37 protein-coding genes and 1 pseudogene (1 of these 38 running past the window's edge) are annotated in these 57,671 nt (G+C 58.4%); 24 read left to right on the forward strand and 14 right to left on the reverse strand.

Annotated elements, in window-relative coordinates; genetic code table 11:
- Window positions 1-464: 464 nt before the first annotated feature.
- From M2332_RS16220 to M2332_RS16230, 3 genes are all read right to left on the reverse strand, one after another.
- Window positions 465-7,418, reverse strand: coding sequence for a beta strand repeat-containing protein (locus M2332_RS16220; RefSeq protein WP_264574994.1), 6,954 nt, complete (start codon window positions 7,416-7,418; stop codon window positions 465-467).
- Window positions 7,419-7,867: 449 nt separating this feature from the next.
- The gene (locus M2332_RS16225; protein ID WP_264574995.1) at window positions 7,868-9,262 is read right to left on the reverse strand and encodes an HlyD family type I secretion periplasmic adaptor subunit; all 1,395 of its coding nucleotides are present in this window, start codon (window positions 9,260-9,262) and stop codon (window positions 7,868-7,870) included.
- Entirely contained in the window at window positions 9,259-11,433 is a 2,175-nt protein-coding gene (locus M2332_RS16230) for a type I secretion system permease/ATPase (RefSeq protein ID WP_319801499.1), read from the reverse strand. The genes M2332_RS16225 and M2332_RS16230 overlap by 4 nt, the downstream gene beginning before the upstream one ends.
- Before the next feature lie 587 nt (window positions 11,434-12,020).
- Here M2332_RS16230 and M2332_RS16235 point away from each other — a divergent pair.
- From M2332_RS16235 to M2332_RS16245, 3 genes are all read left to right on the forward strand, one after another.
- Window positions 12,021-14,168 carry a ParB/RepB/Spo0J family partition protein gene (locus M2332_RS16235; RefSeq protein WP_264574996.1) on the forward strand — a complete coding sequence of 716 codons (2,148 nt, stop codon included), beginning with the start codon at window positions 12,021-12,023 and terminating at the stop codon, window positions 14,166-14,168.
- 111 nt (window positions 14,169-14,279) lie between these two features.
- Window positions 14,280-14,564 (forward strand): type II toxin-antitoxin system RelE/ParE family toxin, encoded by a 285-nt coding sequence (locus tag M2332_RS16240; protein WP_264572455.1) that lies wholly within the window; start codon window positions 14,280-14,282, stop codon window positions 14,562-14,564.
- Between the two features lie 2 nt (window positions 14,565-14,566).
- Window positions 14,567-14,845, forward strand: a complete 279-nt coding sequence (locus M2332_RS16245; RefSeq protein WP_264572446.1) for an addiction module antidote protein — start codon at window positions 14,567-14,569, stop codon at window positions 14,843-14,845.
- Window positions 14,846-14,848: 3 nt separating this feature from the next.
- Here M2332_RS16245 and M2332_RS16250 read toward each other — a convergent pair whose 3' ends face one another.
- Together M2332_RS16250 and M2332_RS16255 are read right to left on the reverse strand one after the other, a co-directional pair.
- Window positions 14,849-16,108, reverse strand: a complete 1,260-nt coding sequence (locus M2332_RS16250; protein WP_264575065.1) for a Y-family DNA polymerase — start codon at window positions 16,106-16,108, stop codon at window positions 14,849-14,851.
- Window positions 16,109-16,113: 5 nt separating this feature from the next.
- Window positions 16,114-16,560, reverse strand: a complete 447-nt coding sequence (locus tag M2332_RS16255) for a LexA family protein (protein ID WP_264574997.1) — start codon at window positions 16,558-16,560, stop codon at window positions 16,114-16,116.
- Window positions 16,561-16,704: 144 nt separating this feature from the next.
- Between M2332_RS16255 and M2332_RS16260 the strand changes: the two genes are divergently transcribed.
- The 3 genes from M2332_RS16260 to M2332_RS16270 all read left to right on the forward strand — a co-directional run bounded on the left by M2332_RS16260 (window position 16,705) and on the right by M2332_RS16270 (window position 19,153).
- A complete protein-coding gene (locus M2332_RS16260; protein ID WP_264574998.1) occupies window positions 16,705-17,346 on the forward strand; it encodes an SOS response-associated peptidase family protein in 642 nt (213 codons plus the stop codon).
- Between the two features lie 385 nt (window positions 17,347-17,731).
- On the forward strand, window positions 17,732-18,577 hold the full coding sequence (locus tag M2332_RS16265; RefSeq protein WP_264574999.1) for a DUF932 domain-containing protein: 846 nt from the start codon (window positions 17,732-17,734) through the stop codon (window positions 18,575-18,577).
- Window positions 18,578-18,886: 309 nt separating this feature from the next.
- On the forward strand, window positions 18,887-19,153 hold the full coding sequence (locus M2332_RS16270) for a WGR domain-containing protein (RefSeq protein ID WP_264575000.1): 267 nt from the start codon (window positions 18,887-18,889) through the stop codon (window positions 19,151-19,153).
- Here the strand turns inward: M2332_RS16270 and M2332_RS16275 are convergent.
- Complete coding sequence (locus M2332_RS16275; protein WP_264575001.1) at window positions 19,150-19,512, reverse strand: hypothetical protein; 363 nt, start codon at window positions 19,510-19,512, stop codon at window positions 19,150-19,152. The genes M2332_RS16270 and M2332_RS16275 overlap by 4 nt on opposite strands.
- 458 nt (window positions 19,513-19,970) lie before the next feature.
- On the opposite strand from M2332_RS16275, the gene M2332_RS16280 reads away from it, so the two are divergent.
- The 3 genes from M2332_RS16280 to M2332_RS16290 all read left to right on the forward strand — a co-directional run bounded on the left by M2332_RS16280 (window position 19,971) and on the right by M2332_RS16290 (window position 22,258).
- Window positions 19,971-20,360: a DUF3768 domain-containing protein gene (locus M2332_RS16280; RefSeq protein ID WP_264575002.1), complete on the forward strand. Its 390-nt coding sequence runs from the start codon at window positions 19,971-19,973 to the stop codon at window positions 20,358-20,360.
- Window positions 20,361-20,434: 74 nt separating this feature from the next.
- Window positions 20,435-21,946: a DUF4942 domain-containing protein gene (locus M2332_RS16285; RefSeq protein WP_264575003.1), complete on the forward strand. Its 1,512-nt coding sequence runs from the start codon at window positions 20,435-20,437 to the stop codon at window positions 21,944-21,946.
- Between the two features lie 114 nt (window positions 21,947-22,060).
- Complete coding sequence (locus M2332_RS16290) at window positions 22,061-22,258, forward strand: hypothetical protein (protein ID WP_264575004.1); 198 nt, start codon at window positions 22,061-22,063, stop codon at window positions 22,256-22,258.
- Between the two features lie 122 nt (window positions 22,259-22,380).
- Here the strand turns inward: M2332_RS16290 and M2332_RS16295 are convergent, their stop codons facing one another.
- Window positions 22,381-22,677: an HU family DNA-binding protein gene (locus tag M2332_RS16295; RefSeq protein ID WP_413715991.1), complete on the reverse strand. Its 297-nt coding sequence runs from the start codon at window positions 22,675-22,677 to the stop codon at window positions 22,381-22,383.
- Between the two features lie 48 nt (window positions 22,678-22,725).
- The gene (locus M2332_RS16300; protein WP_264575006.1) at window positions 22,726-23,859 is read right to left on the reverse strand and encodes a helix-turn-helix domain-containing protein; all 1,134 of its coding nucleotides are present in this window, start codon (window positions 23,857-23,859) and stop codon (window positions 22,726-22,728) included.
- 335 nt (window positions 23,860-24,194) lie between these two features.
- Here M2332_RS16300 and M2332_RS16305 point away from each other — a divergent pair, with 335 nt between their 5' ends.
- Both M2332_RS16305 and M2332_RS16310 read left to right on the forward strand, forming a co-directional pair.
- Window positions 24,195-24,884 carry a ParA family protein gene (locus M2332_RS16305; RefSeq protein ID WP_264575007.1) on the forward strand — a complete coding sequence of 230 codons (690 nt, stop codon included), beginning with the start codon at window positions 24,195-24,197 and terminating at the stop codon, window positions 24,882-24,884.
- Complete coding sequence (locus M2332_RS16310) at window positions 24,884-25,225, forward strand: hypothetical protein (protein WP_264575008.1); 342 nt, start codon at window positions 24,884-24,886, stop codon at window positions 25,223-25,225. Before M2332_RS16305 ends, M2332_RS16310 begins: the two co-directional genes overlap by 1 nt.
- A 69-nt stretch (window positions 25,226-25,294) precedes the next feature.
- On the opposite strand, the gene M2332_RS16315 is transcribed toward M2332_RS16310, so the two are convergent.
- On the reverse strand, window positions 25,295-26,518 hold the full coding sequence (locus M2332_RS16315; protein WP_264575009.1) for a DUF1173 domain-containing protein: 1,224 nt from the start codon (window positions 26,516-26,518) through the stop codon (window positions 25,295-25,297).
- A 381-nt stretch (window positions 26,519-26,899) separates the two neighbouring features.
- Between M2332_RS16315 and M2332_RS16320 the strand changes: the two genes are divergently transcribed.
- Window positions 26,900-27,028, forward strand: a complete 129-nt coding sequence (locus M2332_RS16320) for a hypothetical protein (protein ID WP_264575010.1) — start codon at window positions 26,900-26,902, stop codon at window positions 27,026-27,028.
- Between the two features lie 128 nt (window positions 27,029-27,156).
- Here the strand turns inward: M2332_RS16320 and M2332_RS16325 are convergent, their stop codons facing one another.
- Complete coding sequence (locus tag M2332_RS16325) at window positions 27,157-27,342, reverse strand: hypothetical protein (protein WP_264575011.1); 186 nt, start codon at window positions 27,340-27,342, stop codon at window positions 27,157-27,159.
- Between the two features lie 853 nt (window positions 27,343-28,195).
- On the opposite strand from M2332_RS16325, the gene M2332_RS16330 reads away from it, so the two are divergent.
- From M2332_RS16330 to M2332_RS16675, 6 genes are all read left to right on the forward strand, one after another.
- Window positions 28,196-28,477 carry a ribbon-helix-helix protein, CopG family gene (locus M2332_RS16330; protein ID WP_264575012.1) on the forward strand — a complete coding sequence of 94 codons (282 nt, stop codon included), beginning with the start codon at window positions 28,196-28,198 and terminating at the stop codon, window positions 28,475-28,477.
- Window positions 28,467-30,728 (forward strand): type IV secretion system DNA-binding domain-containing protein, encoded by a 2,262-nt coding sequence (locus M2332_RS16335; protein WP_264575013.1) that lies wholly within the window; start codon window positions 28,467-28,469, stop codon window positions 30,726-30,728. The genes M2332_RS16330 and M2332_RS16335 overlap by 11 nt, the downstream gene beginning before the upstream one ends.
- Before the next feature lie 41 nt (window positions 30,729-30,769).
- A complete protein-coding gene (gene mobF, locus M2332_RS16340) occupies window positions 30,770-33,898 on the forward strand; it encodes a MobF family relaxase (RefSeq protein ID WP_264575014.1) in 3,129 nt (1,042 codons plus the stop codon).
- Between the two features lie 24 nt (window positions 33,899-33,922).
- Window positions 33,923-34,396: a thermonuclease family protein gene (locus M2332_RS16345; protein WP_264575015.1), complete on the forward strand. Its 474-nt coding sequence runs from the start codon at window positions 33,923-33,925 to the stop codon at window positions 34,394-34,396.
- A complete protein-coding gene (locus M2332_RS16350; protein WP_264575016.1) occupies window positions 34,393-35,079 on the forward strand; it encodes a hypothetical protein in 687 nt (228 codons plus the stop codon). The genes M2332_RS16345 and M2332_RS16350 overlap by 4 nt, the downstream gene beginning before the upstream one ends.
- A gap of 157 nt (window positions 35,080-35,236) precedes the next feature.
- Window positions 35,237-35,566 carry an excalibur calcium-binding domain-containing protein gene (locus M2332_RS16675; RefSeq protein WP_413715992.1) on the forward strand — a complete coding sequence of 110 codons (330 nt, stop codon included), beginning with the start codon at window positions 35,237-35,239 and terminating at the stop codon, window positions 35,564-35,566.
- Between the two features lie 115 nt (window positions 35,567-35,681).
- Here M2332_RS16675 and M2332_RS16355 read toward each other — a convergent pair.
- A pseudogene (locus tag M2332_RS16355) lies at window positions 35,682-35,966 on the reverse strand (transposase); the annotation flags it as partial.
- Between the two features lie 375 nt (window positions 35,967-36,341).
- Between M2332_RS16355 and M2332_RS16360 the strand changes: the two are divergent.
- Complete coding sequence (locus M2332_RS16360) at window positions 36,342-38,543, forward strand: TonB-dependent receptor (RefSeq protein ID WP_264575017.1); 2,202 nt, start codon at window positions 36,342-36,344, stop codon at window positions 38,541-38,543.
- A 27-nt stretch (window positions 38,544-38,570) separates the two neighbouring features.
- Here the strand turns inward: M2332_RS16360 and M2332_RS16680 are convergent, their stop codons facing one another.
- Both M2332_RS16680 and M2332_RS16365 read right to left on the reverse strand, forming a co-directional pair.
- Window positions 38,571-39,266: a tyrosine-type recombinase/integrase gene (locus tag M2332_RS16680; RefSeq protein WP_413715990.1), complete on the reverse strand. Its 696-nt coding sequence runs from the start codon at window positions 39,264-39,266 to the stop codon at window positions 38,571-38,573.
- Between the two features lie 287 nt (window positions 39,267-39,553).
- Window positions 39,554-41,470 carry a sensor histidine kinase gene (locus tag M2332_RS16365; protein ID WP_264575018.1) on the reverse strand — a complete coding sequence of 639 codons (1,917 nt, stop codon included), beginning with the start codon at window positions 41,468-41,470 and terminating at the stop codon, window positions 39,554-39,556.
- Between the two features lie 298 nt (window positions 41,471-41,768).
- On the opposite strand from M2332_RS16365, the gene M2332_RS16370 reads away from it, so the two are divergent.
- Window positions 41,769-42,455 carry a response regulator transcription factor gene (locus M2332_RS16370; RefSeq protein ID WP_264575019.1) on the forward strand — a complete coding sequence of 229 codons (687 nt, stop codon included), beginning with the start codon at window positions 41,769-41,771 and terminating at the stop codon, window positions 42,453-42,455.
- A gap of 558 nt (window positions 42,456-43,013) precedes the next feature.
- On the opposite strand, the gene M2332_RS16375 is transcribed toward M2332_RS16370, so the two are convergent.
- Entirely contained in the window at window positions 43,014-43,601 is a 588-nt protein-coding gene (locus tag M2332_RS16375; RefSeq protein WP_319801500.1) for a site-specific integrase, read from the reverse strand.
- Window positions 43,602-43,740: 139 nt separating this feature from the next.
- Between M2332_RS16375 and M2332_RS16380 the strand changes: the two genes are divergently transcribed.
- The 4 genes from M2332_RS16380 to M2332_RS16395 all read left to right on the forward strand — a co-directional run.
- Window positions 43,741-45,075 carry an EAL domain-containing protein gene (locus M2332_RS16380; RefSeq protein WP_264575020.1) on the forward strand — a complete coding sequence of 445 codons (1,335 nt, stop codon included), beginning with the start codon at window positions 43,741-43,743 and terminating at the stop codon, window positions 45,073-45,075.
- A gap of 56 nt (window positions 45,076-45,131) precedes the next feature.
- The gene (locus M2332_RS16385) at window positions 45,132-46,883 is read left to right on the forward strand and encodes a ShlB/FhaC/HecB family hemolysin secretion/activation protein (RefSeq protein WP_264575021.1); all 1,752 of its coding nucleotides are present in this window, start codon (window positions 45,132-45,134) and stop codon (window positions 46,881-46,883) included.
- A 30-nt stretch (window positions 46,884-46,913) separates the two neighbouring features.
- Window positions 46,914-47,705 carry a SapC family protein gene (locus M2332_RS16390; protein WP_264575022.1) on the forward strand — a complete coding sequence of 264 codons (792 nt, stop codon included), beginning with the start codon at window positions 46,914-46,916 and terminating at the stop codon, window positions 47,703-47,705.
- Between the two features lie 270 nt (window positions 47,706-47,975).
- On the forward strand, window positions 47,976-57,671 hold the 5' portion of the coding sequence (locus M2332_RS16395) for a YDG domain-containing protein (RefSeq protein ID WP_264575067.1). The gene runs 4,164 nt beyond the window's last position; only the first 9,696 of its 13,860 coding nucleotides appear in the window; it begins with the start codon at window positions 47,976-47,978; its stop codon lies beyond the right edge, outside the window.

Consider the following 57,671-nt stretch of genomic DNA (forward strand, 5'->3'; position numbering starts at 1 on the left):
ATTCTGCGAGCGATCCAAAGCCATTTCGATGGCGCGGCCCAGCTCATCATGCGTAGGCTGGTTGAGGCAGGCAACGTGCTCATCGTCGATCCAAAACCCAGCTTTCGTCTGGTGAGACGCTGTCACAAACAGCCTCCCCTTCCGTTCATAGATTGCAGCCAGCTTTTTCATGTCTTCACTTTGCGCACGAAGCGCAAGCCTGTCCACTCGATGACGGCGACCAACCCAGTCTTTTCAATTTATGAGCACACGGCCTAGTTTCTACGCCTAAATGCGGGGAACTGTTCTGTATATATCGGCCTGGGGGCTGCATTCCACGGGCCCTAGGCGCAGCGGAAGTCCAACTTAGCCAATACCCTCGATTGTCTAGTGATAAGAGTCGAAATAAACCGTTCGACATACTTTATCACTTACGTTGGCTGCGGACGCTGTCTTAGGACAGCGTCCGCAATTCATGATGCAACTTAGAATACACTCCGGCTCACAACCGCAAAGATTGCATCTTTTCTATCCATCAAGTCGTGGACCATAAGTGTGTCTCCACCTTCATTACCGGCGAATGCCGCGATGGCTTCCGCCAGTTGATTAGCTGCGCGAGCGGTTTCCGTTACACTTTGCTCTCGTCGACCACCCCCAGCGGACCGAGAACTAGGCTTTTGAGTAGAATAGTTGAGCGCGACGTCGCTCAATGCCGCAGTGCTGCCATCTGTTTTGGTGAACATACCCGTGTTGATCGTGATATTATCTGACCAATCCCAAGTCTTGTTCACCGCTTCGCCAGCTAGAGTGATCGACGCGACGCCCGCGTCAGCTAGACTCAGGAGCTCGCCGCTATCGCTACGACCATTACTGTTCTTATCTCGCCAGATCCGAAAGTCTCCAAATGCCTCGTCCGCATTGGAAAACATTCCGTCATTGTTGGTGTCGAATGAAGACAAACCATCAAGGTCCGACTTGGCGCCCGGTTTGTCATTGACAAAGCTCAGTTCTTCCGCGTCGGTGACCTTGCCATCATGATTGCGGTCATAGACGAGCAGGCCATCGTCCTTGCCAACCCAACCGGTCCTGTTGGATTTGCCGTCACCTTCCCAATCGAACTTGGTCTTTGATGCATTCAATGAGACTAGTTCAACGCCATCACCATCCAAGTCGAGGACAATCGGTGACGATATGCCAATCCGTATGCCACCCTTGAACTCAATGTTCTCAATACCGCTAACGGTGTCCACGCCATCATTTCCATCGACCGAGGGTTGATTGTCAGTAATCGTGATAGCACCATTAACAGTAGAAATGGTGTAGCTCGCCTGAGTCCCCGCAAATATAGCAACGTCATTGGTCCCGGTTCCGCCAATGATAGTATCATTGCCCGTCCCCCCTTTAAGGCGGTCGTCACCATCTCCGCCATCGAGAATATTGTCTCCAGAACTCCCGGTGATCGTGTCGCTGCCGGAGCCACCGATAACGTTCTCGACGTTGCTGATAGTGTCAACATCACCGCTCGATATCGTTTGTGCGGTAGTTGTGCTTAGGTTGATCGATTGTGCGCTGGTTGCATAGGAATAATCGACGGTGTCGACTCCGCTACCGCCATTGATGACATCGTTTCCAGCGCCGCCAACCAATAGATCGTCGCCATCATTACCGAGAAGGGTATCATTCCCCCCAGCACCAGAGATGGTGTCATTGCCAGCACCGCCATCAAGGCTATTGGCCATCCCATCACCGATAATCACGTCTGCGCCGGTACCGCCAACGACGTTTTCGATATTGAGGATAGTATCGATGTCCCCAACTGATATCGTTTGTGCCGTCGTAATCGACAAATTGATGCTCTGCGCCACTGAGTTTGATGCATAGCTTATGGTGTCAATCCCGTTGCCACCGTCAATGATGTCATTATCTGCTCCACCGATAAGCGTATCATTGCCGTCACCCCCAAATAGACTGTCGTCACCGGCGCCACCGTTGATCGTGTCATTACCTGCACGACCTTCAAGTACGTTGGCTGCAGCATTGCCAGCAATTGTATCAGCGCCGGACCCACCGATAACATTTTCCACGTTAAGGATGGTGTCGATATCACCCGACGATATAGTCTGCGCGCCGGTAAGTGCCAGATTGATGGTCTGGGTAGCCGTGTTTGTGGAATAGTTGGCGGTGTCTGTGCCGTTACCTCCATCGATGACGTCGTTACCCGCGCCTCCGCTTATTAAATCATCGCCATCACCTCCAGACAGAATATCATTTCCGGCCGAACCTAAAATGACATCATTCCCAGACGAGCCTGTAATAGCGTCATTGCCAGCTCCGCCATCGATGCTCACAATTCCGTTCAAGGCTACGGCAGTAAAATCAAGTGTGTCGGCAACGGAGGAGCCCATGATGGTAACTCCGGTAAAGCCGTTCGCATTAATCGACTCTATTCCGGTGAGCGATTTCAGGCCGATTGTCGTGCCGCTGGCCAACGCCTGAAGGCTATCGTTACCTATGCCCCCGTCGACCATATCGAAACCGCCGGTCGCTCCCGTATATTGAAAAATGTCGTCGCCGTCGCCGCCGGATAGAACATCATCCCCTTCCGAACCCCGTAATGTATCGCTCCCTGCAGAGCCGGTTATCGAGTCGTTGCCCAAACCACCGTCGATCTTTGCGATTCCTGAGAGTGTTAGAGCTCCGAAGTTCCAAATGTCGGCAATTGATGAACCCGCAATAGTGACATTTTGGAATGCACCTCCGGTTATCATCTCGAGGTTCGCGAATGTTTTCAAGCCGATGACGGTATCATCAGCCAATGCCGAAACTATGTCGAGGCCGTTGCCGCCATCGACGGTGTCGAAGCCATTGAGATTACCGGCATACTGAAAAAAATCGTTCCCATCATTCCCGGATAAGACATCGTCGCCACCGGATCCGATCATTATATCTTCGCTGGCTGAGCCTGTGATCACGTCATTCCCATTGCCGCCGTCAATGCTGGTAATGCCTGACAAAATGACACTGGAGAAGTTCAGCGTGTCGGCATTGCCTGACCCCGCAATGACTACATTGGCAAAACCGTTGGCGCTGATCGTTTCAACAGCAGTTATCGACGATAGTCCAATCACCGTGTTGTGCGCTTGAGCCGCAATTATGTCATTGCCGGTCCCTCCATCAACGGAATCGAATCCATCGCCGGAACCAGTCACGCAAAACAGATCATCCCCCGCGTTGCCTTTGAGGATATCATTTCCGGCCCCCCCCCAAATGATGTCACTACCAGCAGAACCGGATACGGTATCGTTGCCAGCCCCGCCGTCGATCTTTTCTATGGCGATCAGGTTGATTCCGCCGAAATTGAGAACATCGGCGTTTGTGGATCCTTGAATGTAAACGCCGGAATGGCCGTCTGCCGTAATTGTCTCCACCCCGGCTATATAACTCAGCCCTATGATCGTGCCGTCATAAAGCGCTTGGATTGTGTCCGTCCCTGCTCCACCGTCAACGGAATCATGGCCTGCATTATAACCGACTTTAATGATGTCATTCCCGCCACGGGCATAAATGGTGTCATCGCCCTCACCGCCGTCGATGGTTTGGCTCAGCGCGCTGCCCCAAAGCACGTCATTGCCAGATGTAGCGAGTTGCGAGACTGCGGCTTGTTCGAACATCGCGCGCGAGAGCGCCGTACCGTCTGCAAATTGGATTCGATCTATGAGTTCGTCCGGGTCTCTGGAAAGCTGGTTCAATATTGTGATCGACCCAGGTTGGTCGGCAACGCTGATCGTCAGGCTCGCGCCGCCGTTGGCATAGGCGTAGCGCAAATCCCCTGCGGTGATCCCAGCACCAAACTGGATGGTATTGTAGCCATCGTTCCAATCACCGCCGCTGATAACATCGTCGCCATCTCCGAGATTCCAGACATAGGTGTCGTCGCCGTTGCTGCCACCTTCGCTGAAAGTGTCGTTGCCACGGCCGCCAATAATGATGTCATTCCCGCCACGGGCATTGATGGTGTCGTCGCCATCGCCGCCGTCGATAGTTTGTCCCAGCTCACTTCCCCAAAGCGTGTCATTGCCTGGCGTGGCGAGTTGGGAGGTCGCGGCATGCTCGAACATCGCGCGCGAGAGCACTGTGCCGTCGGCCAACTGGATCCGATCGATGAGTTCGTCAGCGCCTCTGGAAAGCTGGTTCCATATGGTGATTGACCCGGGTTGGTTGGCAACGCTGATCGTTAGACCCGCGCCGCCGTTGGCATAGGCGTAGCGCAAATCCCCTGCGGTGATCCCAGCACCAAACTGGATGGTATTGTAGCCATCGTTCCAATCACCGCCGCTGATAACATCGTCGCCATCTCCGAGATTCCAGACATAGGTGTCGTCGCCGTTGCTGCCACCTTCGCTGAAAGTGTCGTTGCCACGGCCGCCAATAATGATGTCATTCCCGCCACGGGCATTGATGGTGTCGTCGCCATCGCCGCCGTCGATAGTTTGTCCCAGCTCACTTCCCCAAAGCGTGTCATTGCCTGGCGTGGCGAGTTGGGAGGTCGCGGCATGCTCGAACATCGCGCGCGAGAGCACTGTGCCGTCGGCCAACTGGATCCGATCGATGAGTTCGTCAGCGCCTCTGGAAAGCTGGTTCCATATGGTGATTGACCCGGGTTGGTTGGCAACGCTGATCGTTAGACCCGCGCCGCCGTTGGCATAGGCGTAGCGCAAATCCCCTGCGGTGATCCCAGCACCAAACCGGATGGTATTGTAGCCATCGTTCCAATTCCCGCCGGTGATAACGTCGTCGCCGTCTCCAAGATTCCAGACATAGGTGTCGTCGCCGTTGAGGCCAACTTCGCTGAAAGTGTCGTTGCCGTGGCCACCAATGAGAACATCGGAGCCCTCGCCGCCGTTGAGATCGTCATTACCTTCACCGCCGTTTAACTCGTCATTGCCGTTGTCACCTCTAAGAATGTCATTTCCATCGCCGCCGAAAATTTGGTCGTTACCATCCCAACCGGACAGGGTATCGTTCCCACCAAGGCCATACATTCTCTCTCCGGCCTTAGTGCCTGTGAATGTGTCAGCATTCTCGGTGCTCAAGGTTCTTAAGTAGATAGTGGCGATGTCTCCAGCGTCGAGCGGAGTTTCACCGGAGAAATTAAAGTGTTCTACAGCAGAGTTTCCCATGTTTATCTGATTGGTGAGAATGATGCCTTCCGACGTATTTCCAAAATGTATAAGAAGATCATATGTTGTGCCGAATCTTTCAACTTTTAAAGCGGAAGAATGTAGCTCACTTGAAAAATATATAGTATCATCCGAGCCGCTTTCTTCAGTTATACGGTCAAGGCCGTCGCCGGCAGCATAAAGATACATATCGCTTCCGCTACCACCCAGAAGCAAATCGTTGCCTGTACCACCCACGAGCCTGTCGGCACCATCGTTGCCCCGCAATTCGTCGGCGCCCGCAAATCCATAGAGGCGCTGATCACGAGTTGTTTTTGTCTGGTTCTGACGCGAACTACCGCCATCCGAAGTGGCAGTGACAAGGGAAATCGCATAGGTCGACACGACCTCGCTCAAAACGTCGTTGCCCTCCGTCCCCTTGACATCGGCGGCACTACTCGTCAGCCAACGCCAACCGGTAACGTTTAAAACATAATCCGAACCTAGGCCCATCGCTTGGGCAATGTAAAACAGTTCCTTGCCCTGATCGTTGTACCACTTGGTCCATGGGTGCAAATTTTCTTCAGGCTCGTCCTCCAGCCCGTCATTATTACCATCTATGACGATCGAAAGGGGCACCATCCCGCTCGTATCGAGAGGACGGGGAGCGGACCCCGACGAAAAAAGTGTCATGATCGACGGTTGATTTTTGATAAATTCAGCCGCGAAAGCGTCAAAGTCTCCAGTTATTTCGCCTGTTGTCGTGTCGAACTGAAGGCCAGAATATTTTTTGAGATAGGCGTAGGCTGGAACGGCGTTGGAATTTTGTGTAATCGCATTATCCACTAAACCTTCGACATTTGATGCGAAAGCTGGGTCATCAACGTCAAGTGCACCCACGGCTTCCGAAAATGCCAGCCAGGGTTGGGTGGAGGCGTATGCCGAAGCCTGAACTAGGAATGCGGCACCCAGTTGGCCTACTAAGCTGTCCCATACCTCATTGACTCGCTCTTTCTGGTGGCCATTGAGGTCCTGGAGCGGTCTCCCGGTGAAGGCCTTTATAACGGCTTCGTGCAGCGATTGGGTTGTTGCTCCTGGAGTATCTGGGTCGACACCTGCCCAACGATATATAACATCAAGAAAGCCGCCTTCACAAAAATCCTTAAATGTCTCAAATTCATGAGCATCGGTAACTAGATTGTCGACCATTTCCTTAAGTAAAGGATCAATATACATTGCGCTTCTTAACGAAGGAACAGCCCCAGATGCTCCGAGGTTTGGCAATGCATTCAAGTCAGTCAAATCGGCATTTGCTGGGACGGTGGGTCGCTGTGTGGTCTCATCGATACCAAACCAGATGCTTCCCATCTGCCGCTGACCACCTACAGTCCGGGTATAGGAGCCCAAACGCGCGATCTTGTTTCCGCCGACAGTCGTTCCGGAAGTCGAATAGGATAGGTTGAGGCTAGCGATGCCCGCCTGCGCCATGGTTAGCATTTCACCCGCGGTGGAAACACCGTCAGCGTTGATATCTTTCCACACTAATAGATTTGCGAAAGCTGGATCGAGAGCATCGATCTTGTTGTCGCCATTAGCGTTGATAGTCTTGAGTTCATCGAAACCATCGACATGAGCGCTACCAAAAAGTTCACCGACGCCATCAGCGATTCCATTCTGATTAGCGTCATAAACCAAGAGCCCGTCATGGGCGTTCACCCATCCAACGTGCTCCAACGATCCGTCGTCGTCGATGTCAAACATCGTAGTGCTGGAACCGAGAGATGTCAGTTCAAGGCCGTCGCCATCCAAGTCCAGAACCAGTGGATCGGACATTAAATTGTTCAGCAGATCGTTCAGGCTGTCATTAAGCCATTTTCCAACCGCTTCCCCCATTTCGGAAAAAGCCCAGCTGAGACCCCATGAGACAGCCACTACAACGCCAATACCCACTATAAGAGGAGCCTCACCAATCAGAAGAGTGAATGCTCCAGCCCCTAATAAAGTATTCAGCGCAGCAGCAGGGATTGCAGCTCCCAATAAGCCACCCGCTATACCTCCCGCTATCTCAAGTGCTGATTTTGAACCGGTACCGTAAGCGATAGCAGCGTCGGCTGCCTGGTCACTTGATGAAATCGAATCGCCTACCGCCTCACAATATCGGCCCCAATTCCGTATTTCTGGGTGGGGGCTAAGAGAAAGGTACTCGCCAATCCCTTTCAAGGCATCTCCAACTTCTCCCCATATCGGCAGTTCGTAATCAGCATTAGGATCCTGAGGCATTTCTAGTCTCCATATCTTTTTTGGTGCCGAGTATTAGAGGGATAACAAATTGGATAGTGGAAAAAGTTACAGCAATAGCTAATTTAGCTATAATATTCTTAATTGATAAATAATCACCTAAGAACAATAAATTTGGGTCCATTCTAACCCATAAGTAAAGAAATAATACTTGAAACGTAAATGCGAACCAAGTGATCACTGTGCTTCTGAACTTATAAGATCTAAATATTTTGAATTGGAAAAATATAACTGCTATTGTGATTATCGAGAATCTATGAAGAAAATCATAGGCATAGTTCAGGTCAATATACAACAACATCACGGTTATGCATATATAAACTAGAATTGATGATTTGTATGTTTTGCTAATATTTCTCATAAAACATTCTCGCAAGATTTGCAGAGGAAATATTAATATTGGGACGGTCCGCGCAGCTTTATCGAGATCCTTATCTTTCTCGCCCTGCCTCCTGCGCAGTCTCGTCAATTGGACTGACGAGATAACTGATGATGGAGCGGCGGCCGGTCCGGATGTCGGCAGTCGCGGCGAGGCCTGGAGTGAGCGGGGCGGAAATGCCGTTACCCGCGATCGTCGCGCGGTCGAGCGTAATGCGTGCGGTGTAGACAAGACCGAGCCTATCGTCCGGCACGGCGTCAGATCCCACGCTTTCAACACGGCCGGACACGGTGCCATAGCGGGTGAACGGGAAGGCTTCGAGCTTTACCTCGACGGGCTGACCGGCGCGCACGAATCCAGCGTCCTTGTTTAGTAGCTTGACCTCGGCCACCAACGATCCGCCATTTGGCACAATCACCATGATTGGCTTGGTCGCTTCGACCACCCCGCCGATGGTGTGAACGGTGAGCTGCGCAACCGTTCCATTGACGGGAGCCGCGAGGCGCTGAAGACTGTCGCGCTGGTGGCTCTTGATCAGTTCCTCCTCGCGCAAGCTGATCTCCGCTTGTGCCTTAGCGAGATCGCCGAGCACCTTGACGCGCGCTTCTGCCTTGGCCTGAGCGCTGGTGTTACCAGCTCCGGAAAGCATAGCGCCCATGCGGGTAGCGGTCTGTAGTGCAGCATCGCGGTCTCGTGCTGTCGCCAAGCGCTGGCGGCGCAGTTCGATTACTTTGAGTTTCGACGCGTAGCCATTAGCGAGCAGCGCTTCCTGCGCTTCCAACTGCTGGTCGATAAGGGGAAGTGTTTCGGTGAGTTTAGCGGCTTGCGTTAAGGCTTCGTCGCGAGCCGCTCTAGCGGCTTGCACGTCGGCGAGCTTGCCCGAGGTTCCGGCAAGTAGCGCTTCGAGTTCGCTCCTGGCGAGCTGGCGTTGCGTTTGAGTAACGTCAGCTGGAGTGCCTTGAGGGGGATGAAATGCTAGTCCCTTTCCGTTAAGGGCAGAGAGGATTGCTTGCGCCCGCGCAGCATCGAGCTTTGCCGTCTGCAACGCGCTAGCTGCCTGTGCATTCTCCGCGCCCGATACGGTGGGATCAAACTCGATCAGCACTTGGCCCTTTTTGACTTGCTGCCCGTCCCTGACCAATATGGCCCGCACGATGCCTGCCTCGGCGGGCTGAACCAGCTTGACATTGTCGGCGGGGATTAGCTTGCCAGAAGCAGAGGCCACCACATCTACTTTGCCGAAAAAGGCCCAGAGTAAGCTGAGCGACAAGCCGCCCAGCATCAACCATGCGGTCATTCGCGCCGTGGGCGATATCGGCGTCTCGATGATCTCGAGGGCCGCCGGAAGAAAACTAGGCTGCGTTGCTTCGACCTTAGCCTTCACTCGCTCCCTGTCATCCGCCAGCGCCGCTTTGGCAATCGCCCAATGGCGTGCGAACGCGTTCATGTCGCCTTTCCTTCGGCGATGCCCATTTGCTGAGCGTACAGATCGGCATATCGTCCGCCCTTTCGTAGCAATTCTTCGTGGCTACCGCGCTCGACGATATGGCCCTTTTCAAGAGCAATGACCTGCTCGCACTGGCGAATGGCTGACAGGCGATGAGCTATGATTAGCACGGTGCGCCCTTGCGCCATGGCTTTGAGGTTGCGCTGGATGATTGTTTCACTCTCCGCGTCGAGCGCACTGGTGGCTTCGTCGAGGATCAAAATTCGCGGTTGGGTAACGAGCGCACGCGCGATGGCAAGCCGTTGACGTTGTCCGCCCGATAGGTTGACGCCGCGCTCCTCGACGATCGTATCATAGCCTTGGGCAAGCTGGACGATAAATTCATGCGCACCGGCAAGCTGGGCTGCGGCCATCACCTGCTCTAGTGGCATCGCCGGATTTGCGAGGGCGATATTGTCGCGGATCGAGCGATTGAACAGGAGGTTTTCCTGCAACACCACGCCGATCTGCCGTCGCAGCCACGCCGGGTCAATTTGGCCAATATCGACGCCATCAATCAATATTCGCCCAGAGGCGGGCGTGTAGAGTCGCTGGAGCAATTTAGTCATCGTTGACTTCCCGGACCCCGAAGAGCCGACGATACCGAGCGTCGCACCCGGCTGCAGTTCAATGCTGATGTCTTCCAATGTCCATGGTCCCTCATGACCATAGCGGAACTTCACCTCCTCGAAGAGGATATGGCCGTGCAAAGCGGGTAGAGCCGAGCGGCTGCCCGTGCCGGGCTCGGTGGGCTGATTGAGGACATCACCCAAGCGGTCGACCGCAATACGCACCTGCTGGAACTCTTGCCATAGCTGCGCCATGCGGATCACAGGCCCCGAGACGCGCTGGGCAAACATGTTAAAAGCGACCAGACCACCCACGGTCATATCGCCGGCAATCACTGCCATCGCGCCAAAATAAAGGATTGCCGCCAAATTAATCTTGGAGATGAGCTGGATCGCTTGCGAACCGGTATTGCCGAGATTGATGACTTGCTGATTGGCCGCGCTGTATCCGGCAAGCTGTCGCTCCCAGCGGTCCTGCCATTGCGGTTCGACGGCGGAAGCCTTGACCGTCTGTATGCCCCCAATACTCTCGATCAGCAGCGCATTGTTTGCGGCTCCCCTTTCGAATTTTTCGTCGATGCGTGAACGGATTGGTTTGGTGAGTAGAGCCGCCACTATAATATAAGCAGGTAGCGTCACCATCGTGATCCAAAACAGGGTGGAAGAGTAAATCCACATGGCGACGAGGAACACGATCACGAACAGCGGATCAATCAGCACCGACATTGACGCATTGGTGAGGAACTCGCGGATTGTTTCGAGTTGCCGCACGCGCGTCGCCGTGTCGCCCACGCGCCTGTTCTCGAAATAGGAGAGCGGCAGGCTGAGCATATGCCGGAAGAGCTTCGCGCCCAGCTCGACGTCGATCCTTTGGCAGGTCTGTGAATAGAGCCGTGTACGGATCCAGCCCAAGGCTACCTCCCAGATGCTGACGGCGACAAAACCAAAAGCGAGTACTTGCAATGTTGCCAATGTGTTGTGGACAAGCACCTTATCAATGATGTTTTGAAAGAAGAGCGGCGAGGCTAACCCAAGAAGATTGAGTGCTAGCGAGACCAGCAGCACTTCACCAATGAGTCTGCGATATTTGACAATCTGTGGAATGAACCAAGACACGTCGAACTTGCCTGCATGACCCGTAACGCTTTCGCGGGTGGTGAGCAGCAGCAGTTCGCCCGACCAGATCGCGTCCATTCTGTCCCGCGATACGGCTTCAGGCGCTTGTCCCGGCCACTGGATCAGCGCCCGATCTGCACCGACGCGGCCGAGCACGAACCAGCCATCCAGGCCGTTAGCGAGCGCAGGCAATGGCAGCGATACAAGGGCGTCCCATCTCGCCTCAACTCGCCGTGCGCGGACATCACCCATGCGTTTCGTGAGGCGCAGCAAATCGTTCGCGCTTATGGCATCTTGATGCCCGAGGTCATGCCGCAGTTGACCAGGCTCCACGGCAATCCGGTGAAAGGCGAGAAGAGTTGCAAAGGCAGAAAGATCATTTTCGCCACGAGAATTGTTTTTGCTTTCCCCCACTATCGAACCGCCCCACGATGTGTATTCCTTCAAAGATCGAGAGGAAGGCGAGTCATTATTACGACATCTGCTTTATCCTAACGATCCGGAATTGTATAAAAAGCGTCTAATAAGCCAATTGCAAGTGCAGTTTTTAGATCAAAGGTAAATTGTCCGCTTGCATTTAGGAAACTCCTCAAGACAAGTCGCCTCACCGTGACGCGGGCGCAATGTAAATTTGATTCATTGTGGAGGAGTACGCTTCAACTCGTTCCCTGTGCCAGCTCATGGTGTCAGCACTGCGGTCCGTGGTCCTGTTGCCCGAAAATCCGCTGTGCGCGCGCCGGACAATGCCGGCGACACGCTAGGGCCGCTCCTGCGGCCGTCCTGAAGGCGCTGCGCGCGTTGCGGGGCCTGTTCCTGCCCCCTTTGCTACGGCCTGGCCGTCTGCGGCGCTACCGCGCCTCCGCTTGGTCGTGCGGGCGGTATCCCCATCCTTCCTCCGCTACGCTCCGTGCAGGCCGGGTGATCCCCCTCCCCCCGCACGAGCCGATGCAAATTCCCCGTCCCAGTTCGCCACTCGGCAGAAGCCGATGGCCCACGAGCCATCGCCTTCGGCTCAATTGGAAAGGGAAAAAGACATGACCAAGACCAGCAAGACCGCCAAACAAACGATCCTGCACCTCACCGTTGACCAGCTTCACCCGAGCGAACGCAATGTGCGCAAGACGCCTTCGAGCGCGGCGAGCGATGCCGAAATTTCCGCTTCCCTTCTCTCCGTTGGCCTCATTCAGCCAATGGTCGTTATCGACCGCGAGGGTGGCGGCTATGAAGTGATTGCCGGAAACCGCCGCCGCCGCTTGTTGACCGCACTCGCAGAGGCCGACCCGAGCCGCAAAGGGCTGACTTTCCCCTGCATGAAGGTCGATGACCTCTCGAAAGTCACAGAAATCAGCATGGCCGAGAACCGCGCGCGCGAAGCCATGTCTCTCCCCGACGTATATCGAGGCTTTGCCGCGATCCGGGCCGAGCGCCCCGAGGCGACCCTTGAAGAGCTTGGCGCGATGTTTGGCTATGACGTGGCCCGAACTGCCCGCATCATGCGCATTGCAAACCTGCATCCGGAAATCATGGACCTCTACAGCGCTGGCGAACTCAGCGACGCGCAGGCCATGGCCTATGCCGCGACCGAGGACCAATCCTTGCAGATCGCCGTCTATCGCCAGTTGGAAGAGCAGGCGACCTATGACCACCAGAAGAACGCCAGCGCCATTCGCAAGGCGATGAACTCGGGCGACCATGAACTAGCCAAGTTGCTGCGCTATGTAAGCATCGAAGCCTATCGCGAAGCGGGCGGGATTTTCGAGGCCGACCTGTTCGCCAAGGAGGGCGAGGGCATCGTGCAGAACCCCGATTTGCTCCGCGATCTGGCCGCGCAGCGCATGGCGGACGACAAGGACCGGTTCGAGCATAAGATCGTGCGCAATGGCCGTGTGCTTGGCGAGAAGTGGGGCCTTGCCGACCTGCAATTCTCGTGGGCCGCATCGCCGCCGCAGATCAAGCAGCATGGCTATGTGTCCACGGATTATGAATTGCGCATTTGTTCCTACCAGTGTGGCGACCTCCCTAAAGACCTTGCGGAGATTTATGCCAGCATGGAGTACCGCCGTGCCGCGATGATTGACGAGGACGAAGAAGTGCTTCCCGATCAGGAAGAGGCTTATGAGAAGCTGACCGCCGACATGCACGACCTCGACCGGCAGCGGCCCATCATCCTGCCCAAGAAGGGCGCCGTGGTGGGCGTGGCATCCATCGAAAATGATGGCTCGTTCGACGTTGAACTGTGGTTCGCGGATCGTGCCGCCAAAGGCGCAGAGCTTCCCAAGGGCGCCACCGAGCAACGCGGCTCCAAGGCACCGCTCAGCCCGGCAGAAGCCGAGCGCGCGCGCTTCGGCCTGTCGAAAGACAATATGCAAGCCATGATGCTTATCCGCCGCGACATGATCCGCGACGAGTTGATGCACTCGGCTGCCGTAGGTTCGCCGCTTGCCTATGATTTTCTTCTGTTCTCGCAGGCTCGCACGATCCTGACTGCCAAGAAGGGCTATGGCATCGCAGAGCATTTCAACGGCGAGAAGCAGGGTATCAACGACCTTCCCCACGACGAGAATGGCAGCAGCAAGCTCCACGATCTTGTGAAGGACCGCCCCGAGCGGGCCGCATGGCTCACCACAAAGGAGGGGATGGCGGCATCGCCATGGGTGACGGCGCATGATCCAATCGAAGGCTTCGCGCTGTTCCGCACGTTGCCCGGCCTTGAAAAGAACAAGGTCGCCGCGATGGTCGCAGGCCATATGCTTCTGGCTACAACGTCAGTCTATTCCGATGGCCGCACGCCCCGCATGGTCTGCGAACTGGCGAACGCTATCGAGGACGAACCCGGCTTTGGACGCTGGCGCGATGCCGTTGATCTGGACGAGGCGTTCTTTGCCAAATTCTCCCACAAAGCCCGCCTTGCCCTTCTCGACAGTTGGGGGCTGGCAGATCGTGCAAAGGGCATGAAGGCCAGCGAAACCGCCGCCTTCTGTGCCCGGATCGCCAATTGTGACGAGGCGGACGCCAAATTGCTCGGCTTGCATCCCGACGATATTGCCGAGGCGGTGAACTGGCTCCCTGACTTCATGGAAACCGGGACCATCCCTCCCCTCCCCGTCCAGATCGAGGAACCCGAGGCGTTCGATGACGCCGAGGATGAGGACGAACTACCCGAGCTGGACGAAGCGGCCTGAAGGCGGCGGGGGATGCAAAGTCCCCCGCCCGTTCGGACAGGCAAGAGCCCTTTTTCCACTAAAGTGCACATTTCACTTGCAGCCATCCGAACCGTCCGCTATGGTAGACACATGATCGAAGTTCGTCAGACCGCGCAATTCCGAAAGTGGCTAGGTGGCCTCGATCATCATGCCCGCGCCCGTGTGGAAATTCGCATTCGCCGTGTTTCCATGGGCAATTTGGGAGACGCCAAGTTCTTTGAGGGCATTGGTGAATTACGGATCGATTTCGGGCCAGGCTATCGCGTCTATTTCATCAAGAAGGGCGATGTGTTGGTGATCCTGTTGGCGGGCGGAGACAAGAAATCGCAGAAACGCGATATTCGTGACGCACTTGAGTTGGCGAAGGAGTTTTAGACATGGCTGAAACGACAATTTGGGATCCGACCGAGTTCCTTGCAAACGAGGACGCGATTGCCGCTTATCTGGACGCGGCTTTTGAAGAGGGCGACCCGGCCCTTATCGTCGCAGCAATCAGCGACGTCGCAAAGGCGCGCGGCATGAGCGACATTGCAGCGAAAGCAGGCATGTCTCGCTCAGGTCTTTACAAGGCTCTTGGCGAAGGCGGAAATCCTTCACTGGCGGGCCTTCTCGATATCATGAAGGCAATTGGCGTCCGTCTCGCTGTGGCCGCTTGAAGGTCAACGAGCTATCGGAACCTCGCCGATCCTCGTCGTCCACGCCTGACTTTTCATCGAGCGCTTGGTGTCATAGCTGCGCGCACCCTGCCCCTCGGCCGCGAGGCGGACCGTGCTTCGTCCGAAGCGTCGGTTCAGCCCATCCAGCGCGGCCAGCAGCTCGCCCGCTTTCGGATCGGCAGCAGCGAAGAGATCGCCTTGCATGGCGTCAGCAGCGTGAAGCCCTTCGAGCATCACGCCGCACTTGGTATAAATCGAGCCACTGGCGAACATGGCGTCGGACAATGCCCCCGCAACCCGCGCGACCACGCGAGGATCGTTCGTTGCTGGCGACAGGCGCGCGGAGCGCGATGCCGATGGTGCGTTGGGCTTGAACCGGCTCCCGTGCATGAACGCGATCAGCCGCATCGCAACCAGGCCCTGCGCCCTGATTTTTTCGGCGGCGCGCACTGCGCGCCGCGCCATCGCCTCGCGAATTGTCGTGGCATCGCTCACCGGCTCGCCAAAGCAGCGCGTTACGGCGGTCCCCTTCAACGGCTCCGGCTCGGGCTGAAAGCCCTCGCATTCGATCCCATTGAGTTCGAGGACAAGGCGCTCGAGAACGACCGTGCCCACGCTTCGCGCAATGTCAGGATGCAGCGCGGCAAGGTCCGCAGCGGTCGCTACCCCCAGCGGACGCAGCCGCGCGGCCAGCGCTGGCCCGATCCCCCAAACCTCCTCGACCGGCCACGCCGCAAACAGGCGCTTGCGCAGCTCTGCATCGTGCAGATCGACCACGCCGCCCCATACCTTCTCCGATGCCTTGGCCAGCGCATTGGCGACCTTGCTCAGCGCGCGTGTCGGGCCAAGCCCGATCCGCGTCGGCAAGCCGACCGATCGCATGACCGCTTCGCGCACGCGATGCGCTGTAGCAACGTCGCCAAGACCGTTTGGTAGCACCGGCAACCTGAAGAAGGATTCGTCGATGGAGTAGATTTCCACCGTGTCGGAAAACTCCCCGATCACCATGTTGAAGCGCCGGTTCAAGTCGCTGTAGAGTTCGTAATTGGAGGAGCGCAGCTCGATGCCATGCCGCTTGATCCTGTCGCGGATCAGGAAGACCGGCGCGCCCATTTTGATATGGAGAGCTTTGGCTTCAGCGCTCCGCGCGACCGCGCAGCCGTCATTGTTCGACAGCACCAGGACGGGCACGTTGCGCAGTTTGGGATCGAACAATCGCTCAGCGCTGACATAGAAGTTCTCGATATCGAGGATCGCCCACATCGCGATCAGCCCGCAAGGTTGCGCACGCTGGCGCGCACCACGCCCCAAATCTCGACGCCTTCGGCGCTCGTCTCGGGATAGTTCATGCGGCTGTTGCGCGCCTGAAGGTAGGCGCTCCCGCCGCGCGTGGTGAGCTGGCGCACCACAAACCCGCCATCGACAACCGCGATGACGATCCGCCCGTTGCACGGGCGCCCGTCGCGGTCGACCACGACGATATCGCGGTCATAGATGCCGGCATCGACCATCGAATTGCCGCGCACCTCGAACACGAAGCTCGCGGCCCGGTCGAGCCGCAGCAGATCGACCAGATTGATCGCTGATTCTTCCCAATCCTGCGCGGGTGACGGAAAGCCAGCCCCTGCGCTGCCGATGATTTGCAGGCGCAAATCTACCGGCACATCGATCAAAGGAATCGGGCGATCCGACAGCGAGGCGAAAGCGAGCGGCATCCCACAATTGTAATGCGCGTCAGAACAGAAAGGGAACAGAGATTTTGCACCGTTCGTCGCAAGGGTGCAAAAACCCGCCTGTCGCTTGGCATTCCGCCTCCCTCCCCGCATTGACATTGCTGCGCACGCCCCGAAATATCAGCCATGTGCAATCGCGCTCAAAGGGGTGAACCCGAAACCATCCGCACGACCTTCGGCGCACGGATGTTCCGCGCGGTCAACGAGGGGCCACTGATCGTCCATCCCAAAGACCCCGGCCTTGTCGTCCTCCAGCAGGAAGGCGAGCTGGTGATCGATCAGATGACATGGGGCTTTCCCGTCACGCTCAAGAGCGCGAAGACCGGCCAGCCCCTCAAGCCAAAGCCCGTCAACAACGCCCGGTTCGATAAACTTGGCGGCTTCTGGCGCCGGTGGACCGGCGTTGCGAACCGCTGTCTCATCCCCACCGCGCGTTTTGCCGAAGCCATCGGCCCAAAGGGCAGCATGACCGAGGCATGGCTTTCCCTCCCCGATCAGCCGGTTTTTGCATGGGCCGGGCTTTGGACGGACAGCGCGGAATGGGGCCGCTGCTATACGGGCGTGATGACGGACAACGCCCCCGAGCTGGCTGACATTCATGATCGCTCGCCCGTGATCGTCGATCCCGCCGATTGGGAGACGTGGCTCACCGCGCCGCTCGATGTGCTTTATCAGTTCGACCGCCCCTATCCCGCTGACAGGATCAAGGTCGAGCGCACCGCCATTCCCTGGGTGAAGCGCCCACCGAGCGCGCCAGCGCTGCTATAAGGCCGGGCAGGCCACTCCCCTTCGCCAGCTCCTGGGTCAGCGCGGCGCTCCGTGGCCTTGATGCCCGAAGATCCTCTGTGCGCGCGCCGGACAATGCCGGCGACACGCTTAGGCCGCTGCTGCGGCCGTCTCAGTAGCGCTGCGCGGGTTGCGGGGCCTGTTCCTGCCCCCTTTGCTACGGCCTGGCCGTCTGCGGCGCTTACCGCGCCTCCGCTTGGTCGTGCGGGCGGTGTCCCCAACGCTCAGTCGCTCCGCTCCCTGCGCGCCGGGTGATCCCCCTCCCCCCGCACGAGCCGATGCAAATTCCCCGTCCCAGCTCGCCACTCGGCAGAAGCCGATGGCCCACGAGCCATCGCCTTCGGCTCCGATTAAGAAAGGGAAGTCCATGTATCACACGCTCGCAACCCGCTTCAGCCACCGCAACGCCCGCCAGATCGCCGCGCGCGAAGCGCTCAGCGATGACCAGCTCCGCCAAGTCGTGCCCTCGATCTTTGCCGAGGAAGCCCACGGCAGCCGTTCGGCCAAATATGTCTATGTGCCCACCATCGAGATCGTGCAGGGTCTTCGCAAGGAAGGGTTTGCGCCGTTCTTTGCCGTGCAGGCGCAGCCCCGCGACGGTTCGCGGTTCGGCCACGCCAAGCACATGCTGCGGATGCGCCGCCCCGACCAGATCGGCGCGACGCAGGCCCCGGAGGTGGTGATCGTCAACAGCCATGATGGCACGACCAGCTATCAGATGTTCGCTGGCCTCATTCGCTTCGTCTGCACCAACTCCATGATCGCAGGCGAGCAGTTCAAGGAGGTGCGCGTTCCCCACAAGGGTAACATTGCAGATCAGATCATCGAAGGCGCCTACACGGTCGCGCAGGACTTCCCCCGCCTGATCGATGCATCGCGCGAAATGGCAGGCATCGCTCTGCGCCCCGAGGAACAGCGCGTGTTTGCACAGGCCGCGCTTGTCGCTCGCTATGACGAAGTGGACAGCCCCGTCACCCCCGAGCAGATATTGCAGCCACGTCGTCAGGCCGACTTCGGCGCCGATTTGTGGACCGTGTTCAATCGCGTGCAGGAGAACATCATTCGTGGCGGTCTCAATGGCACCCGTGAGAATGCAGATGGGCGCATGGTCCGGCGCAAGACCCGCGCCATCAACGGCATCGATCAGAACGTAGGCGTCAACCGCGCGCTCTGGACCCTCGCCGAAGGCATGGCCCGCCTCAAGGCCGCATGATCGCGTTGGGGAGGCTTCACGGCCTCCCCCATCAACGACGAGGTGGCGATGACCTATGACGATTTCCGCGCGGCTCTCGCCACGCTCTGCCTTGTCCCTCCGGCAGACATGCCCCCGCCGACCCGGCCACCCGCGCCGGCACCGCGCATAGGTCAGCAGTTCAATTTGCCCTGGTGATGACGGCCGAGCTGGCGCCGAGGCCCCAGCTCGGCCGACCTAGCCTTGTTGACCGGAAATCTGAATCAGTCCCGGCGCACTGATTCAGATTTCCGGTTGGACCTCGCGCGCACGCGCGAGGACAGTGCGGCCATGCTCACCGACGACAATCAGCATATCCGCTTGCAGGCCGTGGACCAGGCTCGCAACATCGCGCGGCGCTACGAGATTCACGCGCAGCGCGATCTCTTCGGCGCGCTCGTCGTCGACTATAGCTGGGGCCGCATCGGCGGCGGAGCCGGGCAAACCCGGCGCGTGTCGTTCGAGGATGCCGATCGCGGCGCACGTTTCGTCCGCCAGCTCCTCAAAAGACGAGCCAGCGCGAAAGCCCGCCTTGGCGTCGAATATCGCCGGGTCTAGCCTGCGCGCGTTGATGCTGTGCGCGTGCGGGGCAGATCGAGCGACTGTGCATTGCAGGCCGGTGCTGCCCTCTCAAGATCGCGTAGCAGATCCTCGCGGCTGACCAGTCTCAGCCATTGCCGCCCGTAGCTGCGTGAGGCGAGGTAAAACACGCTGCCATGACAGGCTACCATGCTGCAGCGATCCGAGCGATCGATCAGGCTCGCCATCGGCCCGTGCTTGAGCGCCAGCGCCTCCAGATCGACGCGCAATTGCACACCGCATCGCCGGCACTGCGAGCGCGCAAGGCCATTTGAGTGATGGAGTGCGCCGAGGGTTTGCGCCCAGCGCGGAAAAATCCGGTCGATCTTGTCTGCCATGCACGGATTCTACGCTCCGGCGGAATCGCGGTCCAGCCATGGGGGAGTATTTTTCAGCGCCAAATGCCGGGCAGGCCACTTCCCTTCGCCAGCTCCTGGGTCAGCGCGGCGCTCCGTGGCCTTTATGCCCGAAGATCCTCTGTGCGCGCACCGGACAATGCCGGCGACACGCTAGGGCCGCTCCTGCTGCCGTCCTGAAGGCGCTGCGCGCGTTGCGGGGCCTGTTCCTGCCCCCTTTGCTACGGCCTGGCCGTCTCCGCTGCTACGCAGCTCCGCTTGGTCGTGCGGGCGGTATCCCCAGCCTTCCTCCCCCCGGCTCAAGGCCGGGGTCCGTGCAGGCCGGGTGATCCCCCTCCCCCCGCACGAGCCGATGCAAATTCCCCGTCCCAGTTCGCCACTCGGCAGAAGCCGATGGCACGGAGCCATCGCCTTCGGCTCCAAGATTAAGGGAAAACGATATGACCATTCAGACCGCCGAACAGCCGCAAAGCAAAGTCGCGAAGATCGCAGCGCTCAACGACGCCATGCGCAGAGCATTGCCGCAGGCCGCCGGCCACAATCAGGTTATCGTAACCGCCGGTATCGATGCCATGATTGGAGATGCCGCCAAATGGTCAGGCTATCGCCGACAGGCCGCAATTATGCGGGAGGTCCGTCAGTTCGATGCCTTCGACAGCGATAATGATCCAGAAGGATACCGCGATCTTGGCTTGTTCACATGGGAAGGCGTTAGCTGCATGTGGAAGATCGATTATTACGACGCAGCGCTCAAGGACGGCTCGCCCGACCCCGCCGATCCAGACAGGACCGCGCGCGTTCTCACGATCCTGCGCACCGACGAATTTTAAGCGGCGCATCGAGCGGGGGCGACATTTGCCCCCGTTCCCCTCCCCATTCACGATATTTCGATAGCGAGTGAGCAATGCACCATCTCAAGATCGAGCGGCCCGACGCATCCGCGCAGCCTAACGGGGGCAATCTCCCTGCCCTTCTTGCCAATATTGAAGACCTGACCAAAGGCCGCGACCGCGCGATAGCGCTTTGGCTCGATGCCTATGACACCCTCCACGCAAATATTGACGCAGCGGCGGCAGCGTCAATCGGGGGAAAGATTGCTCTGCACGCACCATCGCGCGACCGCTACGACAGTTCAGAGCGCGACGTGACGATTGCCTTTCTTGCCACAGGAGGCGCCAGCTATCGCGATCGCGACACCAGCAAGCGCATCGAGTTCACCGCCCGTCAGCAGTTCGAGCGCACCGTAACCCATGAGGTTGACCGGCGTTGCTGGTCAAATCTCCTCGAAAAGCTCGGATTTGACGCGCTGCTCGATCGACAGGCCCGTGAGGAATTTCGTGACAGCCTTAAGGACGAGCCGCCCGCCTTCACGCCGGAAAATTGCAGCGCCACATTTACCAGCATCTGGGGAAACCGCCGCGATATGTATCTTCGCGGGATCGCGAACGTGTTCATGAAAATGGATCGTCGGTTTCGCAGCCATGATGCCTTTGAGATTGGCAGTCGACTCATCCTGGAACGGGCCATGCGAACGGAAAGCTGGGGCGGATGGGAGAGCTATCAGCGCCGCGATACGCTTCATGATGTCGAGCGCATCTTTAGGGAGCTGGACGGCCTTCCCCCCATCGGCCCCAATCAGGCAATCGGCATTGTCCATCAGGTCGAAACCGCAAAGCGCACCGGCGGCCTGCCCCGGCTCGTTGAGGGCGACTATTTTCGGGTGCGGGTTTTTCAGAACGGCAATCTGCACTTGTGGTTTGAGCGCAAAGACCTGCTCAAGCAAATCAACGCGCTTCTGCTCGAATATTACAAGCCTATTGAGGGCGATGTCGGGACCGGCCCGAGTTACGAAGCCGGGCCGCTCTATCATGCGACGCCCGCCAAGAAGTTCGGTGCGTTCAATTCATCGCAGGAAGTCGCAGATCGGGTCATCGGCCTTGCTGCGATCCGCGAAGGCGACAGAGTGCTTGAGCCGAGCGCCGGAACGGGCGTGCTGGCCTGTGCGGCCCGCACCAAAGGCGCCGATGTTAGCTGCATCGAAATTCAGCCGGGATTGGCGCATGAGTTGAGGGTCGTGCATGGCTTCGATGATGTGACGACCATCGATTTCCTCTCCGTCATGCCGACAGAGACATTCGACAGGATCGTCATGAACCCGCCCTTCGACCGTGGGCGCGACTGCGATCATGTCCGACATGCCTATCAATTCCTCAAGCCGGGCGGTGTGCTGGTGGCGGTGATGTCGGCGCGGGCTGAATTTGCGAGCGACGCACGCCATAAGGCCCTGCATGACCTACTGCCTCGCGACCCGTGGCGGCGCGCCCAATGCTGGCACGAGCTGCCCGAGCGGTCATTTGCCCATGCGGGGACCAATGTTAACACGGTTATGCTGGTTATTCGCAAGCCGTCGGGCTAATTTGATCTTCCCCCCTTGTATCGGTTGAATGCGAAATCGCCGATACAGGATCTGGCCGGTGGAGCGTTCGTTTCACCGGCCATTTCACCCCTGATGACCGATGGAGAGCGACCAATGCCTGACCCGATCATCGCCGAATTTACCTTGGACGATGGCAATCCCGTCAGCGTCAATCTTGCCCTCGTGACCCATTGGGCTCCGTCAGATGACAACACCATCATATTCTTTGGCGAGGGTGCGGATCTCGTCGTTCGTGAAAGCTATGATGAGGTCAGCGAAATACTGAACCCCGAGCGACAGGCCGGCGAGTAGACTCGTTGAAGCCTAGCAGCTAGATATCGGACTTTCCTGCCCAACGTGGCTGAAGGCGAAAATCGTCACGTTGGGAAACCGGGCCGGTGGAGCGATCCACCGGCCCATTTTCTTGTCGCTCGTCAGCCGTTGAGCAAATCCTTGAGGCCCTTTGCGGCCGCGAAGGTCAGCTTGCGCGAGGCAGCAATTGTCATGGCGGCGCCAGTGGCCGGATTGCGCCCTTCCCGCGCCGGACTGTCCTTGACCTTGAACTTGCCAAAGCCGTTGATGCTGACTTCATCACCCTGCTTGGCAGCGGCGGCCAGCTCGACGAACACCGCATCGACATATTTGCGCGCATCTGCCTTGGTGATGCCGGTTGCATCGGCGACCTTCTGCGCGAGTTCTGCATTATTCATATCTGTCGTCTCCCTTTGAATGGCGAAGCGCCGATAGTGCGTTAAAAGTTCTGCGTCACCGGTTAAGAGCTATCGACCTGCAGGGGGCACGTCATTCTCTCCGAAAACCCGCCAGCTCGCTTCCAGAAGTGGCCGCACGCTGTCCGGATCAAGGCGGTCAGCGATCACCTCGCCTAGATATGCAGGATCTTGCCACGCCTCGTCGGTCGGCCAATCGGCCCTGATCCATATTTTGTAATCCCTAATGCCGGTCATGGTAGCCAAGGCCACGAATGGGCCGTCAAGACCGAGTTCGCGCAGGTGGGTCATCGAATGAGCTGCCATATTGGCAACAGCTTCCTCGATCCGCGAGCGAAAGATTACGGCGCCGGCTGTCTCGTGTATCCTCCCGAGAGACCAAACATGTTCCAGGTATCCGGCTCTATGGCTGATGGACCAGGCAGAGGCCGACTGGGGATTTTCATCGGCGGGTATGTAGATGATAACCCCTTCCAGACCTGTCCTTACAACTGGTGGTCTTCGGTCGGGATCGTAGGGCAGCATTGCATTGTGCTGCGTGATGGGAAAGTCGCCTCGCTCGCGACCTAGTGACAATGGTGCGATTGTAAGGACGAACTTGGGGCCTGGGTGCATGGCGCATGGCATGTTCTCGCCATCCAAGCGCTGCACCGCCCTCTTGTGTAGATCGCGGAGCCTTATCGAAATACTCTCGTTCGCCGCAAAGGCGAAACGAAGGTCCGCAGCGTCCATCTCGAAATTGCCTCCGCTATGACGACCATAGAAGTAGCTATGCCCCTCGTATCTCACACGGTGGGGAGCCAGCATACTCGGCGGCACCCGAACGACGATCGCAACCTGGCCGCTGGCTAAGGGGACACGGTGGATGTCGAACGTTGGCAAGCGTGGGTCTAAGCAATCGCGGACGCGTTGCTCAAAGGCCAGCAGGCTTTCGTCCAAGCCCTCTGGCCCAACACCGGGCAAAGCATAAGCCGCGCCATTACCATCCTCGACGAGGCCATAGATGAGATCCCCCCCTTCCCCGTTTGCGAAAGACGCCACGTCGATAAGAAAGTTTTTCACTTCCCGTGAGCTTCGGCCCGGGAGTTGAGCCTTAAAGTCGAGCCGGCGATTTTCAGGGGTAGCTCGTTCGACAAGGCCTTGAAGGTCAGCCTCTGTAATGTCTGCGAGCGCTCTTTCGATCATCAACGCCCTCCCCTCTTCCATTGTCAATAAACCGGTCGTTTAGTTGACCGTCAACCGGAGTTGCGTCGACCTTTTTCGGGCGCCGGGCACTGTAGCTTTTTTGAATAACTGCGTGATGGTAATAGGTAGCTATCAGCTATCGTAAGGATATCCCGTTGGGCAGCAGAAAGCTATCGGATAGCGGGAAGCTACCAGATAACGAGTAGCTACCCCGTAGCTGGAAGCTAGACGTTAGCAGAAAGCTATGGGCAACCACCTGGCTTTATGATAGCTATCGGATACGCCACGTTATCCAGTAGCTACTGGATACCTTTCAAGGGGAGCTAGGGGTCGCAATGCCCACGATCGTATTTCTCAGTCCAAAGGGCGGGGTCGGAAAAACCACTTCCGCAATGATCCTCGCAAACCAACTGAGCCAAGGTGCCCCAGTCACGGTCATCGATGCCGATCCGAACCGGCCTTTCCAATCATGGGAGAGGGGAGGGAACGCCCCCGACAATCTGAAAATCATCGCCGATGCTGATGAAGAAAACATCATAGATAAGATCGAGGAAGCTGCGGCTGCCACGCCATTCGTAATCGTCGACCTTGAGGGAACTGCCGCCAAAATTGTGGTCTTAGCCGTTAGCCAGGCAGACCTTGTGATCATCCCGACGCAGGGCTCGCAGCTTGATGCCGAGCAGGCGGGCAGGGCGCTCAAGGTGATCCATCAGCAGGAAAAGATGTCGCGAAGCAAGGTGGATTATGGCGTGCTGTTAACGCGCACGAATCCGGCGATCCGTACGCGTACCACGAGCCACATCATGGAGGGGCTAGGGAACAACGCGATTTCTGTATTCGACACCCAACTCCATGAGCGCGAAGCCTATCGCGCAATGTTTTCCTTCCGGCAGACGTTGGACGGACTAAGGGGCGAAGATGTCGCCAACCTCGATAAGGCAATCGCAAACGCGAACGCGTTCACGATGGAGGTCGTAGATCGCCTGAGGGCGTCGAAGCAGGCTAGGGCAGGGGAGGCAGCATAATGTCCGAGCGAGCACCCGTATTCGGTGATCTAGGTGATTTTACGCCACGTAAATCATCAGCTCGAATGGACCCGAAGACCTTGGATCAGATCGCCAAGGAAAATGGGTTTCCGAGCAGGTCCGCTCGCGAAGAGCCGGGGGATAAAGAACGCATTCAAGCACAACCTCGACAGGGCCGCCGTTACACAACGGGCAGAAATCGCCAGATCAATGTCAAGGCAACCGAAGAGACGATCAATCTTCTTTATTCTGTGGCTGACGAACTCAATCAACCACTAGGTGCAGTCCTGGAGCTGGCGCTGAAAGCGTTAGTGGCTCAGCGCTCGGAGGAACCAAAATAGAGCTATCGCGCTCATCAAAGCATTTGGCGGGCCACCATTAGATTCGCGCTAATGCAGCTTCGCTCAGTGTCAGTGCAGGGACCCTGCGCCATCAGGCCTGTCGTGTCGGTGGCTAGACGGCGGCAACGCCATGCCCGACTGCCAGGTGACATGTGCCACACCTTGCGCATTCATCAAGAGAGCGAGATCCTCATCGCTACGCGGGCCGGCGAGATTGTGGACGAGATGCACCGCCGTTGCCTGTGCGCCGGTATCAGTGAACATCAAACTTGCTATGGGCTTGTCCTCTGCCAGGTTGACCCGCATCCCCTTGACGAAGCGCCTACGCGCCTTGACCGCCAAGGAAATCAGTTCCTGCTCCATCATGGTCTCATAAGGTAGCCATTCCCTCGTAACGGGCATCAGGCTGATTTCGTGGAGGTGAGGGGCCCCCGCAGAGCTGATCGAGAAGGTGGCGGCAACGACCAGATGTCCATCCTCCCCGTGCAACCGCCATAGTTCCTCTTCAGCGGCGAAGCGGCGGTGCACGCGACGGGCCATGTCATCGTCGAGCAGAAACGGCCAATCGGGAAGGTGCTTAACGATCAGACGTTCGCCGAAGCGGTCCCGATCGAACGCCTTTACCTCACCGATCATGATCATGAGGTTGTCGCGCGAGGCGTAGGCGTGTCCGAGTTCCGAACGCCGCCGCTTGGCAATCTCATCCTTCGCATCGAGCCGGAAAGGCTCCGGGATGAACAGCACTTCCGACAGGTTCGCGCCTCGTGCCTTGCAACCATGCGCTGCCTGCAGCAGCTCGCGCCGGATGAGACCCCAATAGCGCTTGTCAGCCATCTTCGGATGCCAGTGTGTGAGCTGCGCTCGGTCCCACAGGTAATGAAGTGTGCCCCGGATACTGAGGCGCTGACCATTGGACTTGATGGTAGGCTTGTCGTTGGTGAACGAGCTTGGCGCCGAGCGCGCTGCCCCGCGAGAGAGAGGGAAGGCGAGGCGCAGAGATGTTTCCCCGGTTTCCTCATTCTCCACGACGGCCGATCCTTTCACTTGGCCCATGCCGGTGAGAGAATCTGGCGCTTCATAATGGTCGCACCAGGGCGCGTGTCGCGGCCCCGAATGAGGCCAACGCGCGAGTAGATAGGTGCCGTTGCGAACGGCGATGTAGAGCGGCAGGCTCTCGTCTGACCGACAAAGGCATAGCGGGCGATCTTTCAGAGAGTAGGCGCGGGCTAATAAGGGGTCAAAACCCGGATCATCGGAGCTGATTTCTTGTCCCAAGATCCGATAGCTTTGCATGAAAACTCTTCCCGCTAAGGGCGACTAGATCGCCCGAATAATTGTCTCGATATGAAACATGGTGTGCGCTTGTTTCAACCGAAATGATCACGGGGCAGGGGGATAGCCCTCGTCTCGCTCGCGTGACGCACGTATCATTCGGCCTGCGCGCCGCTACGCATTGCGGGCTCTGAGGGGAAGAAAACTTCTTCCGTTGTCTGCCAATTCTGGAGGCGCTTTGCAGCCTCCGATGACTGTCCATCAAGTCACATTTGATGGAGGTTATCATGCACGCATGAATATCACATCAGCACCATTGTAAAGCTCGGCAATCAGGCCGCGCTCATCGAGCGCCAGCTGCGTCGCCACGAGCATTATTCCGCAACTATCGACTGGGCTGCTTTGTCGAATGAGCAGGCCGCGAGGGCTGCGCTCGCCGAAGAAAGGCTGCTCGATGAATCGGCTGAGATCGCGCTGGAGATCGACTTCTATGCCGATCAGATGTCACTGAGCTATGAGTGGTCCGATTGATCGGATCGCCGCGAAGGCCGCATCCGCAAGGGCGGCCTTCGTCTCATTATTCAGCGCCTATTGGCAAACCGCCTAGAGGGACAAGTCCCTCATGCGCTTCGCCAGCTACGCGACCGTTACATGAACGATCAGACGCTCAGCTTACGAACGATTTCAGATGCGTCGAGAGTCGAAATCGCTTTGGCGATCGCTTTGGCGTTCGAGCGATCCATGGCGGGAATCTTGACGCGCTCCAGCGCCTTCATCAGCACGTCCCGGCCTTCGTCCTGAGCGGCCTCCCGCGCGGCGCGTTCCGCTGCGTCGAGCGCTGCCATACGCTCCTGAAGTTCGGCACGTTGAGCCGCAATGGCCTCAAGGCTGTTCGCGATCTTTTTGGGCCTTGCCATGATGTGATAGGACCTCCCTTGCCTCTCGCCCTTGCTGGGGCATCTACGGCAGCCCTATGAGCACGCTTGGCCCCTGTCAAAGGACACAGGTTACCCACAGGCCTCCGCCAGCTCTTGGGTCAGCGCTCTAGCCTATGGATAACCTGCGGCGTTGCTGGTCCATCCCCGCCGACTTCGCGTCGGTGACAGGGCTGGTGGCGACAAGCGCCACGTCTGATGGCCTCCTTTCAGCGGCATGATGATTGTCCAGTTGGACAATCACTGGAGGCCCTTGCCGCTGCGCTCTCGGCTGCATGAATGCCCCCTCACGGGGTGACCGCATCCGCAGAAGTTCTTTGCTCTGGCCCGGCGGGGCAGGGGGTGCCTGCCGGAGTTCAATAGCCGGCCAAAGGCCGAAGATCCATGTTGCCGGGGATGGGTCATGCCCACCCCTCAGAATGACCTTTCAGGTCTGCACACCGTATGCGCGGTGCGAGAATAATACGCAGCAAAATGGCCGATAAAACAGAGCCTTATGCAGGTATTACGCATTTAATATTGGTATTCGATTGTAATAAGCCTGTGGTTGTCCGACCGGCGGAAGGTATTACCTTTGGCATACGACATATATGTTACTGATATAGAGGGACTTTGGCTGCGGAACCTCCCAGCCAGGCGCCGCACTGCCGGTATGACTTTGTAATACCTCGAACGGAAGAATTGACCAAACTGGGCTTGTTTGGTAGCGCGGTATTACGCCTTTGCCAGCGCAAGGTTGCCAGCTCGACCATGGGGTCGACTAGTGACCAAGATACTTACGTTCAAAGCTTCGCCGGATCTGGCGACACGGCTATCCGCGCGGTCAGCGGAGACTGGTCTGTCGCGGTCCGAGGTGATCCGCAGCGCGCTTGAGTTTTATTTCCAGCATCAAGAAGGCAGGGCGGCCAATCCCGGACGTCTGGCGCTTGTCTGCGAATATAGTCAGCTCATTCTGGAAGTTTGGCTTGCACAAAACGCGCCGGAGCGTCGGGAAGAACTCGTCTCCGCAGCCCGCGGACGGATAGAGAAGTTTCATGGCGGGTAAGCGTTCGGGTTCGCCGCGAATTTCGCCGCGCTCTTCCCAGGGCGAGCCGCGCCATAACTCCACCCATTTCACGCGTGGTTCGCAGCTGATCGGCCACCAATGGTCGATGATGTGGCGGGCAGGGCGGATGCCCTTTCTGGCATGGGCCGGCACCTTCCTCGGGCTCCTGTGGCTGCGCCTGTTTCTGATCCTCGACGATCACGAGTTTCGCATGATTTCGATGCGATCATTGTCCTGGTTATGGGATCATATCGGCTTCGATCCGATGAAGCGCGTGAACGTCACTTTGGCAGACGGGAGCGTGCAGCAGACCTACATGGGTTACGTGCCCTTCATGCCTCCGGTGCAGGAGGCGTGGAGCAAGTTTGTATGGGCCTTTGTCGGCAGCGCGATCATCGCGACAATTATCGCCGCGATCTTCACATTGTGGTTCGTGATGCACGCCAGAAGTCGCTCAAAGGCGATGATGGAAGTGCATCATGAACGCGGTAGCGAGCTGACATCGCGCGCGCATCAGGTGAGCGTTATCGAACGCCATAACGAGCAGGAAGTGCGCAAGATTGCCGCGCGGGAATATCCCGGCATGGCCTTTTCAAAGGTTCTCGATTTACCGCGTGAGGAGCGCGCGCGCCGCAACCTCCTGCGTCCCTATTCGATCGCGACGGTTCCATTTCCGCATGGTCGCGAACAGAATCATGTCATGGTGTTCGGTACCACCGGTGCGGGCAAGACAACGGTCCTGCGTGACTTAATCTCGCAGGCCGTAGAGCGAGGGCAAAACTGCGTCATTTTTGATTTGACGGGGCACTATGTCGAGGCCTTCTATGACGAGAAACGCGACCATATTCTGAACCTGACAGACAAGCGTTGTCGCAACTGGTCGGTGTTCCACGATTGCGACACACAGGCGGAATTTGTCGCCGCGGCAAGCGCGCTCATCCCCGATGAGGACGGCGCCGATGGCGGCTTCTGGGAACGCGCAGCGCGAATGCTGTTCGTTGAGATGTGCGTGAAGCTGAAGGCCGAAGGGCAGGGGACTAACAAAGCCCTTTCCGACAAGCTGCTGACCGCGAAGCTGTCTGACATTTATGCCAAGCTCAAGGGCACGGTCGCAGATCCTCTGACCTCCCCCGATGCGGCCCGCATGGCGAACTCGATCCGGGGCGTTCTCAACTCCCACGGCGATGCCTTGCGGTTCCTGCCAACGGAGGGACCAGCCTTTTCGATCCGCGATTGGGTGCGCGACGAAAGCCGGGGTGGCTCCAATCTGTTCATCACCTCGCGGCATGTCGATATGCCGCTCAATCGCGCGCTCGTCAGTGCATGGATGAACATCGCGATCCATACGCTGATGACCATGCCGCATACGGCGCGGTTGCGGACCTGGTATGTGTTCGACGAGCTGGGCGCGCTTCACCAGTTGCCGGCGCTGGAAGACGGTCTGCAGACGGCCCGTTCGTTCGGCGGCGCGTTCGTGCTTGGCGTTCACAGCCTTGCCCGCTTGCGCATGACCTATGGCGAGGAGGGCGCGCGGAACATCACCAGCCTCGCCTTCACCAAGGTCATCCTGGCCACCGGTGATGCTGAGACGGCCGACGAATGCTCCAAGCTGATCGGCACCCGTCAGGTGCGAACCATGGACGAGGCCTATTCCTATGGCGCGCATGAAGCGCGCGATGCGTCGACGATCAGTCCGAGCCGTCGCGAAGAGCCGCTGGTGTTCCCCGACGACATCATGTCGCTGCCGAACCTCCATGCCTATTTGCGGTTTCGTGAGGGCTTCCCGGCAGCCTATGTCCAGGTCCCTTATGTCGCCTATCCGTCGCAGGCGCAGGGTTATCTCCCGGCCCCGCCGCCGCCAATGGTGGCGCCGCACGACGAGGCCGACGAAGAGAGCGAAGGCGGGGAGGGCGGCCGCGGCGCACAGCCGGCTACGTCACCAGATATTGCGCAGCGCGATGCTGATAGTTTGTCGGCCGATCTTGGCGATCAGGGGAAGACGCCAGAGCCATCAGTGAGCCCGCAGGCCGGCCCACCTTCCGAGGCGCAGTTTGCTTCGCAAGGCGCCGGTCAGAACCAACCCGAGCCGCACCAGAACGATGTTACGGCGGACCAAGGAAATGCGACGGAGAGCGTATCCCGCAAGGATGAGGAGCTGGACGCCGGCAAACTGGCGAAGCGTGAAATGGCCATGTCGTTCCGCAAGGAGGAGCGAGACCGCGATGATGATGGCTTGGGGTTCGAACTGTGAGGGCCGGGTCGTCGATCATTCATGGTGGCAGGAGGTAAGCGATGCTGTCCATGGGAACGGTCCGCTCCGCCGGCGGCGCTGCCACATATTTCGCCAGCGACAATTACTATACCGCCGAACAGTCGGCGGAATCCTCGCAATGGGCGGGGCAGGGGTCCGCCTCGCTCGGTCTGGATGGCCAGGTCGAGCATAAGACCTTCGAGAAGCTGCTGAACGGCGAGCTGCCGGACGGCCGTCAAGTCGGAACCCCCGGCAAGCACGCCCATGGCTCGGATTTCACATTCTCGATGCCCAAGAGCGCGAGCCTGCTGGCCTATCTCTCGGGCGACAAGCGTCTGCTCGATGCCAATCGCAAGGCGGTCCTCGCCACCATGAAATGGGCCGAGAAGAACCTTGCCGAAGCGCGGGTGAAGATCGACGGCAAGGACGTCGCGGTGCGGACCGGCAATCTCGTCTATGCGCTGTTCCCGCACGACACGAGCCGAAGCCTCGACCCGCAGGCGCATATCCATGCGGTCATCGCCAATATGACGCAGATCCCCGAGAAGTACCGCGCGCCGGATAAGGTCGATCCGGCCACCGGAGAAGTGGTCCGCGATGACGGGTGGCGGGCCTGGCACAATGGGGCGATGTGGAACGCCAACACCACGCTCGGCTCCATCTATCATGCGACGCTCCGCAAGGAGATCGAAGGGCTAGGCTACAAGACCCGCCTCGAGGGCAAGCATGGCGCGTTCGAGATCGAGGGCCTGAACAAGGAATCGCTGGAGGGCTTTTCCAAGCGCCGGGCTGACATCAAGGAGCGCGCGCAGGAGCTGGGCATCCAGTCGCGCGAGGGGATGTTGGCCGTGGCCTTGCGGACCCGCGACCCCAAGCTCGACGCCGGCGACCGTGCCGAGCTGCTGGACAAGTGGCGTACCGAAGGTGCGGAATATGCATACAATGGCGATGCGGTTTACGCGCAGTCGCTGCGCCAGGCAGAGCCGGGGCGCATTGTTCGCGGCTATCAGGCCGTCACGGACGCCATTCGTAGCGCGATCGCGATGCTTGGGGAGAAAGCCGCGCGGGCCGGCGATCCTCTCATCGACCGCGACCTGGCCCGAGCCACGCGCGATCCTGCGGTGGCCAGCGCGCAACATGCCGTGGCGAGTGCCATTCGCGTGCTGACCGAGCGGGAAGCCGCCTTCAAGCCGCAGGACGTTTTGAAGACGGCGCTGGACCTTGGCTTTGCCAATGTGACCCACGAAGAGGTCGAGGCGCGTGTTGCCGCGCTGACAACGAAGGGCGAGCTGATTGCTGGCTCGTCGGGGCGCCTCGATGAGGGCGGCGATCTCCTCACGACAAGGACGGCACTGGCACAGGAGCAGGCCATCCTTTCCGGCATGGACGAAGGGCAGGGCAGGGGACGGCCACTCATGGATGCGGCCGTTGCTGCCGACACCTTGCAGCAGTTCGCCGGCGAACGATCTCTCAATCATCAGCAGCTCGCCGCCGCGATCGATCTGGTCTCCAGTCCGGACCGGTTCGTGCTGGTGCAGGGCAGGGCGGGCGCCGGCAAGTCCACGATGTTGCAGCCCGTGGCGCTGGCCGAAGCCATGGATACTGCGATCCGTGCCGCGAGCGCGCAGGGCACGCAGACCCTGCTTCTTCAGAGCGATCCCAAGGGCGAGGCGCAGGCCCTGGCGTTTCAGAACAAGATGGTTGCGGATCTTCGCGCCGATACCGGCATGGAAGCCTCGACCGTCCACGGCTTCCTCGCAAAAACCGAGCGGTTCCTGAAATCCGATCCCGATCCCGTGAAACTGGAGCAGGCCAGGGCTGAGCTGGCCGGCAAATATCTGGTCCTCGACGAAGCCTCGATGATCTCCACCGAACAGATGAGCAAGCTCGTCGCCGTCGCCAATCTCATGGAGGCCGGGCGTCTCGCGATCATCGGAGACCGCAAGCAGCTCAGCGCGATCGAGGCCGGCAAGCCGTTTGCGATCATGCAGGCCCGCCGCATCAAAGACGAGCAAGGCATCAACGAGGTCAACATCAACATGCGCCAGAAGACGCAGGCGATGCAGCTCGTCGCCGATCTTGCCGATCGCGGCAATTTGCTGGGCGCTGTGTCAGTGCTGGGCGACCGCGTCGTAGAGACCAAGGACCGTGTAACCGAGTCCGCCAACGCCTGGCTTGCCTTGTCGCGGCAGGACCGAGCGCACACCACACTGCTTCCCTCAAGCAAGGATGCCCGCGCGCAGATCAACGAGATCATCCAGTCCGGCTTGAAGGACGAGGGCACGCTGACCGGCGAGGGAAGGGCGTTTGTGGTGCGCGAGCGCATCGGCCTGACCCATGAGGAGCTGCGCTATGCCCATTTCTGGAAACAGGAACAGGCAAGCGTGCTGGAGGTGCGCGCCGCCCGCAATCCGCTGGGCCTGGCCAAGGGTGAGTATCGCATCGCGCGGATCTACGAGAACGGCCGCGTGGGCCTTATCGACGAGAAGGGGCGCAAGCACCGCATCGATCCGCGCGCAATCAGCTCGACCGACCGCCATGACGGTCTGCAGCTGGCGAAGGAGAAACAGATCCGCCTGCACGATGGCGAGACGATCCGCTGGACCGACAGCGACAAGCGGGACGGGCGGGGGATGCTCAACGCCACGATCGCGCAGGTCACGAAAGTGGATGCCGATTCCGTCACTGTGCGCCTTGCCAGTGGGGAGGATCGGGTGCTGATGAATGGCGACCCGATGCTCAAGCGCATCGATCTGGCCTACGCGATCAACACCCATATGGCGCAGGGCATCACCAACCACACGGTCTTTGCGGTTATGGGCGCGGCCGAGCGCAATCTGTCGAATGCGCGCGCCTTTCTCGTGAACATGACCCGCCAGCAATATGATGTGCGGCTCTTCACCGACAACAAAAGCAAGCTGATCGCCCAGCTCTCCCGCAACGCCGGCGACAAATATTCAGCGCTCGAGGTGACGGGCAAGCTGGAGGTTGAGAGCATCCTGAAAGGGCAGGGCGGGCTCGAGACAAAGGCGATTGCCGATCTGGCCAAGCTCGACCTTGGAGGCCTGTCCGACCGTGCTGCGCCTATCGGCTCCAATGGCCCGAAGCAGGAGGCTTCTGCCCCGGCACCTGCGCTCCAGCGCGATCGATCCAGATCGCTCGAACTCTGATCCAACGCCACGGGACCAACAAACATGCGCATCATCATCATCCTGCTCGTGCTGATCGGCCTTGTGCTGTCCCTTGATCGCAATTTCGGGATCAAGTCTCCGCAGGCCTTTCTCGACCCGACGCCGACGATGCGCGTAAGCGGTTGCCGGGCCATCGACGGCGACACCCTGCGATGCGGGGATCGGCGCATCCGCCTGCTCGGGATCGATGCCGCCGAGCTGCCCGGGCACTGCCGGCGCGGGCGCGACTGTGCCCCCGGTAATCCGCACGCCCAGCATCGTGCGCTTAAGCGAGCGGCAGTCGGCGATCTGCTCGTGCGTCCGGTCAAGAAGGATCGCTACGGCCGTCTCGTCGCCGTGGTCGAGACGCCCGAGGGACGCAACCTCAGCTGCGCCATGCTGGAGGCTGGCGCGACCTACAAATCCCAATGGGATGACGGCAACCGCATCATGACGGTGTGCCCGATGACTGTCGTAAGAAAGGGGACAATCGAATGAAGTTGAAAGCACTGAGGCTGGCTGCGATCGGCGCGGTCGCGATCGTGGCGATGCCAGCGGCCAATGCGCAGGACTCCCAGCGTGTTACAGAACTCTACCACATTTTCGATTTCAAGACCGACGCCAAGCGCGCGCCGATGATCAAGGCCCTGCAGGACGGCCTCAATCCGAACATCTCGAATTCGGATACGACGACGCCGCTCGTCATAGGGCCGCCGCACGAGAAGCCAGGGCGGTTCCGGTTGGTCAATCCGTTCGAAAACAGCCCGTTCGCGGGCATGATCTCCAGCGCCCAGATGGCGAGCGTGAAACAGGCGCGCTGCGATGGCGCGGTGTGGATCAGCTCGGCCGTGCGCAAGGTGCGCGGATCTCAGCAGCTCATGATGACCATGTGCCTGTTCCCCTATGTTGAGGGCTATCAGCTCGATGTCTATGCCGTGGACATCAAAGAGCAGGGTGGGGGGCTATCGGCCCGCCTCGGCCGCGCGCTCGGCCAGGCCGTGGTCGGCAAGCCCGACGACTGGACCAACAAGACGATCCTCGACGTCGTGCGCCGCGTCCGGACCGACACGGGAGCGACCGTCACCTATGTCGAAGGTCAGCCCGAGTTCGTCGGCACGCCTTGGGAAGATGGTCCGCGCATCACGCCGGGGGAGGGCGACAAGACAGTCGATCCGAATTGATAGGTAGAGGGGGGCCGGAGAACGCCGGCTCCTCGCCGCTGCTGCGGACATTCCAGTGAGCGTGGTGGCAGCACTAAACCGGCCGAATGTTCAACATCTCAATGCGACTGCCTCGAAACTTAACCTGCTTTTGACACTTGCGTGACAGAATCGCATGATGTCTCGGCAGTATCCCCGTCGGAACGTCAACAAACGGCACGGAAAGCGGCGCCCTTCACGGCCGGAAACGACGCTTGAGACGGCCCTCCGTTATAGCATCATCGCCGCTGCTTCCGGTGTCGGCATCGCTTTCGCTACTCACACTTGGGAAGCGGCTCAGGAGCGTCAGGCGATCCTTGACGCTTTACCGGTTGGATATACCTATCCGGGCTGTGACCAAGTTCGCGAGGCAGGCGTCGCACCAATCCAAAGCTACGAGCGAGGGTTTTCGGAGCGCTTGGACGGCGATGGAGACGGTATCGGTTGCGAGCCTTACCGGGGTCAATAATCGCTGCCACAGCTGGATCTGAGCCGCCCCTTAAAGCCTGAAGTAAGTTCATCACGGCGATCGCGGCATAGCAATTGACCATTATTGAGACGACCCCGTTCGTTTCCACAATAATCGCTAATCGGCGATTCCGTATCTCGTTGGCCTGCCGTAGCTCGCGATTCCCGCGCTCCAGCGCCTTCAGCCGTTCTGCCAGTTCGGTCGGAACGCCGGCCCGCTTCCCACTGTTAACCTCGGCCTTCTTCACCCAATCCAGCAATGTGTTTCCTGAGCAGCCGATCATGGCTACTATCGATGTTATCGCTGCCCAGCGGCATGGCTATTCGCTCTCGTGATCCAGCACCGTGCGAACTGCCCGCTCACGAACCTCCGGTGCAAACTTGTTCGTCATCTTCCTCATCGTAGACCCTTCCTCTCAGGAGTTAGGGCATCCGGCTATCCCCGGGGCGGTTCGTTTGAGTCCCAGCTTCCAAGAGCGGAGTCACAGGCAAATCCAAAGCCGCACGTTTCTCGGACGGGATTGATTCGGCAGAAGGACGAGAATAGGGGCGCAATTCGCAATCATAATACTGCAGCGAGCTAATTCTGGTACGAAAAATCATGCTCGGGAGATGCACAGATGGATTACCCATTGCCTCTCAAACTGAGACATTGTTGCAGTTCCTCAGAGAGCCAAAGCGTTCTCCAGCGGGGCACCGCCGAACGACGCTCCCGTTGCTTGGTAGGCCGCAAACCGTCGGGACGGCGGCATTTTCAGCCGCTCGTTTTACGGACGTTGGCTGGAAGCTTTATCGTACTTTGGGGCTTAGGGTTATCTACAGAAGCACTCGCAGATTCTCCACCGAGCAACACAGAATCAAATCAGATCGTAGTTACCGGGTCTCTATCGGATGCGCCTAATGAGGACAAAACGGCCTCCCTCCGGATTTTGACAGGTCAGCAGCTCGAAGCAAATAATATCAGCTCGATGTTCGATTTACCGAGCGTATTGCCGTCATTGCGAACTCCGTCATCGGGTGCGCCTGCAGAAGGAGCGTCCTTCAGACTTCGAGGCTTTGGTTCCCCTGTGTTTCAACTGGGCATCGAACCTGCGGTCACGACCTTCGTTGATGAAGTGTACCGAAGTCGATCCGGCATGGTCGCGGGCAATCTCTTCGACATAGAACAGGTGGAAATTCACTCGGGGCCTGTGGGCACTAAATCAGGGACTAGTGCGACCGCCGGCGCTGTTCAGATCCTGACAAAAAAGCCGAAACTCGGGACTTGGGAAGGCCGCGCCGACGCAGAACTAGGTAGCTACAGGCGCGCAACCATCCAAATGGCGCTGAACGCGCCGCTTAGTTCCACAGTGGCCGCTCGATTTACGGGCTATCGTAGCAAGGGTGACGGCTTGGTAGGGGATTTCTGGCAACCCTCTCGACGCCACAATGATTTAAATCGTTACGGACTGCGAGTGCAGGTCCGTATCGTCCCCAGTCCGAATTTTACGCTGGACTTGGCGGCCGACATGGGTCGAACTGCGGAGCATTGCTGTGCAACCGTGCGGTTAAACAGGTACGTTACGCCGTTTGAGACAGTCATAGCCAAAACGAATGTAGCGCCCGAGCCCGCGCGATTACAAACACTGATGAGTGACCTTCAGCGTTCTTCTGTGCGCGACCGAGGAGCTGCCAGCACAGCTAATCTGAACGTACTCCCTAACGTCGTCCTCACCAGTATCTCCAGCTACCGCCGATTTGGCAGCCATACTTTGGCAGAAGGCGATTTCACCGGCGCTATGTTGGCGAGTATCGATACCACCATTACGAGCGAAATCTTCACACAGGAGCTGCGTCTATCGCGGATGGCGGATTTAGAGGACGGTCCAAGAGGATCGTCTTGGCGCTTAGGCGCCTTTTTTCGGAGCGAACGAATTTCTCGGCTTCGACAGTATGATTGGGGCGCAGACACTCGACGCTTCTTTCCGCCGGTACTCAGCCCCGCCGTTGGACGCGGAGCGTCCGACGACCTTGTGCAGAAGGCGAAAAGCTTCGCGATCTTCGGCAACATAGACGTGCCGCTCGCGCGTAGCATACAACTGAATGCTGGCGGCCGAATTGATGTCGATCGCAAGTTTGCCAGAGGTGTTTTTGATCAATCTGTTCTGATTGTCCTGCCACGCGTAAACCCTCGATTTGAGGCGCGTACTCACACAGTTGTGCCAAGCTGGACAGTTGGCATCTCTCATCATCATTCAGACACGCTATCGACGTACTTTTCTTACGCACGTGGTTACAAGGCAGGGGGAATTAACCTGGCTCGTGAAGCTTCTGGCTTGATTGGTGCGGCTGCCAACCCGGGCTTTGATCCTGAAACGGTTGATCACGTCGAGTTGGGCGCAAAAGGGCAGATTCTACGGAACAAGCTGAGCTTCTCCGCCGCGTTCTTCCTCGACCAATATCATCGTGTACAAAACCAAATATTTGCGCCTCCGGTTTTTTTCGTAACAAACGGAGCAGGGGCTCTTATTAAAGGCTTCGAGTTAACAGGCGAGTTCAGCTTGGTCACTGGCCTGGCTATTTCTGGCGATATTACGCATCTCCATACCCGCTTCGACCGGGGAACTGATCTTGGCAACGGCGACGTCGGCGGCGCGGCCTTGGGCTGGGCGCCCAGATGGAGCGGATCAGTCGGAGCCGATCTGAACTTCCCGATAGATAAAAAATGGCGTGGTTTCGGGTCTATGCGCCTGATGCTGAGCAGTTCGTATCGGGCGTCCGTGAACGTTAACCCCTTCAGTGGCGTAAACGCTACGCAATTGCTCACGGCTCGTTTTGGTCTTGCCCGTAAAGGGGCGCGCCTGTCCATCTGGTGCAAAAACTGTCTGGACGAGCGATATGCCGAAGTTATCCTGCCTAATCCCATCGATAGTCGGGCGTTCGAAAGCTATCAGGGCCAACAACGCCAAATGGGAGCCGCCATTGCTCTCACTTTTTAGAATACCGTCATGAGGCCGTACACAAACCTAAATAAAGAATACGGGTTCAGGGGGGGTAGCCGCGTTCGGAAAAGTTGAGACATTGCTTCTGAGGCTGGAGGCTGGCCATAGATCTGGGCGACGGGCGTAATTATCCCCAAGAAGGTCATTATGCTCTTGTTGATACCGGCCCCAGACCCTGGCCACAATCTCTCGTTCCTCGGGCCCCACCGCCGCGGCGTAAATTGATGTGGTCTGGATATCGGAATGTCCCAGCCATCGTTGCACCAGATTTAATGGTGCTCCAGCACCGAGGGCTGCAACGGCAAAACCATGACGGAACCCTTTAGGTGACGCCTGCGGCCCCCGAATATTTGCTGCCCCCAGGACAGCATTTACGTGACGCCACGCAGTCGTCCTCGACCAAGCCCATAGGCGTCCCCCACTCCTGATCGCTTTGATATCCAAGAGAAGAGCGACTAACCCACACGAAACTGGAACACGCCGAAATACACCGCGCTGCCGCCTTTTAAGCGTCTCAAAAACAATATAGAATTCTCGGCTATCAATTCTATCTTGGTCTATAGCGAGCGCTTCGGAGATTCGGCACCCTGTTTCCGCAAGCAATCTGCAGAAGGCGTAGATTTCATCCGAAAATTGTCGTGATACGTCCAAGAATTCCTTTATCTCGCCACGATTTAGATACTTACGGCGTCCATATTCGTTGAAAACTGACCAATGCATATTCCAACTCTCTAATGCCAAAGATTTAAAAAAAATCTGTTCTAGTAATAATGTTTTGGATAGTTAAGATAACTATAGGAGTTAGACATTTTTATCGCTATTCAACTCCGCAACATGATAGGTTAAAATGATGTATTTATTGCGCGAATTTGAGATGTCTTCACGATAGTTAATCAAATCAGCTTATAAAAGGCGCGACTTGATAAAAATCGGAACGAATGCGACAAAATGGAACAGAGTGGAACGCTTTACGAAGCGGGATGATCGTCGCGCAGAAACTCTGCCGCTCAGATCTGCTCGTCCACGGTGGGCAAACTAATGGTAACGGTGGTACCGATGCCTTCCACGCTGTCGATCTTCAGGGTGCCGTTAAATTTATCGACGATACGGGAGACTAGAGAGAGGCCAATGCCGCTCCCCTCGATATGGGCAGCATTAGCAGCGCGCGTCGACCGGGCCAGAATGTCAGGGAGAGCAGGGGCCGGAATGCCAATGCCGCAATCCGTAACGCTAATGATGATGTGAGACGCTTCCTCCTGACAACGTAAAGTAATGGGGCCTCTTTGTGGTTGGCAGGAATATTTAACCGCATTTTCCAAAAGGTTCAGGATTGCAATTGAAATCATATCGGCGTCAATAAGGGCCTTAACCGCCCATGCTTGTGGGGCGATGTCGATCTCGATGCGCGCGCCTTGCGCAAGGTCCCTTGCGTGATTGCCTGCCCTCGCTACCAAACCGCCCAACATTGCCGGATGAAGTCTCGGCTGAAACGCGTTTCCTTGCAGTCGGCTTCGGGCAAGGTTGATTTCAAGAGTTTCAACCAAACGAGAAATACCTCTGCGAATTCTGATTATTCTTTGCCGATCGAGACTGTCGCCGGGAGGCAGCCCGAGTTCAAGCCCATCCACATTAGACCGAATGGTCGCCAGGGGCGTTCGATACTGGTGGGATATCACTTCCATGAATTTGACTTGCTGCTCCTGAGAATGCAGTTCAGCACGCAGGGCGTCTTCGGCAATTGCTTTTGCTTCGGCGAGCTGGCGCGTGCGGTCTTCTACCAATGCCATCGCGCGCTGTTCCGATGCTTTGGCATCCGCCAAAGCTTGCCGCTCCATCTCCCGGTTCGCAACTTCTGCCGCCCGGAGTTGAACCACGAGACCGGTCGTAAGTAACAAGGTGAAGACCAGGCTGGAGATCGCGTAGCCATGTGCAGCCCAATTGGGCAGAGAAAGAATGGCGACACGTTGGGCGATTGTTGCAAGCAGGCCGAGATGAAGAATGATGTAGGCGGCAGCATTCAGCCGCTCTTGGCTGCCGCCACGATATGCGGAATGCACGCTAATAGCTGTAGCTAACCATGCGAATGCCAATATTACGAGTTGGCCGGGGCCAGAGAAGTCAATTGTCCTATGAGACAGTGCGAAAAGCATTCCAATTACAGCGAATAAGACGCCTGCCTCAAAAAACTTAGAACAGACCGGGTAACTTTCTGGCATACGGAGTATTCTTCGTGCTGATAGAGAAGACACCATCATTCCAAACCATAGCGACATTCCCATGAAAACATCATTTCCTGTTCCTCCTCTAGGAAAAATTATTAAATGAGAAACGCCCATGTTTCCTGTGTATACTAATATTAGGCCGAGCGTTGATAGAGATATAAGGATATATGATGTCTGTCTCCTAAAGAAGAAAAATACAAGTTGAATAGCGAGCAATATAAACATACCGCCGAACCAGGCTCCCACAAGTATGGCGGATTTAGCAGTATTATATACGTGATCCCTCTTAGGGTATAGGGTCACTGACAGGTTTAACGAAGAATCTATGCTTTCTGCTCGGATAAATACAACAATTGACTGACCTTTATTGATCGAAATTGGAATTCCGTATGATAAATTCGATAAACGGTCTTTAGGAATAGGTCTGTGGTCGCCAACTCTAAATGACAAAAACGAGTTATAGTTAAGTGATGTCTTTTTATCAGCATAATAAATGTCGACGACATCAGTGAAAGATGGATTAATCGATAAGATAAGATCTTGTCTGTCATGAGGGTTTTCTATGGACAGTTTCGTCCAGACAGCCATACGGCGGTAACCCAAATTGATGCCATCTCCATCACTGGCGGAGAATCTCCCCGCCTGTCCGGAGAGGATTTGGGGGAGGGTAACTTTTCGACTTGGATCGAGAAGCTGGTCCATGTGATGATTTAGATCTATGACCCCGTTCAGTACCCTGGGTAGTATCAAATCTACCCTTTCAGCCCTGCCAGACGCACGAGATACGGCCGCCGACGACGCCAGCGCCCAGAAGATGAGGAGCACGCAAGCCATTGCGACGCATGCGGGGCGCCCGTCGCGGCCCCCTTTCTTTGGCTGGGCGGAGAACCTACTGGAATACGTTCTCCACCTATGCGTTCGCGCTGTTACGTAGACAGGTTCTTTTATGCCGCCCATCAAACCTACTCCCCCCATATCGGCGCCTCTCCGCGTCCTGCTTGTGGAGGACGATCAGGATCTTCGCGTCACCTTAGCGGACTATCTGAATGCGCGAGGGCTGGACATAACCGAAGCGATGTCCGGCATAGGCTTCTATCGAGCGCTGCGGTCCTCGGCCTTCGATGTTGCCATTCTCGACGTCAACCTGCCCGATGCAAGTGGATTTGAGTTAGCGCGAGAAATTGCGACCAAGGAGGGGTGTGGGATCATCTTCCTCACAGCTCGGGCGGAAGGAAATGATCGCATAGAGGGCTATGCGGCCGGCGCCGATCTCTACCTAACTAAACCGGTGGAAGGCGAGGAATTGTTTCTCGCTATCCAGAACTTAGCTCGGCGGGTTTCTGGTGGAGCGCGCTCTACGGTTTCTACGCAACCCGGGCATTTAGCTTGCTGGTGGCTCGATATGACTCGTGGCCTGTTGATCGCACCTTCAGGCAGGTCGTTTTCGCTAACAGGACGAGAAATTATGCTTCTTCAATACTTTGCTGAGGCAGGCCAAGGAGCCATTATTACTCGTGTGGCACTTACAGAACTGATGGGTTATGATCGTCTTAATCCTGAAAGCCGCAGTCTTGACGCGGTCCTTCGGCGTTTACGCCAAAAGGTGCACGCGGCAGAAGTGGTGCTACCTCTCCACGCGATCCACTCAGTAGGATTCCGATTTGCGGCTCCGCTTCAGATCACATAAAAAACCTCACGAATGACTGCAACAACTGTTAGATAATCAAGGGTAGAGAAGACGACGGCTCCCATCCATTCGATTAACTTATGAGAACTGTGGCTTTATCCGAACCTACAGAGATAGCTAATCGTGAGAGCGTCAATTCCGTAGCGTCGAACGTATTACCTCGACCATCGAAGCCTCGGCAAAACGCGTTGGTTGCGCTTTTCCCTGTTTAGCGCATAAAAGGCCTTTGCTGCGTTGCAAAATGGATTGTCGGGGGGCGAACGACTTGAACGCCGCAAATCGGCTAAAAGCGCCCCGTCGTCGCGTGTTAATCTTGCGTTCTACAATCCAGCGCTAGCGACATTCGATTGACGCATCGCAAAAAAAGCTAACAATAAGGTCGCAGGGTTAAGTATATGATTTATAATGATATTTATTGTTACATTATACAGCAAAGTGTAACAGTTGGCAATAGCTTCGTTAACAGTTCGTCGCACCTGCGCTCCATCTCGGTAACCTAACCGAGAACGGAGGCGCGGTTGTGCGTGTGCTAAATCTTTGACGTATAGAAATATTGGTTCAAATTTTATTGAATAATTGGTTCTTCCGCCACATTCTTTCTGCGATGCTTAGCTCTTCTCGACCTATGGCAGAGGTGTATATGGCAGTCGTTCTAAGATCTGAATGACCGAGCCACTTCTGCACCATATTCAGTGGTACGCCGGATTCTATTGCTGTTACGCCAAAGCCATGCCTGAAACCTTTCGGGGTGGCTTGAAGGCCTTTAATTCCGGCTGTGTCCATTAGACCATTTATTTTTCTCCACGCTGTCATTCGTGACCATGGCCATAAGCGAACATCACTATTGGAAGATACATTATGAACTTTAACAAGAAGACTGATTAGATCGCTTGGGACCGGGACAGCTCGATAAATTCCTCTTCGTCGTTTTTTTAGACACTCAATAATTATGGATTGAGACTCAATGTCTATATTACGCATCCTCAGTGTGAGCGCCTCAGATATTCTGCATCCTGTTGCCGCAAGGACAGAGCAAAAGGTGTAAACGGCTTCGTCTGCGGTGGACGCGTGGGTCAAAATTGCGTCACGCTCGCGGTCAGTTAAATATTTCCTCCGGCCGTCCTGGCCCATAATCAGGTTAAACATTCTCGTGCTCCCAGATGCTTGACACGCCACCAGAGAGCTCCAAATCAGCGCTTAAAAACGGCTGAAATCCGCCACTTGAAACACTTTGCTGTATTCGGTTGCGTCGGAGGCGATGGCGTCTTCGATTCGGAGAACGTGAGTGGGACAGGTAGACCATAGCTTTGCAGCCGCTTCAGAGAGCGTCGCTGTTCATGCGCTTGCGAAAGCGTGTGAGCTCGTCGTGGTCGTGCGGCTGGTCAATATGTCGGCCATCGCGCTCGCTTATGGCGAGCCTGTCGCTCAACGGCTTCGGGTCGATCTCGCGTCGAAGGCCGCCGCAATGGCGGACGTTTTGGGTGCGGCGGCCTGGAGTGGCGAAGACCTGGAAATGGTCATCGCCGATGCGGATGGTTTTCGTGAAAAGCTGGATTGCGTCGGCGCGAACGATCTTGTTCTCGCTCACGAAGTCGAGCGCCGCCTGCGCGGCCGCTTCTTTGCCGATCAAAATCAGGAAGTCATTCCTTGCCTGGTGACGATCGCAAGAGATATCGAAAGCGAGGACGATGCCGATGAGGTTCTCGACGCTGCCCGTCGTCTCGCCTTCACGCGTCAGCCCGACATTCCTGATCTGAGCCGCGACCGGCAAGCCGTCGCGCAGTATCGCCGAGATATGGCTGCTGCGGTGCTAGCGGTCGAGCTGGCCGCGAACGGTGGCCTTGCTCTTTTGTGGCAACCAGTCGCGTCGCTCGATCGCTCGGCTGATGAGGACGAGGTTCTCTACTGGGAGGGATTGACGCGGCTTGTAGACAGTAATGGCCAGATGTGTCTGCCATCTTCGTTCATTCCCGCGCTAGAACGTCTTGGGTTGGTCAGAGTTCTCGATGCCTACAATGTCAGCCAGACACTGAGCCGGCTGGAGCGGGATCCCTCGCTGACTCTGGGCTGCAATATCTCGGCGCAAAGCGTCCTGCTGGATGGATGGTGGGCGGAGATCATTTCCCGCCTCCAAAGCGACCGAACGCTTGCTCAGCGGTTGGTGCTCGAAATCACCGAAAGCGCGTCATTCCCAGGGATCTCTCTGGCGGTAGATTTCGTCGATCACTTTCGCCGGCTGGGCTGTCGGATCGCCATCGATGACTTCGGGGTGGGTCACGCGGCATTCCGGTACATTGCCGCGCTGCAGCCCGACATCGTGAAAATCGATGCGCTGTTTCTCCGCCGTGCCGCAAGCGGCGATTCCGCTCAGGATCATGCCGCCTTCAAATATCTGGTGGGCTTGGCGGGGAGCTATGCTGCCGTGGTGGTGGTCGAAGGTATCGAGCATGAAGCGGCGGCGGCTGTGGCGCGCGATGCGGGCGCGATCTGGGGGCAGGGCTATCATTTCGGCCAACCCTCGCGCTGCCTCATCGGCCGGCAAATGCCCACGACCCCTCTGATGCCGCCGGTCTCCGCGAGAGGCGGTTTTGGTCAGGGCGACCTTTTGCGGGCCATCTGACCACCGGGCGCAAGCCTGATGCCGGCCTCTCCATTCCGTCAAATTCAGAGTATGTGATGTCTCGTTCCACGCTGCTTTTCTGCGCGACTGCGCTGGCCTTGGTCGCGCCGACCATCTTGTTGGCCCAGACCGCCGTCGAGCGCAATCTGCCACCCGCTGTAGCGCCGTCGGGCGGAACGGTCGTGTCTCCGGAGATCGCGTCGGGGAGCGAGGACGATACCCCGCTTGGGGCGACGCTGCGCGGCGTGGTTCTGCTGGGCAACGATGATGCCGTGGTGACGGATGTGCCGGAAGGCGGCGGGGTGAACGCTGCGCGCGTGCCGATGCTCGACGATCCGGCGCTTGTTGCCGCGCTCAACGCGTTCATCGGTCAGCCGATTTCGCGCAAGCTCATCGGCGATATTCAGGCGCGTATTGCGCGGGAGGCGCGTGCGCATGGACGTCCGTTCGTGTCGCTGTCCACCCCCGAGCAGGAAATCACGAGCGGTGTTCTCCAGATCCGCGTCTCGGAATTCCGCGCCGGACAGATCGACGTCCAGGGCGTGGACGGCGCGGCCGCTCGGGCGGTGGAAAATGGGGTGCGGCTGGAGAGCGGAGGGACCATCGACACCCACCGCCTTGCCGAAGACCTCGACTGGCTGAACCGAAATCCGTTCACGGAGATTGCGGCTCGCTTCTCTCCTTCCGAGGGGCAAACGGGCAAGACGGACCTCACCTTGTCCGTCCGCCATGACAAGCCGGTGCGGGTCTATGGAGGCTGGAGCAATGGCGGCTCCACATCCACCGGCATCCATCGCTTCTTCGTCGGCATCATGAGCCGCCTGCCGTTCATCGATGGCGCCTATGCGTCCTACCAGCTCACCGGCAGCAAGGACTTCTGGTACGATGACGGCCAGGTGCTCGCCAAAGAGCCCCGCTATGTGGCCCAGGGCGCGCGCATCTACGTGCCCATCGTCTCGCGCCAGAATGTGGAAGTAACGCTCAGCGATGCGCTGACCAATCAGGCGATCAACAGGGACTTCTCGGTGCGTCAGCGCACCAGCGAAGCGTCGATCGCCTATCGCTCCGCCTTGTCTAATCTCGGGCTGCCGGACGGGGCGGGCGACGTCGTCGCCGGCGTGGAGTTCAAGCGCCAGAGCCGCAAGGTATTCTTCGGGGAACTGACCGCGCTCTCCGACACAGCCGATATCTGGCAGCTGACCGCCGGCTATTCGAAAGGCTGGCTCGGCAATGGGCGACAGGCCGTGCTGGGCGTCAACCTTCACGTCAATCCGGGCGGTGTCAGCAAGCGTGGCTCATCCCGGCGACTGGAGGAGATCAGCAATGGCCGGGTCACCTCGAATGAATATGCCTATGGCACGCTCGATCTTTCGACGGCATTCCGTTTGCCCGGCAATTTCGCGATCGCGAACCAGCTTTCTGCGCAATACAGCCGCAAGCCCCTGCCGCTGCCGACCCAGATCGGCCTTGGGGGCGAGGGGCTCGTGCGCGGCTATATGTCGGACGACGGCAGCTTTGATCGCGGCATGGTGATGCGCAACGAGTTACGCTTGCCGCCCTTCTCGCTGATCGGCCGCACTGGAAAGTTCGCCGATCTCGTATCGCCCTACGTATTCGTCGATGCCGGTCGCGGCCGCGACATTGCGGCGTCGCGCAGCTCGACCATCGTCTCAGCAGGCGTGGGCACCGAGTACCGGATCGGCCGGAACATCAACGCAGGCGTGAATTCCGCCTGGGCACTGAAGGATGGCCTCGGCACCCAGGCGGGCGACTGGCGCCTCCAGGCCCGCGTGACCGCCACATTCTGATCACAGCAATTGACCGCGAAGGACACGCGCATGACGAACGCTCAAAACAACATCGAACTGACCGGCTCGCAGCTTCTCTACGATCGGCCTGAAGCGCTCAATTCGGCGGTGCATGCCGATCTGCGCTACGACAACACGCTGCACGATTTCGGTAATGCGCAGAGCCTGCATCTGGTGCCCTTGCTGGTGGGCGAGTTTCCGCAGGCGATGCTGCACTATCCGATCGTCTTCGCGGGGGCAGAGCGCACGCCGCTGGCGGTGATGGGGCTGCAACAGGGGCAGAACCTGTTCGTGAAGGACGGTCAGTTCGAGCCCAATGTCTACATCCCGGCCTATCTGCGCCGCTACCCGTTCACGCTGGCGCAGGGCGAGGGCGACCAGCTCGTCGTGTGCATCGATCGCGCGGCAAAGGGCTTTGTCACGTCGGACAAGGACAACGGGGACGGCGCCCGGGGTGGAGCCCTGTTCGAGGATGGCGAGCAGACCGCCTTCACCAAGAACGCCGTCAGATTCCTCGAGGAGTTCGAGGCGGAGCGCCGTAGCACGCAGGAGTTCATCAACACTGTTGAAGCCTGCGGCCTGTTCGAGGTGAAGAACACCATCTTCCAGACCGGTGAACGGCGTGAGCACCTGGCCGACTATTTCGGCGTGTCCGAGGAAAAGCTGCGCGAGCTCCAGAACTACAAGATCGCCGATCTGGTGAAGCGGGGCGCGACCGCGATGATCGACATGCACCTCGTGTCGCTGCGCCGCTGGGATGACCTCATCGCCCGTCGCGCGCGGCGCAAGGCGGAGGCGACGCCCGAGGCGGCAGCCGCATGATTTCCCTGCCGGACGGCGCGTGTCGACCGTCCGGCGGAGAGCGGCCGGTCCTCCCACGCCGGCCGCTCTCCCTCCTGCGACACCATGGAATGCAAGTTCAACAATGGCCGGCTGCGAAGGCGCCAGGCTGAAGACCGGCAAATTCCTCCGGGGGGCATATCAACGTGCCGGAGGGAGTGCACAGATTGGAACCAGAAGATGACCGCTCGTTCTTCCCTTCGTCGTACCTCCGTGATCATGCGCCGCCCGTTGTTCGGGCTTTCGCTGTGCATGTTCGTGCCCCTCGCCGCCCATGCGCAGACCTTGCCCTCGGGCGGTACGGTCGTCTCCGGCGCGGCGACGATCAGCAACAGCGGACCACGCACGGACATCCGCCAGACGACCGACAAGGCCATCATCGAGTGGAACACCTTCTCGATCGGCATGGGCGGCACGGTCGCGATCGATAACGGCAGCGGCGCCACGCTCAACCGGGTGACCGGCAACAGCATTTCGAGCATCGACGGGCTGCTGCAGGCGACCGGATCGGCCTATCTCATCAACCGCAATGGCATCGTCATCGGCAAGGAAGGCCGCATCGATGTGGGCGGCCGGTTCGTCGGCTCCACGCAGGACATGAGCAACGAGAGCTTCCTGGCCGGTGGTAACCTCACCCTTGCCGGCGCGAGCGAGGCCTCGATTGTCAACTATGGCAAGATCGGCAGCCTGGGCGGCGATGTCGTGCTGGTCGCGGCGAAGGTCGACAATCAAGGCGCCATCGAGGCGGAGAACGGCACCGTCGGCCTGCTCGCCGGCTATCAGGTCATGCTGCGCGATCAGGCGGACAATCAGGGCAAGTTCTCCGTCGTCGTCGGCGGCGCCGGCACGTCCGTCACCAATGCCGGTCAGCTCAAGGCTGCCGAGGCGGAGCTGCGCGCGCAGCATGGCAATATCTATGCTCTGGCCGGCACGAGCGGCGCGATCGACGCCCGAGGTGTGTCCGCGCAAGGCGGGCGCATCTTCCTCACCGCCGGCGGCAGCGGCGAAGTGACGGTCGACAGCACCCTCACCGCCCGGAAGGCGGACGGCAGCGGCGGCACCATCGAGGTGACCGGCAACAACATCCTGCTCGATCAGGGCGCCAAGCTGGACGCATCGGGCACCAGGGGCGGCCTCGTGCTCGTCGGCGGTGACTGGCAGGGCGGGCAGGATGCCAGCCTGCGCCTCGCCGCGCACGACCTCCAGCGCGCCAACGCCGTGGTGATGGCGCCCAACGCCGTGATCGACGTATCCGGCTCGGCCGGCGCGGGCGGCAAGGCTGTGCTGTGGTCGGACGCTTACACCAATTTCCTCGGCACGATTAACGCCAGCGGCGCGACCGATGGCGGGCGGGTGGAGACCTCGTCGAAGGAAAATCTCCAGGCCTTGGGTAATGTGAATGCGGTGGGCGGCGCCGGGAAGGGCGGAGAGTGGCTGCTCGATCCCACTGATATCACGATCACCAGCGGCACCTCGGGCGGCAGCTACGCGGGTGGAACATTCACGCCGAGCGCGGGGACCGCCACGGTCAGCGCGGCTTCGATCAGTTCCACGCTTTCTTCGGGCAGCGACGTCGTGATCAGCACGGCAAGCGGTTTTGGTGGGGCCGGCAAGATTACCGTTTCCTCTGCAATCACCAAGTCTGGTGGATCAGATGCGACGCTTACCTTGCGGGCGACAACCGATATTCTGGTCGGCGCAAGCATTTCGTCCACGAGCGGCAAGCTCAACTTAGTGCTGAATAGCCGTCAGGATTCCACAGCTGATAAGGACGGTTTTGTAGGAAATGTGGTCATTAACGGCGCTATCACGACCGGCGGGGGCAATGTTACGATCGGTGGCGGGGTAGGTGCTGCATTTTCTTCGGTCGGGTATTTTGCGTCCGGAATTACCTTAAACAGCGCGATTAATGCCCAAGGTGGCGACATCGTCATGCGCGGATTTTCCTACACCAATACGTCTTTCAATGATCATTACGGTATTAGGCAAGCATCCCCTCTTACGACGACGGGTTCTGGTAAGATCAGTCTCACTGGACATGTTTCTGGCGTTACAAGCAACTGGTATTCTTCTGGCGGAATATTGGCGACTGCTTTGACCACCGATTCTGGGGACATTATGTTGAATGCTTCCGGGGAGGGTGGCGGCGGTGGCTCGAACGCGACGCTTATCCTCAGCGGAACGATAAGCTCTGCCGGCGGAAATATAAATCTGAGTGGATCTGGAATAGAGTCTTACAACACGGGCATATACATTAATGGCGCTTCAATTGTAAGCCCAAATAGCGTTGTCATGCTGGATGCGAATATGTCTCCTGTGACAGGCTTATATAGCATAACAAACGGATCGACTGCATTCGTCAATTTCAGTTCGAAAAAGTTGATTATTAACGGACATACCTCGCCGTGGGTCTGGAATACGGTGGGTGCGTCCCAAAATCTTTCTGTCGGGAGTGGCGGTGTCGAAGTGATCGGGTCAGGGTACCTCGCGATCGGTTCCACAAATATCACGACGACCGGGTTATTTAAAGCCGAAATGGCAGGAATGACTGTTTCAAACCTCACGGCCGGTGGAGTTCAAGTTAATACATTATCGCTTGCCAGCGCTAACTTTGACAGTATAGTGAGTAGTTCTGGAATAGCGGTAAATGCGGGTGGAATATCCGTCTTGTCGACCGGCCAAGTAGCCGCAGCAGGCGACATTTTACTTAATTCTACTGCCGCCTATTCCATAAGCACTGGCTCGATTACTCAGAATGCTTCCAGCGGCAAGATTTCGCTGACAGGGCTGTCAGTCTCTACCGGTGCTATCACGCAATATGGTTCATCGGATATCCTGATTGACACCAAAAGCACCATCAATCTCGCGTCGATCACAAAAATGGCCGCGGCGACGGGGGCCAGCAAGCTTGATATTCTGGCCGGCGGCAACATCAACGTAGCGTCGGGCGCCATCGCCGCGCAGGCCGGGGCCGGCAAGTTCGACGTGACGCTGAACGCGCGCTCGGCGGGCGGGTCGGGTACGGTGACAGTCGACAAGGCGATCACGACGCAGGGCGGCAATCTCATCATCCGCGGCGGCTCGGCTGCGCTCGGCTCCGTCCTCGATCCGACGCTGGCTTACAGCGCTTATGTGAACGAGCTTACGGCCACCGGTGCCGGCGTGGTCCTTAATTCCGGAGCCGCTATCAACACCGGTGCCGGTGACATTGAAATTCGAGCACTGGCACAAAACAGCACCAACGATGGATTGTCGCTCGTCAATGGATCGCTGACCACGAACCAGGGCAATCTTCGCGTTTATGGTCTGGGCGGCGCGTCGTCAGGATATGGCCTCATCGTCGGATCTGGTCGAACCTTGGGGGCGACGGGGTCTGGCGCGGTCACTGCCTATGGCGCTGCGCAAAGCTCGAGCACTGGCGGCGGCGTCGGCATGAATGGCACAATCAGCAGTAATGGCGGCAATGTCTTCATAGCCGGTGTGGCGGGTTCGGCTGGCACGAGTTACGGCGTTTCGATCTCCGGAGCGGGTGCGAGCACCAAAGTTCTCTCCGGCGCGGGATCGCTCACCATTCGCGGTGCGATTGCGGGCAACACTGGCGGCAACCATGGCGTATGGATCAATAATGGCACCGTCGTTTCCACAGCCGGCACCGGATCGATCACCATCGTCGGAACGGCAGGGAGTGCCGCGAACACCTATGGTGTGAGTCTCGCGAGCACCGGCACCGCCGCTCTGGTCAGCGCCTCGGGCGGTGGCAATGTGACGATCACAGGCACAGGCAGCAGCGGCTCGGGCACCAATTATGGCGTGTTGCTGACAAGCAGTTCGGGCAGCACCAATTCGGTGATCGATCTGGTTGGCGGCAGCCTGTCGATTACTGGGACGGGCGGCAGCGGATCTGGCACCGCCAATTATGGTGTGTATCTCAACGGAACCAGCAGTTCGACGCTGGCGAAGCTGACCAGCGGCAGTCTCTCCATCACTGGGATTGGCGGGCCTTCGGCTACCTACGGCCTCTATCAGGGCGGCAGCGGCGCCGCGTTGCTCGGTGGCGCGGCGATGAGCGGCGACATTACCCTGCGCGGAAGCAAGCTGTTTCTCAATGGCGCGGGTGGCGCTTTGCTGCCGCAAACCACTGGGCGGGTGACCCTTGCCCCGTTGGCGGGGGGGAGCATGATCGTCAATTCAGACGTTCTTGCTGCGGTAATCGCATCAAATACCATGCGCTACGCCAATTACGGAGCGGTGCAGTTCGGTGCGGCTGATGGCGGCGCCCTCTCTTTCGCCGTCCCCATCGGCGCGGAAACCTTCAATGCGCCGCTTGCCTTTGGATCGAGCAGCGCGATCACGCTCAGCTCGGGGACCAGCTCGCAGCCGCTGACGGCGACGAAAGGCCTGAGCTTCGTGGGTTCGGCCACCGTGACCCAAACCGTTGATATCGTGACGAACAAAGTGTCGGGTGCGGCCGGCAACATCATTCTGACCCGCGCGGGCAATTCGATCACCAGCGTAGGTCCGATGACCGTCTCGGGCAATCTCTCGCTCAACACCGGCGGCGCGCTGTCGCTCAACGGGCCGATTTCGGCGGGGACACTCGCAATTCGGTCCGAAGGGGATCTCACGTTGAGTGGGGGCGCGACCGTGACGACGAGCGGCTCAGACACAGTGGGCGCTTTGCAACTGGCGACCGGAACAAAGTTCATCAACAATGCCGGTGCCTCCGCGCTCAACGCTGCGGGCGACCGCTGGCTCGTCTGGTCCCAGTCTCCATCGCTCGATAACACCGGGGGACTAACGAGCAATTTCCTTCAATATTCGGCTTATTATGGAACGACCAAGCCCCTCGGAACGGGCAACGGCCTACTTTATTCCTTTGCCCCGCAGCTAACCATTTCTCTCACGGGGTCTACGAGCAAGATCTACGATGGAACCACCGTCGCTAACCTCGCGCAAACGAATTACATCGTCACCGGCCTGCTGAATGGCGATACCGCGACTGTTTACGGCGTCGGAAATTACAACACGAAGAACATTGGCACCGGGAAGCAAGTGACCGTCGAGGATCTTGCGACGGTTGTGAAGAATGGCGCGACGCGGGTGTACGGTTATTCGCTTTCGACTGCCACGCTGAGCGCCAACATGGGGGCGATCACCGCTCGTGACCTCACCGCAAGTCTGACGGGAGAAATCAGCAAGATCTACGACGGCAACACCACAGCTGCTCTCGGGACGAACAACTTCGCGCTCGCCAATCTGGCAGCCGGAGACAATGTGCAACTCCTGTTCCCTGCCACAGGTCTCTACGACAACCGCAATGCCGGCACTGGTCACAAGGTCACGGTAACGGGGCTTAGTCTCACCGGCGCCGATGCCGGCAACTACACCGTGAACGGGACTGCGACGGCCAATTTGGGCGTGATTCTGGCAAAACAGCTTGGCGCAACGCTCGTCGGATCGGTCACCAAAGCCTATGATGGCAACATTCTGACCTCCGGTTTTAGCGCGTCCAACGTCAATCTGACGGGCGTAGTTTCCGGCGACACAGTGGCGCTGGGAGCTGGCCTGCTGGGCATTTATGCCGACAAGAATGCCGGCACCGGCAAGAATGTCACGGCCTACGGCCTTAATCTCACCGGCGCCGATGCAGCGAACTACACCATCGTCAGCAGCGCGACCGGCGCAATCGGCACGATCGCGCGGAAGGACCTGACGGCGACGCTGATTTCGCCGGTCAGCAAGGTTTATGATGGGACGACCACCGCCACCCTTCTTCCTGCAAATCTCGCCGGTATCGTCGCCGGCGATGCGGTGACGATTTCGGCAACAGCCGCCAATTATGCCGACGTCAACGCCGGGACGAACAAGCTGGTCACGGTCAGTGGCCTGAGCCTGTCGGGCGGGGATGCGAGCAACTATAATCTCACGAGCACTTCGGCTTCGGGAAATGTCGGAACGATCACGGCCCGCGCGGTCGTGATCGGAATTACCGGCAAGGGTGCGAAGGTCTATGACGGCACCACCAGCCTCACGCCGGCGCAATATGCCGGAATCGGCTTCACGCTCGCCTCGGGCAATCCAGCGACCCAAACCTTGCTGGCGGCCGATGGCATCGGCCTGGATACCAGCGCCGTGACAGCCACGCTCGCCGATCGCAATGCCGGGACGGGAAAGGCGATGCTGGTGACAGGCTATGTCCTCACCAACAATTTGCTCGGCAATTACGTGCTCGCCTCGACGACGACCAATGGCCTGGCTGACGTTGCTAAAGCTGCCCTCACCCTAACTGCAGGGAGCGATAGCAAGATTTACGACGGTACCGTCCTATCGACTGGCGTCGTCTCAGCCACCGGGCTCGTCTCGGGCGATACCTTCACTGCCTCCCAAGCGTTCGACAGCCGCAATGCTGGCAGTCGCATGCTGCAGGTGCAGAACGGCTATGTCATCAACGATGGCAACAGCGGTGGGAATTACGATGTTACGCGGGTCAATACCGCCGGCACCATTTCAAAGCGGACCGTCAGTACGGTCGTGCATGTCGACGACAAGATGTACGATGGGACGACCGTCGCAACAGGCACCTTCGATCCGCTGAGCAACGTGATTGCGGGCGATGCCGTGGCGGCTAACGCCACATTCGCCTTCGCCGACAAGAATGTCGGCACTAACAAGACGGTGACCATCTCGTCAGCAGGCCTGACGGGCGCGGACGCAGGCAATTATATTCTCGATCCGCTTGCGAACAGCACTGCCACCATCACCAAGGCCAACCTTGTCCTCACTGCGGTCTCCGATACCAAGACCTATGATCGCACGACAACCTCGGCGGCTCTTGTCCAGGGTGTCGGCCTTGCGACCGGAGACAGTTTCACCGCGACGCAGGCTTTCGACGGTTATACGGCGGGCGCACATAACCTCCAGGTTGAGAACGGCTGGGTCGTCAATGACGGCAACGGTGGCAACAATTACAATGTTTCCATCGGCGCGCTGGCAGTGGGGACGATCGCCAAGCGGGTGCTCACCGCCACGGCGACGGTTGCCAACAAGACGTACGACGGAACGACCATCGCCACCGGTACGCTTTCAAGCCTGGGTAATCTCATTACCGGGGATATGGTCTCGATCGACGGGAGCGGCGGCAGCCTCGCATTCTACGATCGCAACGCAGGTCTCAACAAAACGGTTGTTGCCTCCGGCTATCTCCTGACCGGCGCCGATGCTGCGAACTACACGCTCGATAGCATTGCCAACAGTACCGCAACGATCAGCCGTGCCAATCTGACGCTGACGGCCGTGAGCGACACCCGCCAGTATGACGGGACGACTCTGTCCACCGGAGCCGTGCAGGCCAATGGCCTCGTGGGTGGGGACGGCTTCACCGCCACTCAATATTTTGACGGCAAGAATGCCGGGGGACATCTGATCCAGGTCGGCGCCTACACGGTGTTCGATGGAAACGGCGGCAACAATTACAACGTTAGCTATGGCGCGGCGGCGAGTGGCGCGATCACGAAGCGCATTCTCCAGGCCTCTGCCACGATCAACGACAAGACTTATGATGGCACAGCAAGTGCAACGGGCAGCTTCACTGGGCTTATCAACGTTATTGCCGGTGAAGATGTCACCCTCGACAGCAATGGCGCCACGCTGGCCTTTTACGATCGCAATGCCGGTGTCGGCAAAACCGTGACCGTCAACGGTGTGAACCTTGGCGGTGCGGACGCGGCGAACTATGCGCTCAGCGACATTGCTAACGGAACGGCGGCGATCAACAAGGCGACGCTCACGCTGACCGCCGTGTCGGACAGTCGCACCTATGACGGCACGCGGGGGTCCAATGGAGCCGTACTGAACAGCGGGCTCATAGCCGGCGACAGCATTACGGCGACCCAAGCCTTCGATACCAAGAACGCGGGCAGTCGCACGCTGCAGGTTGATGGCTGGACGATCGAGGATGGCAATGGCGGCGGCAACTACACCGTGGTTCTTGGTAACGCTGCGACCGGCTCCATCGCGCAGAAGCAACTCGATGGGACGCTGACCGGGACTGTCACCAAGACCTACGATCGCACCACAGCAGCAACGCTGCTGCCGGTGAACATTGCGGGCGTTGTCGCAGGCGATGATCTCGTCGTGACCACCTCCGGCGCCAATTTCGACAACGTCAATGTCGGTACGGGCAAGACTGTCACGGTCTCCGGAATGCAACTCACGGGTGTCGACGCTGGCAACTACGTGCTGAACGCGACCTCCGCATCGGCGGACATCGGCACGATCACGGCGCGGGAACTGGAAATCACGGTGACGGGCCGCGGCGCCAAGACCTATGACGGTACCACGCTGCTGACGGCTGCGCAGTTCGGGGACTTCGTGTTCACGCTCGCCAATGGTGACAGCGTGACCCAGTCTATGCTGGCCGCCGATAGCGTATCGCTCGGCCAAACGGGACTTGTCGGCACGTTGGCCGATCGCAATGCCGGTGACGGCAAGGGTGTGACCCTCACTGGCTTCGCGCTCGATAACAACGGTTTGGGTAATTACACGCTCAAGTCGACCTCCGCTCTGGCGCTGGCCGACGTATCCCGCGCCACGCTCACGCTCAACGCGGTCGCTGATAGCAAAACCTATGACGGCAAGGTCGCGTCCACCGGCGTTGTGACGTGGAGCGGCTTGATCGCGAACGACAGCGTGACCGCGACCCAGGCATTCGACAGCAAGAACGCCGGAAGCCGAACGATCAGCGTGGACAGCTGGACCATCGATGACGGCAATAACGGGTCCAACTACACCGTTGTGCGCAACAATGCGGCAGGATGGATCGACAAAAAGGCCATCAGCGCGACGCTGACCGGGACTGTCACCAAGCAGTATGACGGAACCACGACAGCGACGCTGCTGCCCAGCAACCTTGTCGACATCGTCGCAGGCGACGCCGTGACGGTTACCGCCACCAGCGCAAACTACGCCGACAAGAACGCCGGGACCGGCAAGCTGGTCACTGTCTCGGGCATCCAGCTGAGCGGTGCCGATGCGGCGAACTATGATCTGCTCGACACCAATGCTTCGGCCTATGTCGGCACGATCGAGGCACGCCGGGTGGTCGTCAGCGCGACAGGCAGCGGTCACAAGACGTATGACGGCACGACCGTGCTGACGTCCGGGCAGTTGGGAACTCTCGGCCTGCTGATTGTCGATAACGACACCAGAGACCTGCTGCTTGCCGACGGTGTCAGTCTCGATGCTTCGGGTATGACGGGCATATTGGCTGACCGGAATGCGGGGACAAGCAAGAGCGTAACGCTGAGTGGCTACACGCTCGATGGCGATGCTTTGGGGAACTTTGTCCTGTCCTCATCGACCACTCTGGGCCTCGCCAACGTGGATCGTGCTGCTTTGACTCTGACCGCCGTGACGGACGGGAGAGTCTATGATGGTACCACCGGCTCCCAAGGCGTGGTCCAGGTGACTGGTCTCGTGGGCGACGACCAGGTCACGGCGACGCAGGCATTTGACAGCCGCAATGCCGGAAACCGTCTGCTCAAGGTCCAGAACGGCTATGTGGTGGACGATGGCAATTTAGGCGCGAACTACCTCGTCACGCTGGTCGACGCCGCAGGCGTCATCGATCGCCGATCGACGAGCACGAGCGTGATCGCGAACGACAAGACCTATGATGGGACCAGGTCGGCCACCGGCAGCTTCGCTGCGCTCACCAATCTGGTGGATGGAGACAGCGTCGGCGCCACCGGCACTCTGACCTTTGCCGACCGCAATGCGGGCAGCAGCAAGATCGTCAGCGTGACGAATGCAGGGCTGACGGGTGCCGATGCGGCCAACTATATCTTGGAGTCCGTGGCCGACGACACAGCCGACATTTTCAAGGCCAATCTCGTCCTCACCGCCGGGGCGGACACCAAGACCTACGACGGGACGACCACGTCGACCGGC

Origin of the sequence: Sphingobium sp. B11D3A (genome assembly GCF_025961695.1) — a bacterium.
In the GTDB taxonomy this organism is placed as follows: Bacteria; Pseudomonadota; Alphaproteobacteria; order Sphingomonadales; family Sphingomonadaceae; genus Sphingobium.

Excerpts from the sequence above, each read along its gene's own strand:
- M2332_RS16365 (WP_264575018.1), bottom strand. The coding sequence starts at position 41,470 with ATGGACCAGCTTCTCGATCCAAGTCGAAAAGTTACCCTCCCCCAAATC.
- M2332_RS16680 (WP_413715990.1), bottom strand. The coding sequence starts at position 39,266 with ATGCATTGGTCAGTTTTCAACGAATATGGACGCCGTAAGTATCTAAAT.
- M2332_RS16270 (WP_264575000.1), top strand. The coding sequence starts at position 18,887 with ATGCTCACCGACGACAATCAGCATATCCGCTTGCAGGCCGTGGACCAG.
- M2332_RS16280 (WP_264575002.1), top strand. The coding sequence starts at position 19,971 with ATGACCATTCAGACCGCCGAACAGCCGCAAAGCAAAGTCGCGAAGATC.
- M2332_RS16310 (WP_264575008.1), top strand. The coding sequence starts at position 24,884 with ATGTCCGAGCGAGCACCCGTATTCGGTGATCTAGGTGATTTTACGCCA.
- M2332_RS16240 (WP_264572455.1), top strand. The coding sequence starts at position 14,280 with ATGATCGAAGTTCGTCAGACCGCGCAATTCCGAAAGTGGCTAGGTGGC.
- M2332_RS16285 (WP_264575003.1), top strand. The coding sequence starts at position 20,435 with ATGCACCATCTCAAGATCGAGCGGCCCGACGCATCCGCGCAGCCTAAC.
- M2332_RS16260 (WP_264574998.1), top strand. The coding sequence starts at position 16,705 with ATGTGCAATCGCGCTCAAAGGGGTGAACCCGAAACCATCCGCACGACC.
- M2332_RS16250 (WP_264575065.1), bottom strand. The coding sequence starts at position 16,108 with ATGTGGGCGATCCTCGATATCGAGAACTTCTATGTCAGCGCTGAGCGA.
- M2332_RS16325 (WP_264575011.1), bottom strand. The coding sequence starts at position 27,342 with ATGGCAGCGCTCGACGCAGCGGAACGCGCCGCGCGGGAGGCCGCTCAG.
- M2332_RS16265 (WP_264574999.1), top strand. The coding sequence starts at position 17,732 with ATGTATCACACGCTCGCAACCCGCTTCAGCCACCGCAACGCCCGCCAG.
- M2332_RS16235 (WP_264574996.1), top strand. The coding sequence starts at position 12,021 with ATGACCAAGACCAGCAAGACCGCCAAACAAACGATCCTGCACCTCACC.
- M2332_RS16300 (WP_264575006.1), bottom strand. The coding sequence starts at position 23,859 with ATGATCGAAAGAGCGCTCGCAGACATTACAGAGGCTGACCTTCAAGGC.
- M2332_RS16305 (WP_264575007.1), top strand. The coding sequence starts at position 24,195 with ATGCCCACGATCGTATTTCTCAGTCCAAAGGGCGGGGTCGGAAAAACC.
- M2332_RS16335 (WP_264575013.1), top strand. The coding sequence starts at position 28,467 with ATGGCGGGTAAGCGTTCGGGTTCGCCGCGAATTTCGCCGCGCTCTTCC.
- M2332_RS16390 (WP_264575022.1), top strand. The coding sequence starts at position 46,914 with ATGACGAACGCTCAAAACAACATCGAACTGACCGGCTCGCAGCTTCTC.
- M2332_RS16220 (WP_264574994.1), bottom strand. The coding sequence starts at position 7,418 with ATGCCTCAGGATCCTAATGCTGATTACGAACTGCCGATATGGGGAGAA.
- M2332_RS16290 (WP_264575004.1), top strand. The coding sequence starts at position 22,061 with ATGCCTGACCCGATCATCGCCGAATTTACCTTGGACGATGGCAATCCC.
- M2332_RS16275 (WP_264575001.1), bottom strand. The coding sequence starts at position 19,512 with ATGGCAGACAAGATCGACCGGATTTTTCCGCGCTGGGCGCAAACCCTC.
- M2332_RS16675 (WP_413715992.1), top strand. The coding sequence starts at position 35,237 with ATGTCTCGGCAGTATCCCCGTCGGAACGTCAACAAACGGCACGGAAAG.
- M2332_RS16255 (WP_264574997.1), bottom strand. The coding sequence starts at position 16,560 with ATGCCGCTCGCTTTCGCCTCGCTGTCGGATCGCCCGATTCCTTTGATC.
- M2332_RS16345 (WP_264575015.1), top strand. The coding sequence starts at position 33,923 with ATGCGCATCATCATCATCCTGCTCGTGCTGATCGGCCTTGTGCTGTCC.
- M2332_RS16245 (WP_264572446.1), top strand. The coding sequence starts at position 14,567 with ATGGCTGAAACGACAATTTGGGATCCGACCGAGTTCCTTGCAAACGAG.
- mobF (WP_264575014.1), top strand. The coding sequence starts at position 30,770 with ATGCTGTCCATGGGAACGGTCCGCTCCGCCGGCGGCGCTGCCACATAT.
- M2332_RS16385 (WP_264575021.1), top strand. The coding sequence starts at position 45,132 with ATGTCTCGTTCCACGCTGCTTTTCTGCGCGACTGCGCTGGCCTTGGTC.
- M2332_RS16225 (WP_264574995.1), bottom strand. The coding sequence starts at position 9,262 with ATGAACGCGTTCGCACGCCATTGGGCGATTGCCAAAGCGGCGCTGGCG.
- M2332_RS16350 (WP_264575016.1), top strand. The coding sequence starts at position 34,393 with ATGAAGTTGAAAGCACTGAGGCTGGCTGCGATCGGCGCGGTCGCGATC.
- M2332_RS16315 (WP_264575009.1), bottom strand. The coding sequence starts at position 26,518 with ATGCAAAGCTATCGGATCTTGGGACAAGAAATCAGCTCCGATGATCCG.
- M2332_RS16375 (WP_319801500.1), bottom strand. The coding sequence starts at position 43,601 with ATGTTTAACCTGATTATGGGCCAGGACGGCCGGAGGAAATATTTAACT.